The sequence below is a fragment of the Collinsella sp. AF14-35 genome (assembly GCF_003464565.1).
Taxonomy (GTDB): Bacteria; Actinomycetota; Coriobacteriia; order Coriobacteriales; family Coriobacteriaceae; genus Collinsella.
This window is the reverse complement of sequence record NZ_QRZD01000002.1, coordinates 115,344-159,710: the sequence shown is the minus strand read 5'-3', so window position 1 is coordinate 159,710 and position 44,367 is coordinate 115,344. Positions and strand designations below refer to the sequence as shown.

General features: G+C 58.8%; 34 protein-coding genes and 1 tRNA gene (1 of these 35 cut by a window edge). 14 read left to right on the top strand and 21 right to left on the bottom strand.

The window, feature by feature from the left end:
* The 8 genes from rfbA to DWW12_RS10105 form a co-directional block, all read right to left on the bottom strand.
* Positions 1-782 (bottom strand): glucose-1-phosphate thymidylyltransferase RfbA (gene rfbA, locus DWW12_RS01575; protein WP_117854670.1); only part of this gene is annotated, 782 nt, incomplete at its 3' end.
* Between the two features lie 53 nt (positions 783-835).
* The gene (locus tag DWW12_RS01570) at positions 836-2,251 is read right to left on the bottom strand and encodes a lipopolysaccharide biosynthesis protein (protein ID WP_117854669.1); all 1,416 of its coding nucleotides are present in this window, start codon (positions 2,249-2,251) and stop codon (positions 836-838) included.
* Positions 2,252-2,309: 58 nt separating this feature from the next.
* Complete coding sequence (locus DWW12_RS01565; protein ID WP_117854667.1) at positions 2,310-3,662, bottom strand: O-antigen polymerase; 1,353 nt, start codon at positions 3,660-3,662, stop codon at positions 2,310-2,312.
* A 5-nt stretch (positions 3,663-3,667) separates the two neighbouring features.
* On the bottom strand, positions 3,668-4,633 hold the full coding sequence (locus DWW12_RS01560) for a glycosyltransferase (protein ID WP_117854665.1): 966 nt from the start codon (positions 4,631-4,633) through the stop codon (positions 3,668-3,670).
* Positions 4,626-5,663, bottom strand: a complete 1,038-nt coding sequence (locus tag DWW12_RS01555; RefSeq protein WP_117854664.1) for an NAD(P)-dependent oxidoreductase — start codon at positions 5,661-5,663, stop codon at positions 4,626-4,628. The genes DWW12_RS01560 and DWW12_RS01555 overlap by 8 nt, the downstream gene beginning before the upstream one ends.
* Positions 5,654-6,379: a 2-C-methyl-D-erythritol 4-phosphate cytidylyltransferase gene (locus DWW12_RS01550; RefSeq protein ID WP_117854683.1), complete on the bottom strand. Its 726-nt coding sequence runs from the start codon at positions 6,377-6,379 to the stop codon at positions 5,654-5,656. Before DWW12_RS01550 ends, DWW12_RS01555 begins: the two co-directional genes overlap by 10 nt.
* Positions 6,372-7,283: a phosphorylcholine transferase LicD gene (locus tag DWW12_RS01545; RefSeq protein WP_117854662.1), complete on the bottom strand. Its 912-nt coding sequence runs from the start codon at positions 7,281-7,283 to the stop codon at positions 6,372-6,374. Before DWW12_RS01545 ends, DWW12_RS01550 begins: the two co-directional genes overlap by 8 nt.
* 27 nt (positions 7,284-7,310) lie before the next feature.
* Positions 7,311-7,565 (bottom strand): DapH/DapD/GlmU-related protein, encoded by a 255-nt coding sequence (locus tag DWW12_RS10105; RefSeq protein ID WP_117854661.1) that lies wholly within the window; start codon positions 7,563-7,565, stop codon positions 7,311-7,313.
* Here DWW12_RS10105 and DWW12_RS09990 point away from each other — a divergent pair.
* On the top strand, positions 7,511-7,720 hold the full coding sequence (locus DWW12_RS09990; protein WP_233544196.1) for a hypothetical protein: 210 nt from the start codon (positions 7,511-7,513) through the stop codon (positions 7,718-7,720). The two genes, DWW12_RS10105 and DWW12_RS09990, sit on opposite strands and share 55 nt — an antisense overlap.
* 22 nt (positions 7,721-7,742) lie before the next feature.
* On the opposite strand, the gene wecB is transcribed toward DWW12_RS09990, so the two are convergent.
* The 7 genes from wecB to DWW12_RS01505 form a co-directional block, all read right to left on the bottom strand.
* A complete protein-coding gene (gene wecB / locus DWW12_RS01535) occupies positions 7,743-8,843 on the bottom strand; it encodes a non-hydrolyzing UDP-N-acetylglucosamine 2-epimerase (RefSeq protein WP_199570622.1) in 1,101 nt (366 codons plus the stop codon).
* Positions 8,836-9,642: a WecB/TagA/CpsF family glycosyltransferase gene (locus DWW12_RS01530; RefSeq protein WP_117854657.1), complete on the bottom strand. Its 807-nt coding sequence runs from the start codon at positions 9,640-9,642 to the stop codon at positions 8,836-8,838. Before DWW12_RS01530 ends, wecB begins: the two co-directional genes overlap by 8 nt.
* Positions 9,629-10,390: a sugar transferase gene (locus DWW12_RS01525; protein ID WP_233544194.1), complete on the bottom strand. Its 762-nt coding sequence runs from the start codon at positions 10,388-10,390 to the stop codon at positions 9,629-9,631. The genes DWW12_RS01530 and DWW12_RS01525 overlap by 14 nt, the downstream gene beginning before the upstream one ends.
* A 54-nt stretch (positions 10,391-10,444) precedes the next feature.
* Complete coding sequence (locus tag DWW12_RS01520) at positions 10,445-10,981, bottom strand: KOW motif-containing protein (RefSeq protein ID WP_255413273.1); 537 nt, start codon at positions 10,979-10,981, stop codon at positions 10,445-10,447.
* Positions 10,982-11,947: 966 nt separating this feature from the next.
* A tRNA-Ala gene (locus DWW12_RS01515) sits at positions 11,948-12,023 on the bottom strand.
* 55 nt (positions 12,024-12,078) lie between these two features.
* The gene (locus DWW12_RS01510) at positions 12,079-12,717 is read right to left on the bottom strand and encodes a thiamine diphosphokinase (protein WP_255413274.1); all 639 of its coding nucleotides are present in this window, start codon (positions 12,715-12,717) and stop codon (positions 12,079-12,081) included.
* A gap of 27 nt (positions 12,718-12,744) precedes the next feature.
* Positions 12,745-13,434, bottom strand: coding sequence for an HAD family phosphatase (locus tag DWW12_RS01505; protein ID WP_117854652.1), 690 nt, complete (start codon positions 13,432-13,434; stop codon positions 12,745-12,747).
* Between the two features lie 331 nt (positions 13,435-13,765).
* Between DWW12_RS01505 and glgB the strand changes: the two genes are divergently transcribed.
* From glgB to DWW12_RS01470, 7 genes are all read left to right on the top strand, one after another.
* Positions 13,766-16,012: a 1,4-alpha-glucan branching protein GlgB gene (glgB, locus tag DWW12_RS01500; RefSeq protein ID WP_117854651.1), complete on the top strand. Its 2,247-nt coding sequence runs from the start codon at positions 13,766-13,768 to the stop codon at positions 16,010-16,012.
* Positions 16,013-16,106: 94 nt separating this feature from the next.
* A complete protein-coding gene (locus DWW12_RS01495; RefSeq protein WP_117854649.1) occupies positions 16,107-18,533 on the top strand; it encodes a glycogen/starch/alpha-glucan phosphorylase in 2,427 nt (808 codons plus the stop codon).
* 106 nt (positions 18,534-18,639) lie between these two features.
* On the top strand, positions 18,640-19,788 hold the full coding sequence (locus DWW12_RS01490) for a glucose-1-phosphate adenylyltransferase (RefSeq protein ID WP_117786272.1): 1,149 nt from the start codon (positions 18,640-18,642) through the stop codon (positions 19,786-19,788).
* A gap of 4 nt (positions 19,789-19,792) precedes the next feature.
* Complete coding sequence (glgD, locus tag DWW12_RS01485) at positions 19,793-20,920, top strand: glucose-1-phosphate adenylyltransferase subunit GlgD (RefSeq protein WP_117790329.1); 1,128 nt, start codon at positions 19,793-19,795, stop codon at positions 20,918-20,920.
* 90 nt (positions 20,921-21,010) lie between these two features.
* Complete coding sequence (gene glgA, locus DWW12_RS01480; protein ID WP_199570620.1) at positions 21,011-23,341, top strand: glycogen synthase GlgA; 2,331 nt, start codon at positions 21,011-21,013, stop codon at positions 23,339-23,341.
* 216 nt (positions 23,342-23,557) lie between these two features.
* Entirely contained in the window at positions 23,558-26,854 is a 3,297-nt protein-coding gene (locus tag DWW12_RS01475; RefSeq protein ID WP_117854647.1) for a 4-alpha-glucanotransferase, read from the top strand.
* An 88-nt stretch (positions 26,855-26,942) separates the two neighbouring features.
* Positions 26,943-27,179: an FmdB family zinc ribbon protein gene (locus tag DWW12_RS01470; RefSeq protein ID WP_117790331.1), complete on the top strand. Its 237-nt coding sequence runs from the start codon at positions 26,943-26,945 to the stop codon at positions 27,177-27,179.
* A gap of 140 nt (positions 27,180-27,319) precedes the next feature.
* On the opposite strand, the gene DWW12_RS01465 is transcribed toward DWW12_RS01470, so the two are convergent.
* The 5 genes from DWW12_RS01465 to gltX form a co-directional block, all read right to left on the bottom strand.
* Positions 27,320-28,720 (bottom strand): RsmB/NOP family class I SAM-dependent RNA methyltransferase, encoded by a 1,401-nt coding sequence (locus tag DWW12_RS01465; RefSeq protein WP_117854645.1) that lies wholly within the window; start codon positions 28,718-28,720, stop codon positions 27,320-27,322.
* Entirely contained in the window at positions 28,717-29,637 is a 921-nt protein-coding gene (gene fmt / locus DWW12_RS01460) for a methionyl-tRNA formyltransferase (protein WP_117854644.1), read from the bottom strand. The genes DWW12_RS01465 and fmt overlap by 4 nt, the downstream gene beginning before the upstream one ends.
* A 320-nt stretch (positions 29,638-29,957) precedes the next feature.
* Positions 29,958-30,494 carry a peptide deformylase gene (gene def / locus DWW12_RS01455; protein WP_117854642.1) on the bottom strand — a complete coding sequence of 179 codons (537 nt, stop codon included), beginning with the start codon at positions 30,492-30,494 and terminating at the stop codon, positions 29,958-29,960.
* Between the two features lie 18 nt (positions 30,495-30,512).
* Positions 30,513-32,966, bottom strand: coding sequence for a primosomal protein N' (gene priA / locus DWW12_RS01450; RefSeq protein WP_233544190.1), 2,454 nt, complete (start codon positions 32,964-32,966; stop codon positions 30,513-30,515).
* An 88-nt stretch (positions 32,967-33,054) separates the two neighbouring features.
* Positions 33,055-34,530, bottom strand: a complete 1,476-nt coding sequence (gene gltX / locus DWW12_RS01445) for a glutamate--tRNA ligase (protein ID WP_117854639.1) — start codon at positions 34,528-34,530, stop codon at positions 33,055-33,057.
* A gap of 283 nt (positions 34,531-34,813) precedes the next feature.
* Between gltX and metK the strand changes: the two genes are divergently transcribed.
* From metK to DWW12_RS01415, 6 genes are all read left to right on the top strand, one after another.
* Positions 34,814-36,094, top strand: a complete 1,281-nt coding sequence (gene metK, locus DWW12_RS01440) for a methionine adenosyltransferase (protein ID WP_117636948.1) — start codon at positions 34,814-34,816, stop codon at positions 36,092-36,094.
* A gap of 311 nt (positions 36,095-36,405) precedes the next feature.
* Entirely contained in the window at positions 36,406-38,013 is a 1,608-nt protein-coding gene (gene sdaAA, locus DWW12_RS01435) for an L-serine ammonia-lyase, iron-sulfur-dependent, subunit alpha (RefSeq protein WP_117854638.1), read from the top strand.
* Positions 38,014-38,162: 149 nt separating this feature from the next.
* Entirely contained in the window at positions 38,163-39,887 is a 1,725-nt protein-coding gene (locus DWW12_RS01430; protein ID WP_158564345.1) for a L,D-transpeptidase, read from the top strand.
* Positions 39,888-40,019: 132 nt separating this feature from the next.
* Positions 40,020-41,441 (top strand): efflux RND transporter periplasmic adaptor subunit, encoded by a 1,422-nt coding sequence (locus DWW12_RS01425; RefSeq protein ID WP_158564344.1) that lies wholly within the window; start codon positions 40,020-40,022, stop codon positions 41,439-41,441.
* Complete coding sequence (locus DWW12_RS01420) at positions 41,441-42,214, top strand: ABC transporter ATP-binding protein (protein ID WP_055250391.1); 774 nt, start codon at positions 41,441-41,443, stop codon at positions 42,212-42,214. The genes DWW12_RS01425 and DWW12_RS01420 overlap by 1 nt, the downstream gene beginning before the upstream one ends.
* Positions 42,211-43,425 carry an ABC transporter permease gene (locus DWW12_RS01415; protein ID WP_117854632.1) on the top strand — a complete coding sequence of 405 codons (1,215 nt, stop codon included), beginning with the start codon at positions 42,211-42,213 and terminating at the stop codon, positions 43,423-43,425. The genes DWW12_RS01420 and DWW12_RS01415 overlap by 4 nt, the downstream gene beginning before the upstream one ends.
* A gap of 237 nt (positions 43,426-43,662) precedes the next feature.
* Here the strand turns inward: DWW12_RS01415 and cobK are convergent, their stop codons facing one another.
* A protein-coding gene (cobK, locus tag DWW12_RS01410) for a precorrin-6A reductase (RefSeq protein WP_117854631.1) crosses the window boundary here: on the bottom strand, positions 43,663-44,367 show its 3' portion. Its footprint extends 69 nt past the window's final position; only the last 705 of its 774 coding nucleotides appear in the window; its start codon lies beyond the right edge, outside the window — the gene reads right to left on this strand; its stop codon occupies positions 43,663-43,665.

The window sequence follows — 44,367 nt, the reverse complement described above, 5'->3', positions numbered from 1 at the left end:
CCGTTCTCCCAGGCGATCTCCTCGGGCACGGACACGGGCAGGTCCTGCGAGTGCTCGACGGCGCGGACGAACTCAGCCGCCTCATGAAGCGACTCCATGGTGCCGGTATCCAGCCACGCGTAGCCGCGGCCGAGGGTGACCACGGACAGCGCCCCCTCCTCCAGGTACATCTGGTTGAGCGTGGTGATCTCCAGCTCTCCGCGGGCCGACGGCTCCACCTTGTGCGCCTTGGCGGCCACGTCGCCCGGGTAGAAGTACAGGCCGGTGACGGCGTAGGAGCTCTTGGGGCGCTCGGGCTTCTCCTCGATGGAGACGGCCCTCCCCTCGCGGTCGAACTCCACGACGCCGAAGCGCTCGGGGTCGTCCACGTGGTAGCCGAAGACCGTGGCGCGGCCCGACTCCGCGTTCTGGACGGCGCGCGTCAGGTGGCGGGAAAGGCCGTTGCCGTAGAAGATGTTGTCGCCGAGCACCAGGGCGCACGGCTCGCCGGCGATGAACTCCTCACCGATGGTGAAGGCCTGCGCGAGGCCGTCGGGGCTGGGCTGTTCGGCGTAGGAGAGGTTCACGCCGTAGCGCGAGCCGCCCCCGAGCAGGCGCTCGAAGTTGGGGAGGTCCGTCGGCGTGGAGATGACCAGGATGTCCCGGATGCCCGCCAGCATGAGGGTGGACAGCGGGTAGTAGATCATGGGCTTGTCGTAGACCGGCAGCAGCTGCTTGGAGGTCACGAGCGTGAGCGGGTACAGGCGCGTGCCGGACCCGCCGGCGAGGATGATGCCTTTCAAAGTTATCTATCTCCTCTATTCATTAAAACTAAAAGGCCATAGTTTTATTCGGTCTATCGACGGCCGAAAACCGCCTTAAGACGTCTAAACGAGCTATGAACTACATCCCTATTGAGAATTAGGAAACAAGAGTAAAGAAGCAGGTAACCGAAAATCGCAATATGCACTGGAGCCCACAAGGTAAAAGAAATGAATACGAATGTTAAAACAACCTCCTGTAGGGGATTATGTGTCGGGAAGGCATGTAAGCACTTATTCAAATAACGCTCCGAACAGAATGACCTTAAAACAATGCACGCAACCGCGCCAATCAGAACCGCTTCGATTGACCCGAAGCAATAAACGCCTATCAATGAGAAAATGGCACTTCCCACAACCGTTGTCAGATTCACCGCAAGGAGAAGTTTCTCTTTGCGCAAGACCTTGAAATACGTTGTGCAGCAAATATCCATCTTGGTATTGAAAACGCAGATCGGCAAGAGAAGTGCGAAATAGCCCATACTCGCAGCGTATTGCGGAAGCCAGATAGAAAGGAGCATCACCATTGGGAAATAGAACAAGTAGATTGCTGGGAAAAACACCTCCATCGCGTCTCTAATTCCCTGATAGAAAGAGCGCCTCTCATCTTCCGATCCCTGCCTTAACGCAGGAAAGAGAACCATACTTGCTTGAGAAACAAATGAAGTGAAAAAATTGACGATGGAAAGAGAAAAAGAAACGTTTCCGAAAGCCTCGATTCCCCAAGCACAATCAACCAAAGCCCTAGCAATTCCTAAAATGAGTATGTTGGCAACATTAGCCAGCATAAGGCCAAAGCCGATTTTGATGCTTGAGGCGGCAAGCCTTATCGAATTCTTGAGATCAAGTACTCCGGCTTTAAAAAACTCTCTGCTATGCCAGCAACAGTACACTAATGCGCAAAACCGCGATAAACAGTAGAGAATGATGTAAGGTCTGAAATCCGAAAGACGAAGGACGACAAAGATAATAAGCGGAACCAAGAAAACAAGTCGATCGAGCATGGTCGAAAACGAAAAGAGCCTAGTCTCATTCATAGCTTGAAAAACATAGCCAAGATATAGTTGAAGATTTGATATTACGGTATACAGTGAAAAGGCATAGATTACGAAAGCCCTCTCCTCTTCGGGCGTAATCATTATAGATAATATGCAGAATGCGATTCCGACTAAAACTTGCAGCAACACTGCAACCCTAAACTGGGAATTGATGGCTACTTTATTAATTTCATTTCTCGTTTTTCCACCCTCAACTAGATAAACGCCGTCGTTCAGACCAAAGTGGAAAAACCCTGAATATCCAGCATAGAAAATAAACAGTTGCCAATATCCATAGCTTGTTACCCCAAGAACTTTGGGGACGAGTAGGGACATAACAAAACTTACAACAAGAGAAATACCCTGTGCGGAAAAGGCAACGAGTGCATTCGTCACAAGCTTCTTATAGTTCATCCGTTAATAAAACCCCCAAAGAAACCAGCTAGTAATGAGAGGTCTCATTACTAGCTGCCTACATATCGCCTTTCAGGCCAGAACTTTCCTCGGTACGAGCAAATCTCATTAGAAAGAGCACCGAAACTGCCATGAAGATGACAGTTAAGAGAGATGTTGGATTCATGTATTGATGGAAAAGAAAGTCTGCAATCGGAAGATATGCCACCGAAATGCCGACCCAAGAATAAATCAACAGCAGAATGATCCGCCAACGAACGGAAATCTTCACGCCAGAGTTACGTAAAACATTGTACATAGAACCAAATAACAAGCCCTGAAAGGCCAAAACAATGCACATCCCAATTGGACCGAAATCATGAAGGTAATAACGGAAAGCTGTGTAAAGGTTGCCAATGTTGACATTATTGACAAACCTGTACTCAAGCTGGAATGTGTAAGTCCAATCGGAAATTCCGAATGTCTTGCCTAAAAATAGCCAGAGACCTTGAAACGTTTCAGAGCCGAACAGATCGGCTGGGGCAGTGGATAACTCCGGCTTGGCAATAAATTGGTCTAGTCCGATTATCGACCCACCCAAATAAGTCATGAGAGAATCAAAGGGAGTCTTGACGGTCACCCTACCCACGGCGTCTGCGCCGAAAACAAAAATAGCGAGACCGAAAACCACAGCCGCAAGAATGAGCATCACCGCACCGAAATTAATGCGTACCGCATTGACACTCACGCAATTTCGAAGAATCCAGAACATGATGACGCCGGCAAACAGCATAACGATAATCTGACCGCGAGAAGACTGCCCCAGCGAGGCTAAGCAATATATAACGGGTGGAACTAAATACGCCCATCGTTTCTCCTCGGAAACAAGAAGCTCGTTCACGAATGCGAACACGTACACATAGCCAACAGCCATAAATAGGCGGAAGCCATAGTTGATCGGCGTTGATATTCCAGAGCTGAAATTATCATCAAAAGAAGTATGCCATCTGTACGCTTGCATGGTCTCCGACCAAGAACCCCTCATTCCGACGCTGTCAACGATGGCATGGATATAGAGGTAAGAAATAACGGCGCCGAAAAGACAAATGATAGCTGTTACATTATTTGGGACATCAATATGCAGGGACCATTTCTGCGACTGAGTATTTAAATTAACAGTTTTTCTTTGTCGATGGTCGCATGCCAATGTTGCCGGGCCTACGAAGCTTATAAGGCCAACGCAAACTGTAAGCACGGTCACAAGGTTAATCCCGGTGTTCCATGCCCAACAATCATAAATCGACGCACCAGTGCATAACAAAAAAGCGAAGCACGCAAGGGAAGAAGGGCATAATAAGTCGCCATCATTAAAATAATAGACGAAGAAAGTGACAATAGCGACAAGTAAGAACAGAATAATAGACTCAGCCATATTACCTACAGCCTGTTCAAAACGGCTTTTATTGCAAAGGCGCGAGCCATACTTCGCGTTGGGAAGGGGCAATGGAGAAGCTTCATCCCGATTTTTATGCGCAAATACAACGACGTTGGCATCTTCGCATACGTCCTAACAAGATTGGCTTCGTCTCGTCCCATGACATTCTCGTATCCATCTAGTAGATAAGCCGCAACCCGAGTTTGGCAATGTGTGCTCTTCTTGATGATGCGCTTCCAACGTGTCGCGACAGACTTAAATGACTCCGTTGACTCTAAATTACGCTGGCCAACTTGATTGTCTCCAGAAATTCGTCTTTTGATATAAGCATCGCCCAAATCCGCTACAACAGCACCAGAAACCATGGCAATCAAATGAATCCAGCTATCATGGATTCTTGGATATGTACGAGGCTCATAAGTGATAATCTGCTCCCTAAGTTGGGAGTTAAACACCATAGTGCAGCCGGACGCCCAATTAACAGTTAAAGCAGCAATTAACCATTGGCTGCATCCAATCCAGGAGGAGTACTCCCTTGAGCCACCGCTAAGGTCACAATTGACATTCTCAATATCCGAATAGTAAAGCGCAGGCTCGTCATGAACCTGCGCTTCAATCTGACGAATAGCATGTATCAGCTTTTCCGGGAGCCAGACGTCATCTTGATCTGAAAAGGCATAATAATTGAAGCCAAGCGCATTATCGTCGTAGACCATATCCATGAAGTTTTTAGCCAAGCCTTTATTTACCTTGTTAACTTCAAACAGAACATTGTCGTACTTCGAAGCATACGATTCACATATAGAAGGAGTTGAGTCATTTGATCCGTCATCGCAGATACGAAGGGTCACATGAACGTCCTTCTGCGCGAGGATACTGTCTATCTGCTCATTGATAAACTTCTCACCGTTGTAGCTGGCCATCATGACTAGCACGGTGGGCTTGTCGTCTTTAAACGCATCATTCATGCTCTGCCCACCCCGCGAACATGGCAGAGTACATTTCGTGAAGAGTATGGCTTGGTTGCCAGCCAAGATTCATGAGCTTGGAACAATCAAGATCAAGGACCGCGCCAGGCCTGAATGTCTTTGCCCTCTCGGCATCTTGCCCGAACACAACAGTGCTCTTGCCCAATCCAAAATCTTCAACTACCATCTGCGCCATCTCTAGAATGCTACAGAACGTAGCAGGATTTGCAGCGTTGTAGGCCTCTCCGCTATTCCCATGGACGAGCAGGAATAAGATGGCGGTAACAGCATCGTCAACTGAAAGATAGGAGTTCCGCTTCGATCCATCAGAGAGCAAAACGATATCCTGGCCTGAAACGACACTCCGGCCGAACTCAGCGAACACCCGGCCGTCATCTCGAGGAACACCGACGCCAAAAGTCTGTGCAAGGCGCACTACACTAATCGGAACTCCCAGCTCAGAAGAAGCTGAAGCGAACAAGCATTCCGAAAGGCGCTTGGCCTCAGGATAGCTCGACCGGGGATTCATCGTGTCCAAAGCCCCATTCATCCGCTCGTCAACGCGGCCCTCAACCGATCCGTATACCTCCATAGTCGAAAGACAGACACATTGGCGGAAGGAAGAGGTCGAAAGCAGGTTTATGACTGCATGGGCGGAATCCACTATGTCGGAGATAACCTCAATCGGACTGTGGAGGAAAGCCGTGCTCGAAGTCGGACAAGCCGCGTGAATGAAATAATCGCCCTTGACTGCATCAGAAAATGAATCACCAATTTTCCAAGGGACATAATAAATCGAGTCTGAACGACCAAACATCATCTCCGCTTTAATCACGTTTCTTACGGGAAGAATCAGTTTGATTGATCCGTGGAAATTGTTTGTCCGTTCAATAAGGGTCCTAACGACTTGTGAGCCAATCAGCCCCGTCGCTCCTGTAATGACTACAGTCGACCCATCTATCTTACCCCAGGGCATCGCCTGATTTGCCGCGATATCATGCGCCGTGCGCTGCGCCTCGCTCATCGCCATATCTGCTCATACTCCTTTAAGTCTACGAAACCCTTGAACGTGAGAAAGTCTCGCGGCGTCGTTATTTTTATATTCTCTTCAGGACCATCGACAACAAAAATTTCATGACCGTATTCGCTCATCATTGAAATGGAATCGATGAAGTCGCGTCGCCCTTCTTCGAGTGCTCTCAAATGTGCGCCGTACAGCTCATTAAATATGAATCCTTGTGGCGCCCTCGCTAGTCGGCACTTTGCCCTGTCAGTGACGCCGACAACTTTTCCACCATCGACGGTCACGATCGTTTCAGTGGCGGGAGCAACAGTAGCCGTAGAACCGCAATTTCTTGCAGACTCAGCACAAGCAATAATAGTTTCGCAATCGATAAGGGGTCTCACGCCATCGTGAATGAGAATGACAGTATCTTCATCGGCAAGTTTATTTCTCTTTATATAGGAAAGGCCGTTAAAGATAGACTCCTGTCCGGTTTCACCTCCGGGAATCGAGGCGAGCACTTTGTGGTAGCCCCTTTGCGCTAAAAGATCCCTGAGGTAATCGAGCCAGCCCTCGACGCAGACAATGACTATCCCGTCAACGCAGGGTGCTTCCTCGAACTTGTCAATCACATGACAGATTATCGCTTCACCGCCGAGTTCGAGGAATTGCTTCGGCTTGTCAGCACCACTCATTCTCGATCCAACACCGCCTGCAAAAATAACAGCATACGTTTTACTCATCGTCATCATCACCAAAATCAAGCTCAATGAGACAATGAACCTCGCGTTTGTCCTCAGGAGGCACTTCTTTCCAATCCCCGTACAATTTGGTCAGATATCTGTCGTAATCGCGAGGGACGGGCCAAGAATGATCGCCGAAAGGAAGATATTCGGGCGGGAAATACGAATCTCGACGGATCAGCTCTCCAAAGTAGTACTTACCGCCTGAAGGTATCGTCAGGAATCTAGAAGCCTCGTTTTTACAGAGACCGTTTGCCTTATATGAAAGAAGCGACCAAGAATGCGCGCTTGAAAACGAGAAGATTCTTCCAACAAAAAAGCGCTTACGGTATCCAGCCATTGCTTCGGCATTTTTACCAAACACGCTCTCAATGTAGGCTCTCTGTTCATAGAGTCGCACACAGGAAGCGATATATCGCAAACCTTGGCATAAAACGCCATGACAAAGTCTTATAGCGCCATTATCAGGTGCGTTTTCAAGTAAAAAAATATCAACAAATATACCGTTCGGCTCGTTTGGAGCATGTGCGATTTCGCGAAGTTTCGTACCGCGTTTATATATTCGAATTGCGTTAATCACCGCATCACTAAATGAATCGGGGGCATAAATAAAGTATTTTTCCTCGAATCGTTCCTGTAAAACTGGAGCGAAAACTTCCCATTCTTTGCGCGTTATATTTAAATCAATGTCATCGTCCCAGGGAACGAAACCACGGTGCCTCGCAGCCCCTAGAACTGAACCGCCGCCCAATGTGATTGAAAGACCCAATTCATCCGCAAGGGAGATAACGTCGTCGGCAATATCGGTCATTTCTTTATGCAGCCGCTGCAGCTCTTCACCAGTAATCTCGTGTAAAGGGATAGAAGATTGCCCTGCACGTTTTATATAATCATTTAATCTCATTACGCAAAACCAATCGTATAGGTATTTCTAGCCAGCCTTTGGCACAAGTACTTTCGCAGGCACGCCGATGGCCGTGGAGTCTTCAGGGACATCGCAGAGGACAACGGCTCCCGCGCCAATCTTTGCCCCTTTATGGACGGTGATGTTGCCGAGCAGCACTGCGTTGGCGCCAATCAAGACATCGTCCTCAATGATGGGAGCCCCCCCTCGAGAGCTCCGACGGTGACGTGCTGATAGAGCATGCAGTTCTTTCCAATCACGGCTTTCTCGGAGATGACACATCCCACACCGTTGTGCTGGAACAAGCAGCCTTCACCTATCTCGGCATGGCTTCCGATATGGCATGCAAAGAGAAGCTGCGACAGATGCCTGAAAACTCCAGCCAACGGACGAACAAACTTTGGCCCTTTGGTGCAGGCGTGAGCAGCTTTGTATAGTTTGAAGCATTCATTCATGCTGCTATCCTCTCAGCACGTCCGCAATTCGCTCGCTAGCATGTCCATCTCCGTAAGGGTTGGAGGCGTGACTCATGGCCTCATACTCGGCCTGATCGCTGAGCAAACGGCTGAACTCGCGGTAGATGACGTCCTCCTCGGTGCCCACGAGTTTCAGCGTGCCGGCGGCGACGCCCTCAGGGCGCTCGGTGGTGTCTCGCATGACAAGCACGGGCTTGCCCAGGCTCGGTGCCTCCTCCTGGATGCCGCCCGAGTCGGTGAGGATGAGGTGGCTCGCCGCCATGAAGTTGTGGAAGTCGAGAACCTCGAGCGGGTCGATGATGTGGAGCCTGTCGAAGCCGTCGAGCTCCTCGTGCGCAGCCTTGCGGACGAGCGGGTTCATGTGGATGGGGTAGATTGCCTTGGTGTCGGGGTGCTCCTCCATCACACGGCGGATGGCGCGGAACATGCGGTGCATGGGCTCGCCCAGGTTCTCGCGGCGATGGGCCGTGATGAGGATGAGACGGGAGCCATCCGCCCACTCGAGCTCGGGATGGGAGTACCCCTCGCGCACGGTGGTGCGCAGGGCGTCGATGCCGGTGTTGCCGGTGACCCAGATCTTTGACTCCGGCTTGCCCTCGTTGAGCAGGTTCTGCTCGCTCGCCTCCGTGGGGGCGAAGTAGTGCTCGCTCACGATGTCGACCGCCTGGCGGTTGAACTCCTCGGGCCAGGGGCTGTAGATGTCGTGCGTGCGCAGGCCCGCCTCGACGTGGCCCACGGGGATCTGAAGGTAGAAGCACGCGAGGGCCGCCGCGAAGCTGGTCGTGGTGTCGCCGTGGACCAGGACGACGTCGGGCCTCTCGTCCTCGAGGACGGCCTTGAGCTTGAGCAGCACGTCGCACGTCACGTCGAACAGGGTCTGGCCCGGCTTCATGATCGCCAGGTCTTGGTCGGGCGTCACGTCGAAGACGCGCAGCACCTGGTCGAGCATCTCGCGGTGCTGGCCGGTCACGGTGACGACTGTCTCGAACTCATCTGAACGCGCCTTCAGCTCGTTGACGAGCGGGCACATCTTGATGGCCTCCGGGCGGGTGCCGAAGACGAGCATTACTTTCTTCTTAGACATTGGCCTTGCTCCCCTTTGACTCCTTGCGGAGAAGCATGCAGAAACGGGTGTTACCGACTAGATAGCGCCTCACCAGGCGCTTGGGCTCCTGCATCATGCGGAAGAGCCACTCCAGGTTCGCGCGCTGCATCCACATCGGGGCTCGCGGGATGTTGCCGGAGACGACGTCGAACGAGCCGCCCACGCCCACGAATGCGCCCTTTGCGCCCAGCTCGCGGAAACGCTCGATCAGGCGCTCCTTCTTGGGCGAGGTGATACCCACGAACACGATGTCGGGCTCGGCGTGCTCAACCTCGGCGACCACAGCATCGAACTCGTCGTTGCCGAAGTAGCCGTCACGGTAGCCCGCGAGGACCATATTGGGATACCTCTCGGACAGTACCTCAGCGGTCTTTGCGACCACCTCAGCCTTGGCACCCAGCAGGTAGACCCTGTGCCCCTCGCGCTCAGCCAGCCCGCACAGCTCCCACATGAGGTCGATGCCGGCCACTCGTCCGGGCAGGTCCACGCCCAGCTTCTTGGCGGCCATGACCATGGACGCGCCATCGGCATTCACGATTTCGCATCGGCGCACGCATGCGTCCATCTCTGGATCGTCGCGCATCTGCAGCAGCTTGTCGGCGTTCACGCCAATAAGGTGGGCGAAGCGCCCCTCCTTGATGAGCGCGTCGGTCGCCTCGACGGTCTGCTCCATCGTCCAGGGGTCAACGGGGGCGCCCAGGACTTCGACTCGCCCAGGAAGATCAACCCTTGAACTGGCGTCTTCGTATTTCCATCTAGTCTCTTTAGCAAGCGCCATTTCCGCTGATAACCTCAATCACAGTGAGTAGGATTATTTTCAAATCGAAGAAAATGCCTCGTTTGGCGATATATTCAAGGTCACGACGGACCATCCCGTCGAATCCCGTCGAGTTGCGCTCAGTGACCTGCCACCAGCCGGTGATTCCCGGCTTAACAGCAAGGCGCTGCAGGTCGTAGTCGGTGTACTCCGCAACCTCATTCGGCAGCGGCGGACGAGGCCCAACGACGCTCATCTGACCCAGAAACACGTTGACGAACTGCGGAAACTCGTCGATGGAGTGCTTGCGGATGAATTTTCCGATCCTGGTGACACGGGGGTCCTCCCTCATCTTGAACATGGCGCCGGCGATCTCGTTCTGCTCCTTGAGATCTGCCAGGCGCTCGTCGGCGTCCTTGTACATGGAACGGAACTTCCACATGCGGAAGGTGGACAGGCTGCCATCGCGGTGGGTCTGGCCTACGCGGATCTGGCTGTAGAAGGGGTTGCCCTCGCTCTCTAGGCGGATGGCCGCGGCAAGCACCAGGCTCGGTACGGCGATGACGGCCAGCACGCAGCCGCTGAACACGACGTCAAAGGTGCGCTTGACGGCCCGGTACGCTAGGCGCGAGCGATCCCAGTCCATGATGGATTGCATGGCCCTGTAGCGACCTGCGCCCTCACGCCGGTCCATGGCCTGAGCAATCAGCGCCGCCCCCACGGGCGCATCCGTTGCATATTGAGGTTTATCCGACACGTTCTCTTTCAACACTTCCTCCCCAGATCGGGGATCCTCCCTGTTCTGTGTAGCGTCCGCCAGCAGCTAGGCGATCGCCTTTTTTAGATTGCGCATGACGCGCTGCTCGCTTGAAAGCACGGCAAGGCCAACGCGGGTGGTTACGCGTCGGCCGCACAGATCGAGCTCCAGATAAGCAGTGCTTTTGCGTCTGTTAATGGTTTTGATGAGGCCTTCGTGGCCCAGCAGCGGACCTGCCGTTACTACGACCTGGTCACCGTCTTTTAGGGCCTCGCTCATGGGCACTACGCGGTCTCCCCTATGCGTAAAGCCGCCAATAAGTTGGACCTCTTCTTTTGCCAGCGGCACAAACTGACCGTCCTGGGATAACACCCGGGCAAAGTCGTCCATGCGTAGCAGATACTGTTGCACGGTGCGGGGATCTGCCGTATCGCAGATAAGATAACCGGGAAAGAGTGGCTTGGTCGTATTGACCCATTCTCCATGTACTTTGATTTCGGTTTGAAATTGAGGGTAAAAGAGTTCCTGCATGGCGCTTGCCGGCACCATGCGCTCGATGCGCTCGCGCATTACGTCTTCGCGTCCGTTAATGACCTGGATCACATACCACACGAGCACCACCCCCCTTGCTGTCTTACGTGTGGCTCACGGGGTTTGGGTATGGCTTCGCCAGGGCGCATGTGCGCGAAGGCGCTCCATATTCAAACCCTGAGCCCAGTCAGACAAGCACGTGGCTCTGCCCCACCGTGAACGGTATGTATAAATGCAGTTGCTAGAGACGCGGACGTGTATCGCAAAATGACCGCATCCCCAGCTGGCTGCGTGCGAACCAGTCAAGCGGGAACAAAACTGGACCGCACGCAAACAGCTGAAGGCTGCTGTGGTTCGCCGTAACAACTCATTGAACTGATTCAAGCGAACTTATAAATATCCGCAAAAGCAAGTGAAAAAAGTGCATGGCAATCGATATTGGAGCTCTTGGTTTTTCTAACACCGCCGTTACGGCCGGATGCTGATCGACCCCGTGCTATGTGGCCTGTTAGAGCCGTGAGCACAGCTGAACTCATGTAACATTAGGCATCCTAGCACAAGCTGATAGTGAAACTGATTTGGGTTGTGTCGGACAACATATGCGACAAATCCGTGCTTGGGGGGGTTGTTTGCCTAAGTTGTTCACGTTGACGCAGGTTAATGGGGTGCTGCAACGGGCGCCCGAGTAAATGCAGGCAAACCTCGGCTTTAATACGCAAAAGGATTTGCGTGGTGCTTACGAATAATGTACAAAACTGGGAAATTAATTGCACAACATTTTGCGGGCGTGTGGGCATGGGCGTTGCATTGTGAAGATGCTCATCGCACACTAGGCACGCCCGGCTACAGATTAAACGCATTTTGAGGCGGCTTGTTTGACAACTTTAGGGGTGTAGTTGTCGCAAAATTTGCGACAACTACTGCAGACGGCAAACTTGAACAGGAAAGCAATTTACAAATTTTGCAAAAATGCAGTTCAGGCCGTTAAAAATCATATTCAAAAAAAGGCCACTCAATTGAGTGGCCTTACATTCACGATGGTGGAGACGAGGGGGATCGAACCCCTGACCTCTTGACTGCCAGTCAAGCGCTCTCCCAGCTGAGCTACGCCCCCGTGACGAGGAGATACTATAGGGGAAGTTGACGCGGCGTGCAAGGACTTTTTTGGGTCAGACTCTAAATGTCTCTTGATATAGGTAAGCAATGGCGGTGCCGGTGTGGACTTGGATCGTGGCTGTTGACCTGACGACGTTGCTGATGCCTGTGTCCGCCAACAGGTCCAGGGGGCTGTGGTCTAGCTCCCACTCTAGGCCGTGTTCGCTTACCTCGGTGTTGGGGGCAATGCCGATGATGGAGAACGTCTTGCTCTCGGCGCCCTCAATGGTCCAGGATTCGCCTTCGTGCAGAATGCGAGCTGTGGTCGCGTCCTCGGCAATCCAGACGGGGGCGTCTTTGTAGTTGGCCAGTAAGCCTAGGACGCTTAGGGCCATATCCGGGCGGCCGCCCGTAGCGCAGGTCGCAACCACTTCGGCGCCCGGCCAGCGACGGCGGACGGAATCGAGCGCCAGCGCCAGATCGGTATAGTCCTTGTACGGGTCGTGGCGCTCAACTTCAAAGTCCTCAGCGGCATCAACAAGAGCGCGACCGGCTTCGCTTACCGTATCGGCGTCCCCTACATACACGTCGCAGCTCAGGCGAGCGCCCAGCAGCGCGTCGAGACCGCGGTCCACGGCGACAACGTGGTCGCACTCCCCTACTAGCCTACGCAACAGATCCGCGCTCGCCACCAAGGGCGAGCCGCAAACCACTAATACCTTACAAGCCACAGCTCTCGCCTATCCCTCAAACGCAAGCAGGCGGGCCAGATCCAGCTCCTCGTAGCTGTCGATAAAGATATCGCAGTTGGCGCGCACATCGTCGCGCTTCATGCGGCCGTGCGGGTCATAAATACCTACACGCTTAAAGCCGGCGACCCCAGAACTCCTTAGGCCAAAGACGGCGTCCTCAAACACCCACGCGCGCTCAAACTTGTGCCCGTGGCGCTCTTCTAGGCGGCGCAGCGCCAGCTCGTATACGTCGGGGAACTGTTTGGAGCGTCCTGCCTCGCCCGTCGTGGTAACAAACTCCATGTACGCGTCGAGCCCGGCGCCCGCAAGCGCAGACGTAACCAACTCGGCCGGCGTGGACGTGGCAACGCACAAGGCAATGCCCGCCGCATTCGTCTGCTCCAAAAATGCCAGGAGCCCCTCGCGCGGCGGCACCTTGGAGTACCCATCGATCAGGATGTCGCTCAGCTCGCGATACAGCTCCTCGCCATTCGCTCCAATGCCCCAGGTGTCGTGGTAGGCCTGGCACTCGTCCTCGAGCGACAAATGCTCAAACTGGGCAAAATCGTCGACCGTCACGTCAACTCCGTGGCGGTGCAATAACTCGGGCTGGGCATAGGCCCAAACGGGGGTGCTATTAACCAGCGTGCCGTCGCAATCGAAAATAAAAGCGACATTGGGAGCGGCGGTCTGGGACATAAAAGTACCTTTCGATGTCAAATGGTAAACAACCTGCTAAAAACGTTTTACCAAACGTCAAACCAACAATCAAAAAACCCTTATTGGTAAAACTGTCAAGAGTTTTACCATCGCAATTCTGCCAGTGGTCTAAACATGGCGCTTACCGATTAAACGCCGCCCAAAAACCACTTTCCTTCATAAAAGTAACGTACAGGTGTTATCGTAGTTTCTGCCGAAAGTTCCACCGAGCACGCGAGGTGGAACGAATCATAGAACTATCGCCGTCCCTTCGATTCGTGCAGCCTTGGACCTTTCGCATTTAGTCACCAAGGCAACACGCTGCCGCGTCATGATGGGATCAAACGTGAGCGATACAAAGCTAAAGCCAACGGCTAAAAAGCCCGCAACCCGTAAAGCCGCCCCGCACGCACCGGAGCTCACCAAGGACGATGTCTATCTATTTGGCATCGGCACGTGGGAGCGCAGCTGGGAAAAGATGGGCGCGCACCCCGACACGCAGAACCGTACGCGCGGCTGGCGCTTTTGCGTTTGGGCGCCCGATGTAAAGAGCGTGCATGTCATTGGCGAATTTAACGACTGGGATGAAGAAGCCAACCCGCTGGTGCCCGTGCATACGAGCGCTATTTGGGAAGGCTTTATTCCTGGCGCCGAGCAGGGCCAGCTCTATAAATACCTTATCGAGACCAACGAGGGTGAGAAGCTCTACAAGGCCGATCCGTATGCCTTTAAGGCCGAGTGCCCTCCGGGAACGGCGAGCGTGCTGTGGACCCTCGATGGCTACAAGTGGAACGACGCCGCATGGCTCAAGCACCGTGCCGGCCATAACCACATGTCACAGCCCCTTAACATCTACGAGGTGCATATTGGCTCGTGGAAGCGCCATGGCGACGCACCGCAGGGCGAGCCGGACGAGTACGGCAACTACCCCGGCCCCATGGATCCCTTCCCCGCGCAACGCGGCGAGTTCTACACTTACGACGACCTGTCGGTGGAGCTCGTGGACTACGTGCGCGACATGGGCTACACACATATCGAGGTCATGCCACTTATGGAACATCCCTTCGATGGCTCTTGGGGCTACCAGACGACCGGCTACTATGCCGCCACGTCGCGCTACGGCAACCCGCAGCAGCTCATGCACTTTATCGATGCATGCCACGAGGCAGGCATCGGCGTGATCATGGACTGGGTGCCCGGCGGTTTTTGCGCCGACTCCCACGGCCTTGCCACCTTTAACGGCCACATGCTGTTTGAGCACGAGATTCACCCCAACTGGGGCACGCACAAGTTCGACTTCGCCCGTGGCGAGGTCCGCTCCTTCTTGGTCTCCAACGTACTGTATTGGCTCGAGAACTTCCATGTTGACGGCATTCGCATGGATGGCGTATCCAGCATGCTGTACCTCAACTTTGGCATCGATGATCCCGGCCAAAAGAAGTTCAACAAGTACGGTACCGAGGAGGACCTGGACGCCAGCGCGTTTATCCGTCAGGTCAACTGCGCTGTGGAGGCGCACTTCCCCGACGTGATGATGATGGCCGAGGAGTCCACCGCGTGGCCGCTCGTGACCTACCCGCCGCAGGACGGCGGCCTGGGCTTCCACTACAAGTGGGACATGGGCTGGATGAACGACACCCTGCACTACATGCAGACCGATTTTCCGTGGCGCCCCGGCAACCACGGGCTGCTCACGTTCTCCATCATGTATGCCTTTACCGAGAACTTTATTTGCCCGCTGAGCCACGACGAGGTCGTCCACGGTAAATGCTCGCTGATCGGCCGTATGCCGGGCGACTGGTGGCGTCAGTTTGCCGGCCTGCGCACGCTCGCCTTCTACCAGATGACGCACCCCGGTGCCAAGCTCAACTTTATGGGCAACGAGATCGGCCAGTTTATTGAGTGGCGCTACTACGAGTCCATCCAGTGGTTCCTGACCGAGGAGTACGAGACCCACCGTCATCATCAGGCGTTTATCAAGGCGCTCAACCACCTGTACACCGCCGAGCCCGCCCTGTACGAGCGCGGCTACACCGACGACGGCTTTACCTGGATTGACGCGGACAACTCCAAGCAGTCCATCGTGAGCTTTGTGCGCCAGGGCGAGGACGTCGATGACGATCTGGTGATCCTGATCAACTTTGACCCGGCGAGCTACGAGAGCTTCCGTGTTGGCGTGCCGCGCGAGGGTGACTGGGAGGTCATCTTCGATTCCGACCGTCCCGAGTTTGGCGGCAGCGGCTATGCCGGCAAGGAGCCCTACACCTGCTCGAGCGAGCCCTATCCCTGGAACGGGCAGATGGACTCCATCGAGATTAAGGTGCCCGGCCTGGCAGGCGTAGTGCTTAAGCGCCGCGGCCCCAGCAGCTATAAGCCGCCCGTGGTCGAGGAGCCCAAGGCTGCGCCCAAAAAGCGCACGTCCTCGGTAAAGCCCAAGCCTGCGGCTGCTAAGAAGGCTCCGGCTAAGGCGAAGGCAACCAAGTCTGCCGCCAAGACCACGGCCAAGAAGGCAACCACCAAAAAGGCCGCTACCAAGGCCAAGTCTGCTTCTGTTAAGCCGTCTGCCAAGGATGCGTAACAAAACCGTTACAGCTGTAATTACCCGCCCCGACGAGGCGTAGGATACAAGTCATAACCGTTCCGGGAGAAACATCCCCGGGGGAAAGGAACGTATGAATAAGATCTTCGACAACAAGCAGGAGTTTACCGAGCTCTATCGCGATGCCGTCATGAGCATCAGCGGTAAGAGCGTCGAGGCCGCCAGCGACCTCGACCGCTTTAACGCCCTGGCCAAGCTCGTGGCCGAGAAGGCGCGCACCGTTGCCACCAAGAGTGACGCCCGCGTCACCGCCGAGGGCAAAAAGCGCGTGTACTACTTCTCGATCGAGTTTTTGATCGGCCGCCTGCTCGACAACTACCTGCTCAACTTTGGCGTGCGCGACATGGTCGCCGAGGCGCTCGACGACATGGGCTTTGACCTGTCCGTCATCGAGAACCAGGAGCCCGATCCGGCCCTGGGCAACGGTGGCCTGGGTCGTCTGGCCGCGTGCTTCCTGGATTCCATGGCAGCCGAGGGCATTGCCGGCTACGGCAACGGCATGCGCTACCGCTACGGCCTATTTAAGCAGGAGATCGTCAACGGCAGCCAGGTCGAGGCCACCGACGAGTGGCTCACCCACGGCTATCCTTGGGAAGTCCGTCGTCAGGACAAGGCCGTGACCATTAAGTTTGGCGGCCGCGTCGAGGGCTTTGAGGAGAACGGCCGCACGTTCTACCGCACGGTAGACACACAGGACATCCTGGCCGTCCCCTATGACATCCCCGTTGTGGGCTATGCCGGCGAGACCGTCAACAAGCTGCGCGTCTGGGCTGCCGAGCCGGTCGAGGAGCACTTCGATCTGGAGGCCTTCAACCGCGGCGACTACGCCCTGGCCGACGCCGAGCGCGCCGAGGCCGAGGCCATCAGCGCCATCCTCTACCCCAACGACGCCGGCGAGCACGGCCGTCTGCTGCGCCTGAAGCAGGAGTACCTGTTTGTCTCGGCCGGCATCTACAGCCTGCTCGACACCTTTGAGAAGGAGCACGGCGAGAACTGGGAGCTGCTGCCGCAGTTTGTGGCCATCCACACCAACGACACGCACCCCGCCATGTGCGGCCCCGAGCTCATGCGCATCCTCATCGACGAGAAGAAGCTCGAGTGGGACGACGCCTGGAACATCGTGACGCAGGTCGTGAGCTACACCAACCACACCATCCTGCCCGAGGCTCTGGAGAAGTGGCCCATCGGCACGTTCTCCAAGCTCCTCCCCCGCGTGTACCAGATCATCGACGAAATCAGCCGTCGTTGGCACGAGTCGTTCGACACCACGCAGGAGGGCTGGCAGGAGCGTCTGCGCCAGACCGCCATTCTGTGGGACGGCGAGATTCGCATGGCCAACCTGTCCGTGATCTGTAGCCATAGCGTCAACGGCGTGGCAAAGATCCACTCCGACATCATCAAGAACATCGTGCTCAAGGACTTCTATGCCCTGACGCCCGAGAAGTTCAACAACAAGACCAACGGCATCTCGCACCGTCGCTTCTTTGCCGAGGCCAACCCCACCTACGCCAAGCTCGTGACCGAGGCCATTGGCGACGGCTGGCTCAAGGACGCCTTTGAGCTGGAGAAGCTCAAGGAGTTCCAGAACGACACCGAGTTCCTAAAGGCCGTGGGCGCCTCTAAGCGCGCCAACAAGGAGCGCCTGGCCGCCTACGTTAAGGCCGAGACCGGTCTGGTCATTGACCCCAACACCGTCTTTGATGTTCAGGTTAAGCGCTTCCATGCCTACAAGCGCCAGCTCATGAACATCATGAAGGTGATGGATATCTACAACCGTCGCATCGCCAACCCCAACTTCCACGTGACGCCGACGACCTTCATCTTTAGCGGCAAGGCCGCCTCGAGCTACACCTTTGCCAAGGAGACTATCCGCCTGATCAACTCGGTGGCCGAGGTCATCAACAACGACCCGCGCGTCAACGAGGTCATGAAGGTCTGCTTTATCCCCAACTTCCGCGTGAGCAACGCCCAGCTCATCTACCCCGCCGCCGAGATCTCGGAGCAGATCTCCACGGCCGGCAAAGAGGCCTCGGGCACGTCCAACATGAAGCTCATGATGAACGGTGCCATTACGCTGGGTACCCTCGACGGCGCCAACATCGAGATCGCCGACCTGGCCGGCCGCGAGAACGAGACCATCTTTGGCCTGACCGCTCCCGAGGTCGAGCAGCTCTGGGCATCCAACAGCTACTTTGCGTGGGATACGCTCAACAACGATCGCGAGCGCCTGGGCCGTGTGATGGACGAGCTCAAGGACAACACCTTTGCGGGTCTTTCGGGCAACTTCGAGAGCATCTATAACGAGCTCATGAACAACAACGACCCCGACCTGGTCATGGCAGACTTCCGCAGCTACGTGGATGCATGGGAGAAGCTCACCGGCAGCTACGGCGACCAGGAGACCTGGAACCGCAAGGCGCTGCTCAACACCGCCTCGAGCGGCTGGTTCTCGTCCGACCGTACCATTCGCGAGTACCGCGACGAGATCTGGCACGCGTAAAGGCGCGCGAGCTCCCTTTGCCGCACGGCATTACTCGACGGGCGCGACCGAGCGCCGCGCCCGTCGCTAATGGGTTTAGGAACATCGATGACAGAAGGAGAAATCGATGAGTAAGAAAGAATGCATCGCGATGCTCCTCGCAGGAGGACAGGGTAGCCGATTGGGGGCACTCACCCAAAAGATCGCCAAGCCGGCGGTTAGCTTTGGTGGCAAGTTCCGCATTATCGACTTTTCGCTCTCCAACTGCTCCAACTCGGGCATCGACACGGTGGGCGTTCTGACGCAGTACCGTCCCTACCTACTGCATGCCTACGTGGGCTCTGGCGAGGCGTGGGATCTGGACAGCCGCGACGGCGGCGTGTCGATCCTGCCGCCGTACGAGACGCAGACCGGCGGCGCCTGGTATGCGGGCACGGCCGACGCCATTACGCAGAACCTGGACTACATCAAGGCCAACGACCCCAAGTACGTTCTAATTCTTTCGGGCGATCACCTGTATCGCATGGACTACCGTAAGATGCTCAAGACGCACATTGATAACAATGCCGACCTCACGGTGAGCGTTATGCCCGTGCCGTGGGAGGAGGCCAGCCGCTTTGGCATCCTGACCACCGACCCCGAGGACGGCCGCATCACCAAGTTTACCGAGAAGCCCGAGAAGCCCGATTCGAACCTCGCGTCCATGGGCATCTACATCTTCTCGGCCGACGTGCTGATCGAGGCGCTCGAGGAGGACGCTCTGGACCAGCGCTCGAGCCACGACTTTGGCAAGGACATCATCCCCAAGCTGCTCGGTGAGAACAAGCGCCTGTACAGCTACGAGTTCCACGGCTTTTGGAAGGACGTCGGCACCATCGCCAGCTTCCACGAGACCTCGATGGACCTGCTGGGCAACAACCCCGAGTTCGATCTGTTCGACAAGAACTTCCCCATCATGTCCAACATCACCACGCGTCCGCCGCACTACATTGGACCGGACGGCCGCCTGGACGACTGCCTGGTCTCCAACGGGTGCAAGATCTACGGCACCGCTCGCCACTCGATCCTTTCGACCGATGTCATCATCGAGGAGCGCGCCGTGGTCGAGGACTCCGTGCTGCTGCCGGGTGCGCACGTTAAGAGCGGCGCGCACATCTGCCGCGCTATTTTGGGCGAGAACTCCACGGTCGAAGAGGGCGTGAAGCTCGGCTCTGTCGATACCACCAAGGATACGGCCGTCGTTGGAAATGACGTCGTTATCGGGAAGGGGGAATGATCCGATGATCAATCGCAAGGCCATCGGTTACATCACCGCTAACTACTCTTCGACCTACGGCAGCGTCCTGCTCAAGGACCGCCCCATCGCGTCCGTTCCGTTTTTGGGCCGCTACCGCCTGATCGACTTCCCGCTGTCCAACATGATGAATGCCGGCATCAAGACCGTCGGCGTCGTCATGCCGGGTAACTACCGCTCGCTGATCGACCACGTGGGCTCGGGTAAGGACTGGGGCCTGGACCGCAAGAAGGGCGGCCTGTTCATGGTGCCCGGCAACGCGTATGGCACCACCAAGGGCGGCATGCGCTTCCTGCTGCGCGACATCATCTCCAACAAGACGCTGTTCCAGCGCTCAGAGAATCCCTATGTCGTGATGATGGGCACCAACATCATCTTTAACATGGACCTCAACACCATCATCGAGGCGCACGAGAACTCCGGCGCCCAAATGACCGTGGTGTACTGCAAGGCCACGCGCAATGTCGAGGACGAGACCAAACTCGAGATTAACGAGAACGGCCGCCTGACGGGCGTGAGCGCCGGCGTCGCGTACGGCGACAACGCCTCCATGGACTGCTGCATCGTCAACCGCGAGACGCTGCTCGAGATCATCGACCATTACCAGGCCGCCGACTATCTGGACCTGCTCGAGGCACTCCAGGGCGACTTTGGCAACATCGACGTGTGCAGCTACGAGTACAAGGGCGAGGTCGTGGGCGTGTTTAGCGAAAAGTCGCTGTATCGCCGTAGCATGGACCTGCTCGACCAGACCGTGGCCGACCAGCTCTTTGACCCCGAGCGCCCGATCCTGACTAAGGCTCACGACGTGCCGCCTTCGCGCTATGCGACCGGCAGCCACGCGTGCAACTCGATCATCTCGGCCGGCTGCATCATCAAGGGCACCGTGCGCAACTCGATCCTGTCGCGCGGCGTCGTGGTCGAGGAAGGTGCGTCGGTCACCAATTCGATCATCAACCAGAGCTGCATCATCAAGAGCGGCGCCCGCGTTGAGAACGCCATTCTGGACAAAAACAACGTGGTTCCCACCAACACCGAGCTTCGCGGCACGCCCGAGAACATCCTGGTGCTGGGCAAGGCTCCGTTAACTTCCGACACCACCATCGTACGTTAACGTTGGCACCGCAACATCGCTCGTAACATGTAGAATAGCCGCCCGGTTTGTGCCAGGCGGCTATTCTCGAATTGCAACATGGGAGACAATATGGCAGATTCCAGCAAAAAGATGCAGATCGTGTTTGCCTCGGCCGAGTGCGCACCGTTTGTGAAGACCGGTGGCCTGGGCGACGTGGCGGGCTCGCTGCCTGCGGCGCTCGTGCGCGCCGGCGCCGAGGTCATCGTCATGGTGCCCAAGTACGCCACCATCAAGGACGAGTACAAGGCGCAGATGGAGCACTTCTCCGACTTTTACGTGAGCCTGGGCTGGCGCAATGAGTACTGCGGGCTCGAGAAGCTCGAGCACGACGGCGTCACCTATATGTTCATCGATAACGAGCGCTACTTTGCGCGCGACTATCCGTACGGCTTCTTTGATGACGGCGAGCGCTTTGCATTCTTCTCCAAGGCCATCACCGAGAGTCTGCAGCACCTGCCGGCCGGTTTTGAGTGTGACATCCTGCACTGCAATGACTGGCAGACGGCACTGGCGCCCGTGTTCTTGCGCGAGTTCTACCAGGGCCTTCCGCTGTACGACCGCGTCAAGACCGTGTTCTCGATCCACAACGTGGCGTTCCAGGGCCAGTTTAGCGACACCGTGATGGAGGACATCCTGGGTGTGGCGCATATTCCCGCTGCCGCCTCGCAGCTGCGTTGCGACGCCTGCAGCGTCAACTATATGCTGGGCGCGCTTCGCTATGCCGACGCCATCACCACGGTGAGCCCCACCTATGCCAACGAGATCCAGACGCCCGAGTTTGGCGAGGGCCTGGACGGCGTGCTGCGCGAGCGCTCCTATGCGCTGCAGGGCATTTTGAACGGCATTGACGTGGCGGGCTTTGACCCGGCGACCGACAAGCGCATTGCCGCCAACTACACGGTTGATGACCGTTCCGGCAAGGCCGTGTGCAAGGCAAAGCTGCAGGAGGAACTGGGGCTCGAGGTGCGCGACGACCGCCCGCTCATGGTGATGGTCACGCGCTTGACGCGCCAGAAGGGCATGGACCTGGTTATGTACGCGCTCGACCGCATCCTGGCCGGCGGCGTTCAGGTGGCCGTGCTGGGCACCGGCGACCGCGACTACGAGGACGGCCTGCGCTACTTCCAGGACAAGTACCCCGGCACCATGGCCGCACGTATCGAGTTCGATCCGGCGCTGTCGCAGCGTATGTATGCCGCAGCCGACATGTTCCTGATGCCTTCGAAGTTTGAGCCCTGCGGCCTGTCGCAGATCATCGCCATGCGCTACGGCACCCTGCCGATTGTTCGCGAGACTGGCGGTCTGAAGGACACGGTGATTCCGTATAACGAGTTTACCGGCGAGGGCACGGGCTTCTCGTTTAGTAACTTTAACGGCGACGAGATGGGCGACGCCGTGTTCCGTGCGGCACGCCTGTTCTGGGATAACCGCGATGCCTGGAACCAGCTGGTCACGCAGGCCATGAGCCAGGACTTTAGCTGGACGCGCTCGGCCGACAAGTATCTGGACCTGTACTTCTTTATGCACCCGGAGATTGAGAGGCCGGCAGCTGTTGTCGACGAGTCTGAGGCTGTTGCTGAGCCGGTGGCCGCTGAGGAGCCCAAGGCCGAAGAGAAGCCGGTTGAGGCTGAGCCAGCAAAGGCCGAGCCTGAGGTGAAGGCTGAGGTTGCTCACAAGGCAGAGGTCGAGGTCAAGCCTGCTGTAAAGCCCGTAGCTAAGAAGACCGCGACCCGCAAGACGACGGCTAAGAAGACCACGACCACGAAGACCGCTGCGAGCAAGGCCACCGCTGCCAAGGCAACTACTGCCAAGGCAACGACCACGCGCAAGCGCACGACCGCCGCTGCCAAGAAGGCCGCCGAGGTCGAGGCCGCTCCTGAGGTAAAGGCCGAGGTCGCAGAGGTCAAGCCGTCCGCCAAGGCTCCGGCAAAGACCGCTGCCAAGAAGACGACCACGACCGCCAAGAAGGCAACAGCTGCCAAGAAGACCACGGCAACGAAGTCGACGGCCGCCAAGGCTACTGTGACAAAGGCCGCTCCGAAGGCTGCCGCAAAGCCCGCCGTCAAGGTCGAGGAGACAGCCGCCGAGCCCAAGGCCGAGGCAGCTGTCGAGGCCAAGCCGACCGCCAAGACCACCACGCGCAAGCGCGCAACGACGACGGCCAAGAAGTCCACGGCAAAGGCCGCAACTCCCAAGGCAGAGGCTAAGGCCGAGGCCAAGCCTGCAGTAAAGGCCAAGCCGGCACCAAAGGCCGCTGAGGTCAAGACCGCTCCGAAGGCTACGGCAAAGGCCGAGCCCGCCAAGAAGGCCCCGGTCTCCCCCGTCGTCGCGACCGAGGAAAAGGCTCCGACCAAGAAGACCTCCGTCCGCAAGGCAACGGCCACCCGCAAGCGTCGCTAGCCCACAGACGATCCAAAACCTCATCAAACCCTAAGCAAGGGGCGCTCCAACCGGGCGCCCCTTCTCTGTAGGTATTGGTAAAACGATTTTCTAGGACAACCGTTCGCCGATGGTAAACGGATGTTGTTTATACAGCCTGTGTACAAAAGATATACTTACAACTTGTGCGTAAAGCCATGGCCCGCAGGCCGTGATTCTATTGAACTGGACCGTATTATGAGATTGATTCACAACAGCCGTCTGCCGCAGTTTCGCACTCCGTTTGGCGCTGTGACCACAGGAACTACCCTTTCGCTCTCCGTGATTTTGGAGGATGCCGATCCCAACCAGGCAACGCTTACGTTGCGTACCTGGGTAGATGAGATCGGTGAGTCTCTGTATCCCATGACGCACGAGGGCGACGGCATATTTACCGTAGAGCTTGAGTGCACCGAGCCCTGTCTTATCTGGTACAGCTTTATCTGCAATATCGAGGGCCAGCCCGAGGTTCGCCTGGGCGCGCCGCAAGGCCGCACCGGTGGCGAGGGCGTAACTTACGGCTACGCCGAGGTTCCGTCCTTCCAGATTACCGTCTATAAGCACCGCGAAGTGCGTCCCGAGTGGTACGAGCGTGGCATGGTCTACCAGATCTTCCCCGATCGCTACGCCCGTGACGAAAACTGGCGCGAGCGCACGCTGGCCGAGGTCGAAAAACCGCGCAACGGAATCCAGCGCCGTATGGTCGAGGACTGGAACGAGCCGCCCGTGTACGAGCGCGCCGAAGACGGCTCCATCAAGACCTGGGACTTCTACGGCGGCTCGCTCAAGGGCATCCAGGAAGACCTGCCCCGCATCGCCGAGTTGGGATTTACAGCTATCTACCTCAACCCCATTTTTGAAGCCGCGAGTAACCACCGCTACGACACCGCCGATTACACCAAGATCGATCCGATTCTGGGCACCGAGCAGGACTTTACCGAACTGTGTCAGGCGGCCGAAAAGCTGGGCATTTCCATCATTCTCGACGGTGTGTTCAACCACACGGGCGACGATTCGATCTATTTCAACCGCTATGGCAACTACCCCGGCGTGGGCGCGTGGCAGAGCAAGGATTCGCCGTGGCGCGATGCGTTTTACTTCCATGAGGACGGTTCGTATGACTGCTGGTGGGGCGTGGGCAACATGCCTGCCATCAATGAGAGCTCCGAGCTGGTACGCGAGCGGCTCCTGGGCAAGGACGGCGTGATCCGTAAATGGCTACGTGCCGGCGCTCATGGCTGGCGCCTGGACGTCGCTGACGAGCTTTCGGACGATTTCCTGACCGAGATCAAGAAGGCAGTACTTGCCGAAAAGCCTGACGCACTGTTGCTCGGCGAAGTCTGGGAAGATGCCTCCAACAAGATCAGCTATGGTCATTTGCGCCGCTACCTGCAAGGCTCCGAGCTCGACTCGGCCATGGATTACCCCTTCCGCGACATAGTCATCGGCTTTTTGATGGGCTACAAAAACGCTTACCAAGCTGCTGAAGATATCGAGACCCTCCGCGAGAACTACCCGAGCGAGGCATTGTCCTGCGCGCTCAACCTGCTGTCGAGCCACGATCGCCCGCGTATCATCTCGGTGCTCGGCGGCGGCCCCGACGAGTCGCAGCTGCCCGAGTGTGAACGCAGCAAATGGCGCCTGGACGAGAACTCGATGGGCCTGGCCAAGAGCCGTTTTTGGCTCGCCACGCTCATGCAGATGTCTTTCCCCGGCGTGCCTTCGATCTACTACGGCGACGAATACGGCCTGGAGGGTCTAACCGATCCGGGCAACCGCCGCACCCTGCCGACCAAGGACCAACTGCACGACTTCGACACACTGGCTATTGTCAAAAACGCCTCCGCCGTACGCCGCGCACTGCCGTTTATGATCGACGGCGAGATCAAGGCCTTCGCGCTCAACGACGAGGTGCTGGCATACAACCGCACGGGAAAGGATGGCGAGTCCGCGACGGTTATCATCAACCGTAGTCTGCGCAATTCGCACCGCGTGACGATTCCGGCGCTCGACGAATGCGCGAGTGACGTGATCAGCGGTCACGAGTGCGAGAACCACAACGGCACGGTCACGCTCGATTTGTATCCGCTGGGCTCGTCGATCATCTATCACCATGCCGAGCAGCGCTTGCAGGAGCCGCTCGATCACGGCGCGGGCGTTGTGTGCCATATCACCTCGGTACCGACCGATGACGGCAAGCCCGGCACGATCGGCGCACCCACGCGTCGCTTTATCGACCATCTGTCCGCTATGGGCATGCGCTACTGGCAGGTCCTGCCTGTCAACCCAACGGACTTCTTCCGCTCCCCTTACGCCGGGCCTTCGGCCTTTGCGGGCAATATTGACCTGCTGCCCGAGAGCCAAGAGGAGCTGGCGGCCGACTTTGAGACTTGGAAGGCCCGTGGCGGCGAAGATGCCGATCCGCTCTACACCGCGTTTAAACATCGCAACGCCGATTGGCTCGAGAAATACTGCGTCTACATGGCCGTTAAGAAGTACTTTAAGGGCGAGTCGCGCCACGATTGGCCGACGGATGTCGCGCGCTACAACGAGCACCTGATTGACGACAAGCGTTTCCACGACGAGGCAGAGCTGCAGGCGTACATGCAGTACCGCTTTGACCTAGCCTGGTGCGAGCTCATGAACTACGCGCACAAGAAGGGCATCGAGGTCATCGGCGATATCCCGATGTATGTCTCGGACGATTCGGCCGACGCGTGGAGCGAGCCCGAGAACTTCTGGCTGTCCGATACCGGCAAGGCAATCGAGATCTCCGGTGCGCCACCCGACAACTTTGCACCCGAGGGTCAGGTGTGGGGCAACCCGACGTTCCGCTGGGACCACATGAAGCAGAACGGCTATAGCTGGTGGATGGATCGCCTGCGTCGCGCGTTCTCGCTCTACGACCGCGTGCGTCTGGATCACTTCCTGGGATTCCACAGCTACTTTAGCATTCCCGCCGGCAAGGCCTGCGCCGACGGCCGCTGGCTGGCGGGTCCGGGCAAGGACCTGTTCCAGACCGCCTATGACGAGCTGGGGCCGCTCAACTTTATCGCCGAGGACCTGGGCTACCTGACGCCCGGCGTTCGCGCCATGGCTTCGACTTGCGGCTTCCCCGGTATGGACGTACTGGAGTTTAGCGATTACGACGTTCGTTGCGGCGTGCACCCTACGCCCGGCAAGATCCTGTACACATCGACGCATGACACGTCGACGCTCGCGGGTTGGTGCACGCGCTCCTTTGCGGGCGGCGACGAGCCGAGCGGTGTTGAGGTGGCAGCCAAGCTGATGAGCGACGCGCTGACAAGCGACGCTCCCCTGGTGATGATGCCGCTGCAGGACGTGCTGGGGCTTGGCGACGACACGCGCATGAACGTACCGGGCGTGGCCACGGGCAACTGGACCTGGCAGGCTGACGAGGCCGACGTTGCGGCCGCTGAGGGCAAAACCGCACAGCTCCTGCGCAACACGCATAGATTCTGGGGCGAAGCGTGATAAAACGCCCGATATAGGGTACAGTTACAGACGTTTGAATTTATGCGGGCAGAGTGATCTGCCCGCTTTGTGCTGAAAAGGAAGTATTATGGCGCGCTACGATTACAAGTGCTCGAGCTGCGGCAACGTGTTTGAGGTTGAGCATCCCATGTCCGAGAGTCCCGAGGTCGTGTGCCCCAGCTGCGGCGCTCCGGCATCCAAGACGTTCTCGGCCAGCGGCATCAAGTTCGACGGCAGCGGTTTCTACAACACCGACCAGCGCAGCGGCGGCTCCAGCACCAGCGCCACCAGCGGCTGCTGCGCCAACTGCCCGCACAGCCACTAGAAACCAATCAGCCCCGCGCCAACACCAATCGCGGGGCTGATTCTTTAGCTGCCCAGGTTTCCTTATGAGTTGCGGTGAAATAAGGACTGTTTGGCGGGCAGAAGCCGCTATTCAATCCCTATTTCACCGCAACTTAGTCGTTACTTGTGGACCAGGCGGGCGCAGAAGTGGCCGTCGTAGGAGTCGGCGTTTACCGGCACGCTTTGGAAGAGGCCTCGATCATTCTGGCGTACGGATACGAGCTTCTTGGCCTGATCGAACTCGGGGAGTTGCAGAATCTGCGCCTCGGAGAGCGGCTCCAAGCTAAAGTCCGCACCCTCGGGCGACGCCAAGAACGCGTCCACAACCTGCGTGTTCTCCTCATCAAAGACCGAGCACGTCGCATAGATGAGCTCGCCGCCGGCAGCCACGCGCGCAGCGGCTTCCTTGAGCATCGTCAGCTGCAGCTTGGGTAGCTCAACCGTCACATCCTTTTCGGTCAGGCGCCACGGGATCTCGGGATGACGACGCATGGTTCCGGTGCCAGAGCACGGCGCATCGATAAAGACTGTGTCGAACTTAACCGGCTCGCCAAGCATGGCATCAAACGATGTGAGCACCTCATTAAGCTCGCAGGCATCACCCGAAACCGTACGAACGCCCTGAATACCGGCCTTATGCAGGCGAGCGAGATTAAGATCGCACTTGCGATCATGCAAATCGAGCGCCGTATGCTGACGCTCATAGCCCGTACGCTTGGCCTGGCACATCATCACATAGGTCTTGGTGCCACGACCGGCACCAATCTCAAGGCAGCTACCGGGGCGCGTGGCAGCTGTTGCGATAAGTTGCGCGTTGAGATCAGATGCCACCGCGGCAGCACGTTCAAACGCACCCGAAGCAACGGTAACCTGGGCATCAACCGGGGCATGGCAACCCGGGAACACGGGTGCCACAAGCTGCGAGATATACGGATCGGGCTTGGACGCAAAGGCGTTCTCATGTAGGGCCAGCGGCGCGGGGGCCAGATTGCCGGCAAAGTTAAGCGCACCCTCTGGCGTGTCAAACGACGCCATAATGCGAGCGCACAGCCAGCGAGGAAGACCCATCAGACGCGACAGACGAACCAAGCGTCGCTCAGACTCATCCACATCGGACGCAGTAGCAAAGTCCTCAACATTGTCTGAAACCTTATGGAGTACAGCATTGGCCAAGCCAGCGGCGGACTTAGCACCGCAGCGAACCAGCCCAACTCCCTGACTTACGGCAACGCGGCCAGGCGTATGCAGGTAGAGCATCTCGAAGGCCGAGATACGAAGCGCCATGCGAACACGCGGCGCAACCTTTTTAGGCTTATCGAGAAACTGATCGAGCAGTTCGTCCAAAATACCTTGCGTGGCGGCCACACCCAGCGCCAAGCGGGCAGCAAAAGCGGAATCGCGCTGGTCAATAGCCTTGGCCGATGCGCGAGAGGACAGCACGTCGCGCGCATACATGCCGCGGCGATCGGCCTCCATCAACACATCGAGCGCAAGCTTGCGCGCGGGAGACAGCTTGCTCATGACAAAACACCCCAGATAAGATCGGCACCCTGCAGGCCAGCAGCCCAAGCAGAAGCGGCCATAGCACGCTTGCCATCAGGCTTAACCTCGAGCAACTCAACCGAGCCATCGGAAAGGCCAAGGTAAACACGCTTAGCCTGAACGAGAACCTGACCCTCGCCAAGCGACACATCAGCCGCCGCAGCATCGAGCACACGCACGGTCTTGCCGGCAATCACGCAACGAGCAGGCGCGGTATCGGACGAGGCCAGCACATGACGCACGCAATCAAGCGCCGCCATGTGCGGATCCAAGCGCATCTCCTGCTTAGAAATCTTGGCAGCATGGGTAACGAGCGCCTCGTCCTGTTCGATCCACACGGCGGTGCCATCGGCAAGAGAAGGAAGCGTATCGGCAAGCAGTTTGCCGCCGAGCTCAGCGAGCTCCATAGTCAGCGCCTCGGCATGCTTACCGGCAACCGAGATCGAGGCCTGCGCACAATAGGCGCCGGTATCCACGCCATGCCCAATGCGCATAATAGAAACGCCAGCAATCTCATCACCAGCAAGAATGGCACGCTGAATAGGAGCAGCCCCACGCCAACGAGGCAGCAGCGAAGCATGAACATTCACAATACCAAGCGGCGACATATGCAGCACCTCATCGGGCAAAATGCAACCATAGGCTGCCACACAGAAAATATCAGCCTGGGCAGCCTGGAGCACCTCAACAACCTCAGGCGTCATACGATTAGCCTCAACAACCGGCAACCCCAGCTCAAGCGCCTTGGCCTTAATAGGAGACGGCTCCAACTTTTTACCACGCCCACGAACAGCATCGGGACGAGTAATAACAAGCGCAATCTCGTTCCCAGCCTCAACAAGCGAAGTCAGCGAAGGCACAGCAAAATCAGGCGTACCCATAAACACAATACGCATAAAGAACGTCTCCCCTCAAGCAAAGCCGAGACGGCTACAAACAACAGCGGAAAGCCAAGTACCCAGCCCATCCGCAATAACAATTCAACAAGAACAAATATACCCAAAACCAAAGAAAGAGCCGCAATAAAAGCAGCTCTTCCAACAAAGCAATTATCAGCGAAGACGCCTATCCCTGACCCAACGGCACCCGGGCGAGACAAGCAGCGTCAACGTAGTCCCCGGGGCGCCCACCTATATCGTCCCGCGCGCAGTTTCGCAGCGCAGCGAGAATGTTTGAGCACGGGATGATATAGGCGGCGCCCCGGGGACGGACAAACCTACTCCGTCTCGCCCGGTCGAGCGCCGCGGGCCAGGGCGTCCTGGTACTCCTTGACTGCCTTGATCCTCTGCATCGGCTTGAGTCGCTCAAACATGGTGTTGCCGTGCAGGTGATCGATCTCGTGCTGCAGGCACACGCAGAACAGGTCGCCCGAGGCCTCATAGCGAATCAGGTTGGCGTCCAGGTCATACGCCTCGACGACGACATGGTCCGGACGCTCGATCTCGCAGCTAATGCCGGGGATGGACAGGCAGCCCTCGCTAAACGGCACCAGATGATCGCTCTGCTCCACGATAACGGGGTTAATGAGCACGTACGGGTCGTAGTCGTTCTTGTCGCTGTAGTCGCAGTCGATGGTGACGAGCTGAATAAGCTCGCCGACCTGCGGGGCAGCCAGGCCGCAGCCGCCGTTCGCGAACATCATCTTCTTCATCTTCTCGGCTAGCGCCTCGATTGCCGGGGTGATCTCCTCGATGACGGCGCACTCCTGGCGCAGACGAGGGTCGGGCGACAGTACGATTCCGTTGGCTTCCATGGCCATCCTTTCGGGTTGTTACATCAAATCATAGGCGTCGACGTCAACGCTCACGCTCACGCCGCGCACGGAGCCCACCTCTATGAGGCAGGCGTCGATATCATCAGAGACATGGTACCCCACGGGCGACTTCACAAGCAGGTGGAAGCGATAACGGTCCTTGGCTCTCTCGATTACACACGAAGCCGGACCAAGCACCTGCGGCACGGCGCTCCCCGCCCGCAAAAAGTCAGGCGCGGCGGCATGCCAGCGACGCTTAAGGAGTTTCGCGATGCGCCCGATATAGTCTCGCGCGTCATCCGCGTTCGTCGACCATACCAAGATGTTGGCCAGGCGCACGAACGGCGGGTACAGCGCGTCGCGGCGCTGGTCCAGATCGTAGTCGGTAAAGATCGAGCGGTCGTGCTCAGCGACGGCGCGAATGACCGGGTCCTCGGGCAGGTAGGTCTGGATGATAACCTCACCGGGGCGATCTCCGCGTCCGGCACGGCCCGCGACCTGCTCCAGCAAATCGTAGGCGCGCTCCCCCGCTCTAAAATCGGGCAGCTTGAGGGCAAAGTCGGCATTGACCACGCCCACAAGCGTGACCTCGGGAAAGTCGAGGCCCTTGGCGATCATCTGGGTACCCAGCAGCACCGCGCAATCGGCGGCATCGAACTGCTCGAGCAGCTTTTTGTGCGCGTCCTTGCCGCGCGTGGAATCGGCGTCCATGCGAATAATGGCGACATCCTCGGGCAGCATCTGGTGCAGCGCATCCTCGATCTGCTGCGTGCCCAGGCCCATTTTTGCCAGATAGCGGCTGCCGCATTTGGGACAGCGGCTCGTGGGGGCCGGATAGGGCTGCACGCGCCAAGAAGAGCCGCAGGTGTGGCACTGCAGTGTGTGCGTGCGCTCATGATACGTGAGCGCCGTGGAACAGTGGTTGCAGGTGGGGACGCAACCGCACTCGCGGCACATCAGAAACGGCGCAAACCCGCGGCGGTTGTGCAGCAACACGGCCTTTTCGCGGCGCTCGACCACACGCTCCAGGCCTTCCATCAGCGGTTTAGAGAACATGGAGCGACTGCCGTGCGCGAACTCGCGGCGTAGGTCGGCAATGCGGACTGTGGGCAACACGGCGTGTCCCGGGCGCTCGGGCATCTCGACACGCGTCCAGGTGGCTCCGTTGTACGTGCCGCGGCGGCAGCGGTCGAGGGCCTCGGCAGAAGGGGTGGCCGAACCCAACACGAGCGGGCAGCGATACCGACGCGCCATCTCGGCCGCCACCTCGCGCGCATGGTAGCGCGGACTGGAGCCCTGCTTATAGCTGGTCTCGTGCTCCTCGTCGATGATGATAAGACCCAAGTCGCTGAGCGGGCAAAAGAGTGCCGAGCGGGCGCCCACGACCACACGCGCGGCACCGCTGGCGACCATATCCCACTGGTCCAGGCGCTCGCCAGCAGAAAGTCGCGAATGGAACACGGCAACCGTCTCGCCAAAGCGCGAACGGAAGCGGCCGACGGTCTGGGCCGTCAGCGAGATCTCGGGTACGAGCACGCAGGCCGAACGGCCGGCCGCCAGCACGCGCTCAATCGCCGAGAGGTAGACCTCGGTTTTGCCGGAACCGGTGACGCCATCGACAAGGACCACGTCGCCGTGGGCGTCAAGGCGGGCGCGCTCAATCTGCGCGAGGGCCTGCTGCTGGCCGTTGGTGAGTGCCACCGGGGCCTTCCCGCTCGCCGAGGACAGCGTGGTCTGCTCGCTGCAGCCACGCCACGCACGGCGTTCCTCCACCACCACGACGCCGCGTTTTTCGAGCGCCTTGATGGTCGCCGACATGCTGTTGTAGAGCAGGTTGAGATCGCGCGTCGTGACCGGTCCGCACTGGAGTGCCTCGATGAGCTGACGCTGACGGACCGCGGTCTTGGGCGGCGTGTAGTCGAAACCCTCGGGTGTGAGCATGACCCAGCGGTTTTGGATGGGTTTGACGGCGGGGCGCTCAACGGTCCACACGCCGTCATCGCCCTTGACCACGCGCGGGCTGCCGCCCGGAGGCAAGAACAGGCGCAGGCACTCGGAAAGCGTCGCGACGTACTCGCGGCTCATCCAACGTGCGATACGGGCGGCCTCGGCGGTAAAGAGCGGCTTGCTGAGGATAGCCTCGATAGGCTTGACGCGTGCGGGATCGAGGGCGTCGTTACCTTGCAGATCGGCCAGCTCGGGCGCGATATCGACGATATAGCCTGCGGCGGCACGGTTGCCAAAATGAACTAGGACGGTGGAGCCGATCTGGGCATCGTTGGCAAGGGACTGCGGAATGCCGTAGGCAAATGGCTCGGAGAGCGCACGGGTCGGGATGTCGAGGACTACGCTCGCGTAGGCGACGACGGGTTCGGGCGCAGGCCCGGGCTTGGCCGAGGCAGCAGCGGATGCCGGCGCCGCCGGAGTCTCCTCCGGTTCCGGCGAACCAAACAGTGACAGTTGCTCGGCCATGGCCCCAGCACCTCCTATCCCATACGTCTACAGAAACAAGAGCCCCGCTCGGGTGAACGGGGCTCGGATACATGCGTTTACGCGTCTACTAAAGCGCCATCGTGCGGGCGCGGTCGATGCGTGCCAGGCAGTCGTCGCGGCCGACGAGCGCCATGGTCTCGCCCAGCGGGGGGCTCACTATGTTGCCGCAGACGGCGACGCGCACGGCCTGGAACACAACGCGCTTCTTGAGGTCCATCTGCTCGGGCAGCGGCTCAAGCGCAGCGTCGATGGCCTCGGCGGTCCACTCGTCCACGCCCTCGAGCGCAGCCTTGGCGGCGTCCAGAATGGCACCCATGCCCTCCTTGGCCAGGCCCTTGTTGACGGATTTCTCGTCATACTCGAGCGTCTCGGCCGTAGCAAAGATGGGAGCGGCGACGGTCACGGCGTCGGCCGGCATCTTGGTGCGCGGCTTGACGATGGCGGCAAGCGCGTCGATCCAGTCCTCGCCGTACTCGACGTTGCCCTCGATGAGACCCGCCTCGTGCAGCTCGGGGACCATGATCTCGTCGGCAAACTGGGCATCGGACATGCCGTTGATGTACTCGGCGTTGACCCAGTCGAGTTTCTTGGGGTCGAAGGTCGCCGGGTTCTTGGAGATGCGGTCGAGCGAGAACTTGCTGGCCAGGACATCGCGCGGGATGATCGTGGTCTCGCCGTCGAGCGACCAGCCGAGCAGCGCCAGGTAGTTGACGAAGGCGTCGGACAGGTAACCGGCGTCGCGGTACTCCTCCACCGAGGTGGCGCCGTGGCGCTTGGAGAGCTTCTTGCCGTCGGCACCCAAGATCATGGAGATGTGGGCGAACGTAGGCACGGGCGCGCCGAGGGCCTCGTAGACCATGACCTGGCGCGGGGTGTTGGAAAGATGGTCGTCGCCGCGGATGACGTGGGTAATCTTCATCATGGCGTCATCGACGACGGTCGCGAAGTTATACGTGGGCGTACCATCGGAGCGGAAGATGACGAAGTCGTCGAGCTCCTTGGCGTCGAAGGTCACCTCGCCGTGGACGGCGTCGTGGATGACGACATCGCCGCGGTCCTCGGGCACCTTGATGCGCAGGACGTAGGGCTCGCCGGCCTCGATGCGGCGGCGTGCCTCCTCGGGATCGAGATCGCGGCAGCGGCGCTGGTAGCCCTGGAAGGGGTCCTTGCGCTCCTGCGCGGCCTTGCGATCGGCGTCGAGCTGCTCCTTGGTGCAGAAGCAGGGATAGGCCTTGCCCTCGTCCCAGAGCTTCTGGGCGGCCTGCTTGTACAGGTCCAGGCGCTCGGTCTGGGCGTAAGGGCCATAGTCGCCGCCCACCTCGGGGCCCTCGTCCCAGTCCAAGCCCAGCCAACGCATGGCGCGCAGAATGATCTGCGTGTTCTCGTCGGTGGAACGGGTGGGGTCGGTGTCGTCGATGCGCAGGATGAACGTGCCGCCGTTTGCGCGGGCGAAAGCCCAGTTATAGATAGCGGTGCGGGCGCCGCCGATGTGCAGCTTGCCCGTCGGTGAGGGTGCAAAGCGGACGCGAACGTCTGATGCCATGGAAATCTCCTCGATTGCAGGATGGATGTCTAACCGCATCAGTATAAAGCAACAAAGCAACCTCCGCACAAAGGGCACCGACCCACTCATTGGGGACAGACTTAAATGATCAGTCTTTGGGCAACCTGTCGGCACTTAGGTAAGGCTGGTCATTTAAGTCTGTCCCCAATGAGTAGGTGCGGAAAGGGTGTGAATGTTTGATTTACGCGCTATGATGTGCCCTTGCATAGAGAGCCCGGCGGAATGGCAACGGTCGCCGGGACACGTTTTTGAAAGGACAATCATGTCAGAAGAACTTCGTTCCATTCCACCCCAACACGGGTCCTTTGTTTTTACGTCGGAGTCGGTGACCGAAGGTCATCCCGATAAGATCGCTGACCAGATCAGTGACGCCGTCCTCGACGCAATCCTCGCCAAAGAAATAGAGCTCCAGGAGCAGGGCTACATCGCCCCCAACGGCGTGCCTGCCAACGTGGAGAACGTCCGCTGCGCCTGCGAGACCCTCGTGACCACCGGCACCGTCATCGTCGCCGGCGAGATTCGCACCCAGGCCTACGTCGACGTACAGGAAATCGCCCGCGGCGTCATCCGCCGCATTGGCTACAACCGCGCCAAGTTCGGTTTTGACTGCGACACCTGCGGCGTTATGAGCCTCATCCACGAGCAGTCGCCCGATATCGCCCAGGGCGTTGACGAGTCCTTCGAGACCCAGACCGGCGCTACCACCGACCCGATCGACCTGATCGGCGCCGGCGACCAGGGCATGATGTTCGGTTATGCCTCCAACGAGACCAAGACCCTCATGCCCATGCCGCACTACCTGGCAAGCCGCCTGGCCGAGCGCCTGGCTGCCGTGCGCCATGACGGAACCCTGCCCTACCTGCGCCCCGACGGCAAGACCCAGGTCACGGTGCGCTACGAGGAAGGTAAGCCCGTGGAGGTCACGACCATCGTCATCTCCACGCAGCACGCCGCCGAGATTGAGGACATGGGCAAGATCAAGGCCGACCTCATCGAACACGTCATCACCCCGGTCATGGCCGCCGAGAACATGCCGTGGGACAACGCGGACATCTACGTGAACCCCACCGGTCGCTTTGTCGTGGGCGGCCCCATGGGCGACACGGGCCTCACCGGCCGCAAGATCATCGTCGACACCTACGGCGGCTACGGCCGTCACGGCGGCGGCGCCTTTAGCGGCAAGGACTGCACCAAGGTTGACCGCTCCGCCGCGTATGCCGCGCGCTGGGTCGCCAAGAACGTGGTCGCCGCCGGTCTGGCCGACCGCTGCGAAGTCGAGCTTGCCTACGCCATCGGCGTTTCCAAGCCCCTCTCAATCATGGTCGACACCTTCGGTACCGCGCATGTTGCCGAGGACAAGATCGTCGAGGCCGTCGAGAAGACCTTCGACCTGCGCCCGGGCGCGATCATCCGCGACCTGGACCTGCGTCGACCGATCTACGAGAAGACGGCAGCCTACGGCCACTTCGGCCGCGAAGACGCCGACTTTACCTGGGAGAAGACCGACCGAGTCGAAGAACTCAAAGCAGCCTGCGGACTGTAATTGGGAACCACCAAGGTCACAACACGCACACGCTTTCAAAAGAAGTACCGCCCCAAGCGGTACTTCTTTTTTATTTATCCGGTAGTGAAGATGTTTCGATATGAGCCAACGCTGCGTCACTAGCTAATGAATTTTGCAGCACGGGCACTCCAACCATGTATCCTTAGTCCCGAGGGGCGGGGCATAAGGTTGATCGCGAGTTCCGCACGAGCCGGAGAGCACTTAATGTGCTCTCCGTGCGAGTCAGGACTGTCCGAGCAGGCGACCTTATGCCCCGCCCCTCGGGACGACGGGATAGAACAGGAGCGCATATGGCAGGCAAGCCACAAACACTAGCTACGACCTCGGCATTCGAGATCTTGGGCCCCGTCATGGTCGGCCCCAGCTCATCGCACACCGCCGGCGCCCTGCGCTGCGCCCAAGTTGCCGCCAGCCTGCTGGAAGGCCGCATCACTAAGGTCACCTTTGGCCTGTGGAACTCGTTTGCCCACACCTACCGCGGCCACGGCACCGATCGTGCGCTCGTCGCGGGCATCCTGGGCCTCGACACCGATGACGAGAACATCAAGCAGGCCTTTGACCTCGCAAGCGAGCAGGGCCTCGAATATCACTTTGACATCAAGGGCGACGACGCCTCCATCCACCCCAACACCGTCGACATTGACATGGTCGACGACACGGGTGCGACGGCACAGGTCCGCGGTGAGAGCCTGGGCGGCGGCAAGATGCGCATCAGCCGCATTAACGGCGTCGGCGTTGACATCTCGGGCATGTACTCAACGCTCTTCGTGGCGCACAAGGACGTCCCCGGCGTGCTCGCCGCGCTCACCAACCTGCTCGCCTACGCACACGTGAACATCGCCTTCTGCCGCACCTACCGCACCGAAGTGGGCGGCCAGGCCTACTCCGTCTTTGAGACCGACGGCGCGCCCGACGACACTGTTGTCCCGATGCTGCGTAAGCTCGACAATGTCGATTACGCGACCTTTATCGAGCTCCCCGGTTCTGCTTCGTCGCTCTCCCCCGGCGTCTCGGCCAAGGAAATCTTCGACGACGGCGAGCAGCTGCTCGATGCGTGCGAGGAACTGGGGCTCAGCATCGGCGCCGTCATGGCCGTTCGCGAGGCGCGCCTGACCGGCGAGGCCCACGCCGTCGCCGCCATGCGCCGCGTGCTCGACGTCATGCGCGAGGAGACCACGGCCCCTATCGTCAATCCGCAGCGCTCGCTCGGCGGGCTTATCGGCGGCGAGGCCAAGCTTGTCGATGCCACCGGCCGCAACGACCTGAGCTCCAATTTAATGGGCGCCGTCCAGACTGACGCCGTGGCCCGCGCCATGGCCGTGCTCGAGCGCTCGGCCACGATGGGCGTAATCGTCGCAGCTCCGACGGCAGGATCCGCGGGCGTCGTCCCCGGCTGTGTGCTGGCACTCGCCGACCACCTGCAGCTCGACGACGAGCAGGTGATGGACGCGCTCTACTGCGCCGCCGCCATCGGCCTCAACCTCACCACGAGCGCCTGCGTTGCCGGCGCCGAGGGCGGCTGTCAGGCCGAGGTCGGAAGTGCGGCCGCCATGGCCGCCGCCGCGCTAGTGCAGATGCTCGGCGGCACACCCGAGCAGGCGCTCGACGCCAGTTCCATCGCGCTGAGTAATCTGCTGGGCCTCGTTTGTGACCCCGTCGGTGGCCTCGTGGAGGTGCCCTGCCAAAACCGCAACGCCATCGGCGTGGCAGCCGCCTTTAGCTCCGCACAACTCGCCCTCGCCGGCATTAAGAGCCTGGTGCCGTTTGACCAGATGGCACACGTCATGCTCTCGGTTGGCCACGCCCTGCCGGCCACGCTGCGCGAGACGGCAAAGGGCGGCATCGCACAGGCTCCGGCCGCACTTTCGGCCTGTGCAAAATGCGGTGTGTGCGGGTAGTGACCAAGAACGACTCGATAGTGGGACAAATGTCCCACCTCTTTTGAATGCCACCGTTTCCGTACCACAAACAACTAGGTAATCGCTATAATGCAAGCCCAGTAAAAACACGATGAGCCGCAAGGCGAAATTCGAAGGATATGCATACGATGTCGCAAAACGATCGAACTCAACTGATTCCCGATCCGCAGCAGCCGAGCAGGCACACCGGTGGCGTTCAGTCGCCGCGTCCTATCGCGCCGAGCCACGGTCAGGAGCGTGGTGCGGCAAACGCTTCCCAACGCCCGAACCAGCAGCGTCAGCCACGTCAGCAGCGCCAGGCAAACGGCAATGCGCCCAAGCAGCCCCACGTGCACGGTCGAGGCGATCGCGACCCCGCGCGCAAACCCGCCGAGAACAATAAGTCGGGCAAAAAGACGACGCTCTTTGTCGTCCTGGGTCTTATCGTCATTGTCTATATCGTAGGCGTCGTAGCGTTTTCCCAGCTAGCCTACCCCAACACCACCATCGCCGGCGTCGACGTCTCGTTCTCCAACGCTTCGTCTGCCGCCACCAAGGTCAACTCGGCATGGAAGCACTATAAGCTCACCGTGACAGGCGATGACTTTAGCTGGACGTATCAGCCCGAGTCCGATGAGCCCATCGTCGACGGCGAAGCTGCCGCAAAAGAGATCATCAGCCACAACGAAGCCTTTGTATGGCCGGTCCGCCTTGTGGAATCCTTAAGCGGAAAGACCAAAACAACCGCTACCTCCAACGAAGTCGATCTTGATCAAGACGTCGACCTGTCCATGCTCTCCGACACTTTTGACCAAAAGAAGTTTGAGCAGGATCTGGGCGCCGCCATCGACGAGTTTAACGAGGGGCGTTCGGGCACGTTCGAGGCCAATAGCTCCTATGATGAGCAGGCCGGCAAGTTTACCGTCGAGAAGGCGCGCTCCAACGAAAAACTCGACCGCGAGCATGTCATTAAGTATGCCGAACTCGAGCTTGCCTCGCTGTCCGAGACCGTAGACCTTTCCAAGCTCGGCAACGATGCCTATGAACCGCTCAATGGAACGCTGACCGATGATCAGATTCAGACCGCATGCGATGCCGCCAACAACTTCCTGGGCGTAAACGTGACCCTCAAGCTCAACGGCGAGGATGCCGGCAAGGTTGATGGCAGCTCCGTGTTGCAGTGGATCAGCTTTGCCGATCCGGCCAACCCCACACTCGATACGTCGCAGATCAGCAGCTGGGCAGCCGAGCTTGCCAACGGCTTCAATACCGTGGGCTCCACTCGCTGGTGGACGCGCGCCGATGGCAAGCAATGCGCCGTCGAAGGCGGCGACTTTGGTTGGTCCATCGACAGCAGCTCGCTCGCCAAGCAGGTCGAGGACGCCATTAACAACAAACAGACCGGCGAAATCGAGATCAAGTACTCCCAGAAGGCCGACACCTTTACTGCAAAGGGAGAGCCCGACTGGAAGGCATACGTCGATGTCGATCTGTCCGAGCAGCACGCGCGCTACTACGACGAGAGCGGCAATATCGTGTGGGAGGCCAACTTTATCTCCGGCAAGCCGGGAGAGGACGCCACCCCCGAAGGCGTTTGGCAGATCAACAGCAACAATGGCGCCAGCAAGCTCATCGGTGCCAAGGACCCCGAGACCGGCAAGCCCAAATACGAGAGCCCGGTCAGCTATTGGATGCCGTTTGAGGGAAACATGGTCGGTTTCCACGATGCAACGTGGCAAAACGACAAGAGTTTCGACGACCCCAACTCCTACAAGTGGTGCGGTAGCCACGGATGTATTAACCTGCGCCTAGCCGACGCCAAGGCGCTGCACGATTGCATCAAAGTCGGTCTGTGCGTGGTTGTCCACTCGTAGTGCAACGCGCGCATTAATACAACGTGGAACCGATGCAAACAATCTAACAGTTCCGAAAGAAACCGTCCTATGCGCCCACCCCAAACGATGGGCGCATATACTTATCGAGGTTCTATCTATAAAGGAGACGCTATGCCGAATGTCCCCACGATCGCCCCGGGCCCGGATGATACCGAGCACACGCCCGAAGGTGCCACCGAAACGATTCCTCTGATTACAGACGTACATGCCGACAAGCAGAACGGACGCACGAACGATACGGCCGATATTTCCGATGAAGAGGCATATGCCAAGCTCAAGGCAAAACGTGCCGAACGTCGACGCAAAAAGCTGATTCGACGCGGTATTGCCGTCGGCGTCGTAGGTGCCATCGCGCTCATTGCCATTGTCGCAACCCTGGTTATCAATGCGCAGCCACAGGGCGATAGCGGGCCTGCGACCGACATGGTGACCGAGGGCACGTTTAGCACAACGGTCGAGGCAAAAGGCCAGCTCAAACCCATTTCGTCCTCAGTGGTCTCCCCTTCTGTCGACGGCACGGTCGATTCGATCAACGTGCAGGCAGGCCAATCCGTCAACGAGGGCGACGTGCTTATGACCATTAAAAACGACGAGCTCGATCGCAACGTTGCCGAGGCGCAGCGTGCAGTTGCAGCCGCTCAAGAAGACCTCGCCAACGCGAAGAAAGCCGCAGCTGCTGCGCAGGCCAACCCAACGACGGACGTCGACGGAGGTTCCGCAGCGGCTGGCATCACCGCCGCATCAGCGGACACGAACGCCGTATCGGCCGCGCAGCGCAGCCTCACATCGGCCCAGGCAAACCTCGATCAGGCGAACGCCAAGGCCGCCAGCCGTACGGTCACGGCCCCGAGCTCGGGCAGCATCGTGGCGCTCAACGCCAAGGTGGGCGCCACGGTAACAGGCGGCACGATCATGGGCGAAGGCGACACGAGCGGCGGCAAGCAGTGCATGCAAATCGCCGACCTGTCCAAGATGAAGGTGACGGTTCAGGTGGGCGAAAAGGATATCGCCAAAATTGCCGTGGGCCAAAGCGCCAACGTGACCTATCCCGCGTTTCCCGATATCGTGAGTCAGGGCACCGTCACGGCTATCGCCTCGGTGGCAAACTCTGACTCCGGCTCCGGTAGCGGCGGCAGCGTGACCTTTAACGTCGACATCCTCATCGAAGCACCCGACAGTCGCCTTAAGCCGGGTATGACTGCCGAGGTCTCGGTAGTGACCGAGAAGCTCGACGACGTGGTTATGGTGCCGACCATGGCGCTGATGACCGAAGACGGCGAGCACTATTACGTCAATCTGGCCACCGATTCGGAAGGCAAGAAGACGCGCCGCGTGAAGGTGACCGTCGTGACGCAAAACGACAACGAGGCTGTAGTCGGTAAGACGCAGGTCAAGCGCGACGACCAGGGCAACGAGATCAACCCAGACGTCCCGGTTACCAAGTTACGCGACGGCGACACCATCGTGACGGATACCGGCACAGGCATGACGGCAGACGGCGGCGACAATATGTCTGCCGACGAGGGCAAGTAATGCGTCCCGTCATCGACATCCGCAACGTGCACCGCATCTTTGAGAGCGAGGCCGGTTGCGCCCACATCCTGCACAACGTGAGCCTGGCGGTGAACCCCGGTGAGTTCGTCGCAATCACCGGCCCCTCGGGCTCGGGCAAGTCGACGCTCATGAACATCCTGGGCTGCCTGGACAAGCCGACGGCGGGTGATTATTTCCTGCAAGGGCTCAACGTCGCCGAGCTCGACGATGATGAGCTCACCGAGGTGCGCGCGCTGAGCATCGGCTTTGTCTTTCAGAGTTTTAACTTGCTGCCGCGTCTGACGGTGATCGAAAACGTCATGCTGCCGCTGTCCTACACCAATGTGCCGCGTAGCCAGCGCGAGATGCGCGCCGTGCACGCGCTGCAAGCCGTCACACTGCCGGTCGACCATTGGGACCACCGCATATCGGAACTCTCGGGCGGACAGATGCAGCGCGTCGCCATCGCGCGCGCCCTCGTCAACGACCCGCCCATCATTTTGGCCGACGAGCCAACGGGAAATCTAGACTCGACAACCGGGGCGCTCGTCATGGAAACCTTCCACAAGCTCCAGAAACGCGGCAAGACCATCGTACTCATCACGCATGACCCCGGCATCGCCGCCGAGGCCGATCGAGCCGTAACCATCCGAGACGGGCGAATCCATGACGGCGCATATGTCGCGCATACACCGAATACGTTACGCGGGGCCGTCAAAAACCTGCCCGCGATTTCTGCAACCACCAATCAGCCGAAAGGAGCGAAGGCATGAGCACCCGCGATCTTGTCCAAGAAGCCCTTCACTCGCTCGAGGCCAACAAGGGACGCAGCCTGCTCACCATCCTTGGCATCGTCATTGGCATCGCCTCGGTCATCGCCATGACTTCGCTCATCGGCGGTATCCAAAACAGCCTGGTCAACAGCCTGGGCCTCAATGCAGCCCGCATGGTAGAGATCTATTCGTCCCAAGAACTCACCGATTCGGATGTGGAAAAGCTTCGCAAACTGGTGCCGCAGATTGAGCAGATCGGCATCGTCGATAGCGCCTATTCCGAGTACAAGGTCAGGGATAAAAGCTATACCGTCATGGCACACGGCGTCGATAGCGACATGCTCGATGCCGTGGGCGCCAGCAAGCTCGTTGCGGGACGTGTCTATTCACAGGCAGAGTCTCAATCAGGCTCGCGCGTAGCGCTCATCAGCCGCGGCGGCGCCGATCAGCTTTACGGCAACGAACAGGACGTACTGGGGAAAACCATCAAGGTGTCCAACGGCGAGGTGCAGATTGTAGGCGTGATTGATGGCGGCAGCGACTCCATGGGCTCGCTCACGCTGTATATGCCACGCGAAACCATCTCCGGCCTGTTTGGCGACGAGAATCCTTCATTTCCCAGCGTGACGGCACTTGCCGCCGAGGGCACAGACATGGACGAGCTCTGCAAGACCATCGAGTCTAAGGTGCGCGCGATGAAGGGCATCTCGGAGGATGATGAGTACGACAGCGTATCGGCGACCTCCATGAAAAGCGCCATCGATGCACTCAACTCGTTTATGGGCGCCTTCTCGCTCATCATGGGCGCTGTCGCCAGTATCTCACTGCTTGTCGGCGGAATCGGCATTATGAATATGATGCTTACCAACGTGACTGAGCGCATCCGCGAGATCGGTATTCGCCGTGCCTTGGGCGCCAGTCGCCGCGATATCACCGCGCAGTTTTTGGCCGAGTCCTCGGCGCTGTGCGTCACCGGTGGCCTGCTGGGTGTCCTGATTGGCTATCTGCTGGCCTGGGGCCTCGCGATGTTTGCCGCAGGATCAGGGGTTCTCAACGAGCTCGGTGCCAGTGGGGAGATCACACCGAGCTTTTCAATCGCCACGGTGCTGCTGGCCTTCGGCGTCTCCGTCGGCATCGGCGTAATCTTTGGCTTCTACCCCGCTCGCCGCGCGGCAAAGCTCAACCCGGTGGAGTGCCTACGCTACCAGTAAGCCACCACCAGCTACCAGTAAGCCACCACCAGCTACCAGTAAGCCACCACCAACAAGTTGCGGTGAATTAGGGACTGAATATGCTATCTAGCAGCAAAAACAGACACTATTTCACCGCAACTTATTGAAGGGCTGTTTGCGCCAGTTCTGGGCGTCGTCCTCGAGCTATTGATGGATAACGGGCTTGTACGGGTCGAGCTTGCTCGAGGCGATCCTCCTCGCAGGCGCGGCGAGCGCCTAGCGCGCGAACTCCCGTAAGAGCGCATCTTCCACTTCCCGAAGCGAAAGGGCCCCGCCTCCCTCGGCGGGACGGGTGACCACGATACAGCGCGCTCCCACGGCGCGCGCTGCGGCGAGCTTCTCGGCCGTGCCGCCTACGGTTCCCGAGTCCTTAGTCACAAGCCACTGGGCGCCCACCTGCCGAAGCATCGCCTCGTTGAGCTCGCGGGTGAAGGGCCCCTGCATGCCGATGACGTGCGACGGCGAAAACCCCGCGTCGATGCACTTCGTTATAGCACCGGGCAGCGGGAGCACACGCACGAAAAAGCGCTCCGCGAAATCGGCGACGCTCGTGTAGGGAGCAAGCTCCTTGCTCCCCGTCGTGAGAAGCGCGCGACCCGGGTTCTCGGAGAGAAAGCGCGCCGCGCAGGCGATCGACGCGACCGGCACGACGCCTTTGGGCAGCGCCTCGACCGGGCGCGCAAGGCGCAGGCATCGTGCACCCACGGCGAGCGAAGCGGCCCGGATGTTGCCGCTTGCGAGCGTAGCGAAGGGGTGCGTGGCGTCGACAACGATGCACGCGCCGGAAAGCTCGCGCTCCATGTCGGCATCGTCGAGCCTGCCCGCATGCACCTCGATGCCCGGGAGCTCGCCCAAAAGCTCGCCTCCGTACTCGGTTGCCGCGTAGGCACGGGCGGGGATGCCCGCCCTGCTCGCCCATTC

Coding starts and splice junctions, on each gene's coding strand:
- DWW12_RS01570 (WP_117854669.1), bottom strand. CDS start 2,251: ATGAACTATAAGAAGCTTGTGACGAATGCACTCGTTGCCTTTTCCGCA.
- DWW12_RS01565 (WP_117854667.1), bottom strand. CDS start 3,662: ATGGCTGAGTCTATTATTCTGTTCTTACTTGTCGCTATTGTCACTTTC.
- DWW12_RS01560 (WP_117854665.1), bottom strand. CDS start 4,633: ATGAATGATGCGTTTAAAGACGACAAGCCCACCGTGCTAGTCATGATG.
- DWW12_RS01555 (WP_117854664.1), bottom strand. CDS start 5,663: ATGGCGATGAGCGAGGCGCAGCGCACGGCGCATGATATCGCGGCAAAT.
- DWW12_RS01550 (WP_117854683.1), bottom strand. CDS start 6,379: ATGAGTAAAACGTATGCTGTTATTTTTGCAGGCGGTGTTGGATCGAGA.
- DWW12_RS01545 (WP_117854662.1), bottom strand. CDS start 7,283: ATGAGATTAAATGATTATATAAAACGTGCAGGGCAATCTTCTATCCCT.
- DWW12_RS10105 (WP_117854661.1), bottom strand. CDS start 7,565: ATGTGTCATCTCCGAGAAAGCCGTGATTGGAAAGAACTGCATGCTCTA.
- wecB (WP_199570622.1), bottom strand. CDS start 8,843: ATGTCTAAGAAGAAAGTAATGCTCGTCTTCGGCACCCGCCCGGAGGCC.
- DWW12_RS01530 (WP_117854657.1), bottom strand. CDS start 9,642: ATGGCGCTTGCTAAAGAGACTAGATGGAAATACGAAGACGCCAGTTCA.
- DWW12_RS01505 (WP_117854652.1), bottom strand. CDS start 13,434: ATGTCCCAGACCGCCGCTCCCAATGTCGCTTTTATTTTCGATTGCGAC.
- glgB (WP_117854651.1), top strand. CDS start 13,766: ATGATGGGATCAAACGTGAGCGATACAAAGCTAAAGCCAACGGCTAAA.
- DWW12_RS01495 (WP_117854649.1), top strand. CDS start 16,107: ATGAATAAGATCTTCGACAACAAGCAGGAGTTTACCGAGCTCTATCGC.
- DWW12_RS01490 (WP_117786272.1), top strand. CDS start 18,640: ATGAGTAAGAAAGAATGCATCGCGATGCTCCTCGCAGGAGGACAGGGT.
- glgD (WP_117790329.1), top strand. CDS start 19,793: ATGATCAATCGCAAGGCCATCGGTTACATCACCGCTAACTACTCTTCG.
- glgA (WP_199570620.1), top strand. CDS start 21,011: ATGGCAGATTCCAGCAAAAAGATGCAGATCGTGTTTGCCTCGGCCGAG.
- DWW12_RS01475 (WP_117854647.1), top strand. CDS start 23,558: ATGAGATTGATTCACAACAGCCGTCTGCCGCAGTTTCGCACTCCGTTT.
- DWW12_RS01470 (WP_117790331.1), top strand. CDS start 26,943: ATGGCGCGCTACGATTACAAGTGCTCGAGCTGCGGCAACGTGTTTGAG.
- DWW12_RS01465 (WP_117854645.1), bottom strand. CDS start 28,720: ATGAGCAAGCTGTCTCCCGCGCGCAAGCTTGCGCTCGATGTGTTGATG.
- fmt (WP_117854644.1), bottom strand. CDS start 29,637: ATGCGTATTGTGTTTATGGGTACGCCTGATTTTGCTGTGCCTTCGCTG.
- def (WP_117854642.1), bottom strand. CDS start 30,494: ATGGAAGCCAACGGAATCGTACTGTCGCCCGACCCTCGTCTGCGCCAG.
- priA (WP_233544190.1), bottom strand. CDS start 32,966: ATGGCCGAGCAACTGTCACTGTTTGGTTCGCCGGAACCGGAGGAGACT.
- gltX (WP_117854639.1), bottom strand. CDS start 34,530: ATGGCATCAGACGTTCGCGTCCGCTTTGCACCCTCACCGACGGGCAAG.
- metK (WP_117636948.1), top strand. CDS start 34,814: ATGTCAGAAGAACTTCGTTCCATTCCACCCCAACACGGGTCCTTTGTT.
- sdaAA (WP_117854638.1), top strand. CDS start 36,406: ATGGCAGGCAAGCCACAAACACTAGCTACGACCTCGGCATTCGAGATC.
- DWW12_RS01430 (WP_158564345.1), top strand. CDS start 38,163: ATGTCGCAAAACGATCGAACTCAACTGATTCCCGATCCGCAGCAGCCG.
- DWW12_RS01425 (WP_158564344.1), top strand. CDS start 40,020: ATGCCGAATGTCCCCACGATCGCCCCGGGCCCGGATGATACCGAGCAC.
- DWW12_RS01420 (WP_055250391.1), top strand. CDS start 41,441: ATGCGTCCCGTCATCGACATCCGCAACGTGCACCGCATCTTTGAGAGC.
- DWW12_RS01415 (WP_117854632.1), top strand. CDS start 42,211: ATGAGCACCCGCGATCTTGTCCAAGAAGCCCTTCACTCGCTCGAGGCC.